This window comes from Roseomonas sp. TF40 (genome assembly GCF_057219975.1).
Map to the genome: position 1 here is coordinate 1 of NZ_JBXVVR010000012.1, position 55646 is coordinate 55646.

Annotated in this window: 50 protein-coding genes and 1 tRNA gene (1 of these 51 running past the window's edge); 28 read left to right on the forward strand and 23 right to left on the reverse strand. The window is 70.9% G+C overall.

Annotation, left to right across the window (positions count from 1 at the left end):
- Positions 1–133 precede the first annotated feature (133 nt).
- Positions 134–529, reverse strand: coding sequence for an STY0301 family protein (locus tag AC2D9U_RS23150; protein WP_484753695.1), 396 nt, complete (start codon positions 527–529; stop codon positions 134–136).
- A 51-nt stretch (positions 530–580) separates the two neighbouring features.
- Between AC2D9U_RS23150 and AC2D9U_RS23155 the strand changes: the two genes are divergently transcribed.
- From AC2D9U_RS23155 to AC2D9U_RS23170, 4 genes are all read left to right on the forward strand, one after another.
- Positions 581–2083, forward strand: a complete 1503-nt coding sequence (locus AC2D9U_RS23155; RefSeq protein ID WP_484753697.1) for an N-acyl-D-amino-acid deacylase family protein — start codon at positions 581–583, stop codon at positions 2081–2083.
- The gene (locus AC2D9U_RS23160) at positions 2076–2525 is read left to right on the forward strand and encodes a hypothetical protein (RefSeq protein WP_484753699.1); all 450 of its coding nucleotides are present in this window, start codon (positions 2076–2078) and stop codon (positions 2523–2525) included. The genes AC2D9U_RS23155 and AC2D9U_RS23160 overlap by 8 nt, the downstream gene beginning before the upstream one ends.
- 30 nt (positions 2526–2555) lie before the next feature.
- Positions 2556–3143 carry a LysE family translocator gene (locus tag AC2D9U_RS23165; protein WP_484753702.1) on the forward strand — a complete coding sequence of 196 codons (588 nt, stop codon included), beginning with the start codon at positions 2556–2558 and terminating at the stop codon, positions 3141–3143.
- A 77-nt stretch (positions 3144–3220) separates the two neighbouring features.
- On the forward strand, positions 3221–4384 hold the full coding sequence (locus tag AC2D9U_RS23170; RefSeq protein ID WP_484753704.1) for an acyl-CoA dehydrogenase family protein: 1164 nt from the start codon (positions 3221–3223) through the stop codon (positions 4382–4384).
- Here AC2D9U_RS23170 and AC2D9U_RS23175 read toward each other — a convergent pair.
- On the reverse strand, positions 4378–4785 hold the full coding sequence (locus AC2D9U_RS23175) for a hypothetical protein (protein ID WP_484753706.1): 408 nt from the start codon (positions 4783–4785) through the stop codon (positions 4378–4380). The two genes, AC2D9U_RS23170 and AC2D9U_RS23175, sit on opposite strands and share 7 nt — an antisense overlap.
- Positions 4786–4856: 71 nt before the next feature.
- Between AC2D9U_RS23175 and AC2D9U_RS23180 the strand changes: the two genes are divergently transcribed.
- On the forward strand, positions 4857–6023 hold the full coding sequence (locus AC2D9U_RS23180; protein WP_484753708.1) for a CaiB/BaiF CoA transferase family protein: 1167 nt from the start codon (positions 4857–4859) through the stop codon (positions 6021–6023).
- 245 nt (positions 6024–6268) lie between these two features.
- Here the strand turns inward: AC2D9U_RS23180 and AC2D9U_RS23185 are convergent, their stop codons facing one another.
- Positions 6269–7144, reverse strand: coding sequence for an N-formylglutamate amidohydrolase (locus tag AC2D9U_RS23185; RefSeq protein WP_484753710.1), 876 nt, complete (start codon positions 7142–7144; stop codon positions 6269–6271).
- Positions 7145–7273: 129 nt separating this feature from the next.
- Here AC2D9U_RS23185 and AC2D9U_RS23190 point away from each other — a divergent pair.
- The 5 genes from AC2D9U_RS23190 to AC2D9U_RS23210 all read left to right on the forward strand — a co-directional run bounded on the left by AC2D9U_RS23190 (position 7274) and on the right by AC2D9U_RS23210 (position 11198).
- Positions 7274–7348: transfer RNA gene (locus AC2D9U_RS23190), tRNA-Val, on the forward strand.
- Positions 7349–7378: 30 nt separating this feature from the next.
- Entirely contained in the window at positions 7379–8308 is a 930-nt protein-coding gene (locus tag AC2D9U_RS23195; protein WP_484753712.1) for an FkbM family methyltransferase, read from the forward strand.
- A gap of 52 nt (positions 8309–8360) precedes the next feature.
- Complete coding sequence (gene dctP, locus AC2D9U_RS23200; protein ID WP_484753714.1) at positions 8361–9371, forward strand: TRAP transporter substrate-binding protein DctP; 1011 nt, start codon at positions 8361–8363, stop codon at positions 9369–9371.
- Positions 9368–9910 carry a TRAP transporter small permease gene (locus AC2D9U_RS23205; RefSeq protein ID WP_484753716.1) on the forward strand — a complete coding sequence of 181 codons (543 nt, stop codon included), beginning with the start codon at positions 9368–9370 and terminating at the stop codon, positions 9908–9910. The genes dctP and AC2D9U_RS23205 overlap by 4 nt, the downstream gene beginning before the upstream one ends.
- 7 nt (positions 9911–9917) lie before the next feature.
- On the forward strand, positions 9918–11198 hold the full coding sequence (locus AC2D9U_RS23210; RefSeq protein ID WP_484753718.1) for a TRAP transporter large permease: 1281 nt from the start codon (positions 9918–9920) through the stop codon (positions 11196–11198).
- A gap of 13 nt (positions 11199–11211) precedes the next feature.
- On the opposite strand, the gene AC2D9U_RS23215 is transcribed toward AC2D9U_RS23210, so the two are convergent.
- From AC2D9U_RS23215 to AC2D9U_RS23235, 5 genes are all read right to left on the reverse strand, one after another.
- Entirely contained in the window at positions 11212–11697 is a 486-nt protein-coding gene (locus AC2D9U_RS23215; protein ID WP_484753720.1) for a M23 family metallopeptidase, read from the reverse strand.
- Between the two features lie 36 nt (positions 11698–11733).
- On the reverse strand, positions 11734–13278 hold the full coding sequence (locus AC2D9U_RS23220) for an EAL domain-containing protein (RefSeq protein ID WP_484753722.1): 1545 nt from the start codon (positions 13276–13278) through the stop codon (positions 11734–11736).
- Positions 13279–13364: 86 nt separating this feature from the next.
- Entirely contained in the window at positions 13365–14516 is a 1152-nt protein-coding gene (locus tag AC2D9U_RS23225) for an OmpA family protein (protein WP_484753724.1), read from the reverse strand.
- A 66-nt stretch (positions 14517–14582) separates the two neighbouring features.
- Positions 14583–15155 (reverse strand): DUF924 family protein, encoded by a 573-nt coding sequence (locus AC2D9U_RS23230; protein WP_484753726.1) that lies wholly within the window; start codon positions 15153–15155, stop codon positions 14583–14585.
- Entirely contained in the window at positions 15152–18049 is a 2898-nt protein-coding gene (locus tag AC2D9U_RS23235; protein WP_484753728.1) for an FAD-binding and (Fe-S)-binding domain-containing protein, read from the reverse strand. The genes AC2D9U_RS23230 and AC2D9U_RS23235 overlap by 4 nt, the downstream gene beginning before the upstream one ends.
- 145 nt (positions 18050–18194) lie before the next feature.
- Between AC2D9U_RS23235 and AC2D9U_RS23240 the strand changes: the two genes are divergently transcribed.
- Positions 18195–19376 carry a pyridoxal-phosphate-dependent aminotransferase family protein gene (locus tag AC2D9U_RS23240; protein WP_484753730.1) on the forward strand — a complete coding sequence of 394 codons (1182 nt, stop codon included), beginning with the start codon at positions 18195–18197 and terminating at the stop codon, positions 19374–19376.
- A gap of 25 nt (positions 19377–19401) precedes the next feature.
- Here AC2D9U_RS23240 and AC2D9U_RS23245 read toward each other — a convergent pair whose 3' ends face one another.
- On the reverse strand, positions 19402–20244 hold the full coding sequence (locus tag AC2D9U_RS23245; protein ID WP_484753732.1) for a class I SAM-dependent methyltransferase: 843 nt from the start codon (positions 20242–20244) through the stop codon (positions 19402–19404).
- A 101-nt stretch (positions 20245–20345) separates the two neighbouring features.
- On the opposite strand from AC2D9U_RS23245, the gene AC2D9U_RS23250 reads away from it, so the two are divergent.
- Positions 20346–20990 carry a VOC family protein gene (locus AC2D9U_RS23250; protein ID WP_484753734.1) on the forward strand — a complete coding sequence of 215 codons (645 nt, stop codon included), beginning with the start codon at positions 20346–20348 and terminating at the stop codon, positions 20988–20990.
- Between the two features lie 160 nt (positions 20991–21150).
- Here AC2D9U_RS23250 and AC2D9U_RS23255 read toward each other — a convergent pair whose 3' ends face one another.
- On the reverse strand, positions 21151–21750 hold the full coding sequence (locus AC2D9U_RS23255) for a class I SAM-dependent methyltransferase (protein WP_484753736.1): 600 nt from the start codon (positions 21748–21750) through the stop codon (positions 21151–21153).
- A gap of 107 nt (positions 21751–21857) precedes the next feature.
- Here AC2D9U_RS23255 and AC2D9U_RS23260 point away from each other — a divergent pair, with 107 nt between their 5' ends.
- A complete protein-coding gene (locus AC2D9U_RS23260; RefSeq protein ID WP_484753738.1) occupies positions 21858–23264 on the forward strand; it encodes a PleD family two-component system response regulator in 1407 nt (468 codons plus the stop codon).
- Positions 23265–23467: 203 nt separating this feature from the next.
- Here AC2D9U_RS23260 and rpmG read toward each other — a convergent pair whose 3' ends face one another.
- From rpmG to AC2D9U_RS23295, 7 genes are all read right to left on the reverse strand, one after another.
- Complete coding sequence (gene rpmG / locus AC2D9U_RS23265; RefSeq protein ID WP_484753740.1) at positions 23468–23641, reverse strand: 50S ribosomal protein L33; 174 nt, start codon at positions 23639–23641, stop codon at positions 23468–23470.
- A 73-nt stretch (positions 23642–23714) separates the two neighbouring features.
- Positions 23715–25124, reverse strand: a complete 1410-nt coding sequence (locus AC2D9U_RS23270; RefSeq protein WP_484753742.1) for a S41 family peptidase — start codon at positions 25122–25124, stop codon at positions 23715–23717.
- Between the two features lie 86 nt (positions 25125–25210).
- The gene (rnr, locus tag AC2D9U_RS23275; protein ID WP_484753744.1) at positions 25211–27457 is read right to left on the reverse strand and encodes a ribonuclease R; all 2247 of its coding nucleotides are present in this window, start codon (positions 27455–27457) and stop codon (positions 25211–25213) included.
- A gap of 1 nt (position 27458) precedes the next feature.
- Positions 27459–30197, reverse strand: a complete 2739-nt coding sequence (gene topA / locus AC2D9U_RS23280; protein ID WP_484753746.1) for a type I DNA topoisomerase — start codon at positions 30195–30197, stop codon at positions 27459–27461.
- Between the two features lie 39 nt (positions 30198–30236).
- Positions 30237–31334 carry a DNA-processing protein DprA gene (dprA, locus tag AC2D9U_RS23285; RefSeq protein ID WP_484753748.1) on the reverse strand — a complete coding sequence of 366 codons (1098 nt, stop codon included), beginning with the start codon at positions 31332–31334 and terminating at the stop codon, positions 30237–30239.
- 1 nt (position 31335) lies between these two features.
- Positions 31336–31920 carry a glycerol-3-phosphate 1-O-acyltransferase PlsY gene (gene plsY, locus AC2D9U_RS23290; protein WP_484753750.1) on the reverse strand — a complete coding sequence of 195 codons (585 nt, stop codon included), beginning with the start codon at positions 31918–31920 and terminating at the stop codon, positions 31336–31338.
- Entirely contained in the window at positions 31917–33194 is a 1278-nt protein-coding gene (locus tag AC2D9U_RS23295; RefSeq protein WP_484753752.1) for a dihydroorotase, read from the reverse strand. The genes plsY and AC2D9U_RS23295 overlap by 4 nt, the downstream gene beginning before the upstream one ends.
- A gap of 106 nt (positions 33195–33300) precedes the next feature.
- Here AC2D9U_RS23295 and AC2D9U_RS23300 point away from each other — a divergent pair, with 106 nt between their 5' ends.
- From AC2D9U_RS23300 to AC2D9U_RS23310, 3 genes are all read left to right on the forward strand, one after another.
- On the forward strand, positions 33301–34272 hold the full coding sequence (locus AC2D9U_RS23300) for a Bug family tripartite tricarboxylate transporter substrate binding protein (RefSeq protein WP_484753754.1): 972 nt from the start codon (positions 33301–33303) through the stop codon (positions 34270–34272).
- A gap of 62 nt (positions 34273–34334) precedes the next feature.
- Positions 34335–35765, forward strand: a complete 1431-nt coding sequence (locus AC2D9U_RS23305; protein WP_484753756.1) for a DUF3300 domain-containing protein — start codon at positions 34335–34337, stop codon at positions 35763–35765.
- An 11-nt stretch (positions 35766–35776) separates the two neighbouring features.
- A complete protein-coding gene (locus AC2D9U_RS23310; protein ID WP_484753758.1) occupies positions 35777–36739 on the forward strand; it encodes a DUF2950 domain-containing protein in 963 nt (320 codons plus the stop codon).
- On the opposite strand, the gene AC2D9U_RS23315 is transcribed toward AC2D9U_RS23310, so the two are convergent.
- Together AC2D9U_RS23315 and ruvX are read right to left on the reverse strand one after the other, a co-directional pair.
- Positions 36736–37674, reverse strand: a complete 939-nt coding sequence (locus AC2D9U_RS23315; protein WP_484753760.1) for an aspartate carbamoyltransferase catalytic subunit — start codon at positions 37672–37674, stop codon at positions 36736–36738. The two genes, AC2D9U_RS23310 and AC2D9U_RS23315, sit on opposite strands and share 4 nt — an antisense overlap.
- Positions 37675–37704: 30 nt before the next feature.
- The gene (ruvX, locus tag AC2D9U_RS23320) at positions 37705–38172 is read right to left on the reverse strand and encodes a Holliday junction resolvase RuvX (protein WP_484753762.1); all 468 of its coding nucleotides are present in this window, start codon (positions 38170–38172) and stop codon (positions 37705–37707) included.
- Between the two features lie 67 nt (positions 38173–38239).
- Here ruvX and gatC point away from each other — a divergent pair, with 67 nt between their 5' ends.
- From gatC to phnX, 6 genes are read left to right on the forward strand one after another with little or no spacing between them, the layout of a single operon-like run.
- On the forward strand, positions 38240–38536 hold the full coding sequence (gene gatC, locus AC2D9U_RS23325) for an Asp-tRNA(Asn)/Glu-tRNA(Gln) amidotransferase subunit GatC (RefSeq protein WP_484753764.1): 297 nt from the start codon (positions 38240–38242) through the stop codon (positions 38534–38536).
- A complete protein-coding gene (gene gatA / locus AC2D9U_RS23330; RefSeq protein ID WP_484753766.1) occupies positions 38536–40017 on the forward strand; it encodes an Asp-tRNA(Asn)/Glu-tRNA(Gln) amidotransferase subunit GatA in 1482 nt (493 codons plus the stop codon). The genes gatC and gatA overlap by 1 nt, the downstream gene beginning before the upstream one ends.
- Positions 40014–41462 carry an Asp-tRNA(Asn)/Glu-tRNA(Gln) amidotransferase subunit GatB gene (gene gatB / locus AC2D9U_RS23335; RefSeq protein ID WP_484753768.1) on the forward strand — a complete coding sequence of 483 codons (1449 nt, stop codon included), beginning with the start codon at positions 40014–40016 and terminating at the stop codon, positions 41460–41462. Before gatA ends, gatB begins: the two co-directional genes overlap by 4 nt.
- 16 nt (positions 41463–41478) lie before the next feature.
- Complete coding sequence (locus AC2D9U_RS23340) at positions 41479–42585, forward strand: AI-2E family transporter (RefSeq protein WP_484753770.1); 1107 nt, start codon at positions 41479–41481, stop codon at positions 42583–42585.
- A gap of 53 nt (positions 42586–42638) precedes the next feature.
- Positions 42639–43745: a TIGR03364 family FAD-dependent oxidoreductase gene (locus tag AC2D9U_RS23345; RefSeq protein ID WP_484753772.1), complete on the forward strand. Its 1107-nt coding sequence runs from the start codon at positions 42639–42641 to the stop codon at positions 43743–43745.
- Positions 43742–44533: a phosphonoacetaldehyde hydrolase gene (phnX, locus tag AC2D9U_RS23350; protein WP_484753774.1), complete on the forward strand. Its 792-nt coding sequence runs from the start codon at positions 43742–43744 to the stop codon at positions 44531–44533. The genes AC2D9U_RS23345 and phnX overlap by 4 nt, the downstream gene beginning before the upstream one ends.
- Here phnX and AC2D9U_RS23355 read toward each other — a convergent pair.
- Entirely contained in the window at positions 44530–45462 is a 933-nt protein-coding gene (locus tag AC2D9U_RS23355; RefSeq protein WP_484753776.1) for an NAD(P)H-dependent flavin oxidoreductase, read from the reverse strand. The two genes, phnX and AC2D9U_RS23355, sit on opposite strands and share 4 nt — an antisense overlap.
- A 98-nt stretch (positions 45463–45560) precedes the next feature.
- Between AC2D9U_RS23355 and AC2D9U_RS23360 the strand changes: the two genes are divergently transcribed.
- The 6 genes from AC2D9U_RS23360 (at position 45561) to AC2D9U_RS23385 (ending at position 53211) form a co-directional block, all read left to right on the forward strand.
- Entirely contained in the window at positions 45561–47621 is a 2061-nt protein-coding gene (locus AC2D9U_RS23360) for a 3-hydroxyacyl-CoA dehydrogenase NAD-binding domain-containing protein (protein WP_484753779.1), read from the forward strand.
- On the forward strand, positions 47618–49222 hold the full coding sequence (locus AC2D9U_RS23365) for an AMP-binding protein (protein ID WP_484753781.1): 1605 nt from the start codon (positions 47618–47620) through the stop codon (positions 49220–49222). Before AC2D9U_RS23360 ends, AC2D9U_RS23365 begins: the two co-directional genes overlap by 4 nt.
- A 1-nt stretch (position 49223) precedes the next feature.
- The gene (locus AC2D9U_RS23370) at positions 49224–50423 is read left to right on the forward strand and encodes an acyl-CoA dehydrogenase family protein (RefSeq protein ID WP_484753783.1); all 1200 of its coding nucleotides are present in this window, start codon (positions 49224–49226) and stop codon (positions 50421–50423) included.
- Between the two features lie 6 nt (positions 50424–50429).
- Positions 50430–51584, forward strand: a complete 1155-nt coding sequence (locus tag AC2D9U_RS23375) for an acyl-CoA dehydrogenase family protein (RefSeq protein ID WP_484753785.1) — start codon at positions 50430–50432, stop codon at positions 51582–51584.
- A gap of 44 nt (positions 51585–51628) precedes the next feature.
- Positions 51629–52585 carry a tripartite tricarboxylate transporter substrate binding protein gene (locus AC2D9U_RS23380; RefSeq protein ID WP_484753787.1) on the forward strand — a complete coding sequence of 319 codons (957 nt, stop codon included), beginning with the start codon at positions 51629–51631 and terminating at the stop codon, positions 52583–52585.
- Positions 52586–52761: 176 nt separating this feature from the next.
- Positions 52762–53211, forward strand: coding sequence for an NUDIX hydrolase (locus AC2D9U_RS23385; protein ID WP_484753789.1), 450 nt, complete (start codon positions 52762–52764; stop codon positions 53209–53211).
- Here AC2D9U_RS23385 and hydA read toward each other — a convergent pair whose 3' ends face one another.
- The 3 genes in view from hydA to AC2D9U_RS23400 are tightly spaced (at most 47 nt apart) and all read right to left on the reverse strand, a layout consistent with a single transcriptional unit that may run on beyond the window.
- Positions 53212–54678, reverse strand: a complete 1467-nt coding sequence (gene hydA, locus AC2D9U_RS23390) for a dihydropyrimidinase (protein WP_484753791.1) — start codon at positions 54676–54678, stop codon at positions 53212–53214.
- 10 nt (positions 54679–54688) lie between these two features.
- Entirely contained in the window at positions 54689–55384 is a 696-nt protein-coding gene (locus AC2D9U_RS23395; RefSeq protein WP_484753973.1) for an amino acid ABC transporter permease, read from the reverse strand.
- Positions 55385–55431: 47 nt separating this feature from the next.
- A protein-coding gene (locus AC2D9U_RS23400; RefSeq protein ID WP_484753793.1) for an ABC transporter substrate-binding protein crosses the window boundary here: on the reverse strand, positions 55432–55646 show its 3' end. 607 nt of this gene lie beyond the right edge of the window; only the last 215 of its 822 coding nucleotides appear in the window; its start codon lies off the right edge, out of view; it ends in the stop codon at positions 55432–55434.

Sequence of the window (55646 nt, forward strand, 5' to 3'; positions counted from 1 at the left end):
CTGCAAGGCGTGGGCAGACCAGCCCGACCGCTTCACACAAAATCCGCACCACCAAATGCCGGGACTAAACACCTAGAAACAGGGAGTTATAGAGCACGAGATCCGTCCAACAGGACGGATAGTGCTCTAGGCCCTACTCGCAGCGCAGGCTCATCGGCTCCGGCCCGACCGTCTGGGTGCAGCGGCGCAGGCCGGGTGGCAAGGCCAGGCGCAGCCACACGCCCTCGCCATAGATGCAGACGAGCAGCCGGTGTTCGTTGCCCGGCAGCACCCAGCCATTGACGATGCGGGGCGGGCGGCCGCGCCGCTCCTCCGGGGCGAGGATGGTGGGCGCGCCCGCCGCCTCGTCGCCCGGCACGCCGTCGATGATCCAGACCTCGCGCAGCGGCGTATTGGCGCCACGCCCCGCGCCGAGCCCGCCGCGCTCGAAGCCGGCGGGGGCGATCTCGGGCAGGCGCTCGGGGCAAGCCACGGCGGCGAGGGCCGGACCCGGCAGGGCAAGCAGCAGGGCGAGGAGCGGCAGGCGCATGCGCCGAGCCTGCCATGGCCGCGCCCCTTCCGCCACGCCGCCCCGCGCGCCATGATGCGCGCCGGAACGCCCGAGACGGAACACGCCATGGCCCTGCGCTGCGACCTCATCATCCGCGACGCCACCTTGTTCGACGGCACCGGCGCGCCCCGCCGCGTCGGCGATCTCGGCGTGAAGGGCGAGCGGATCGCCGCGATCGGCGATCTCGGCGGCGCCACCGCGGATCGCGAGATCATCGCCACCGGCCGCGCGCTCGCGCCCGGCTTCATCGACGCCCATACGCATGACGACCGCGCGGTGCTGATGGGCCCCGCCGGCACCACCTGCAAGACAAGCCAGGGTGTCACCACCGTGGTCTGCGGCTGCTGCGGCGTCTCGCTCGCCCCCGCGCGATTCAAGACCGCCCCACCCCCGCCGCTCGACCTGATCGGTGCGGAGGGCTGGTGGCGCTTCGGCGATTTCGGCGACTACGCGCACGCCATCAATTCCAAGGGCTCGGAGGTCAATGTCTACGCGCTGGTCGGCAACCAGACGCTGCGCGTGGAGGCCATGGAAGGCGACGTGATGCGCCCGGCCAATGACCGCGAGATCCACCACATGCACGCCCGCGTGAAGCAGGCGATGGCGGAGGGCGCGTCGGGCTTCTCCACCGGGCTCTACTACGACCCGAACAAGCATGCGACGACCGAGGAGGTCATCGCCATCGCCGAGGCGCTGAAGCCCTATGACGGGCTCTACTCGACGCATATGCGCGACGAGGCGGACCGCGTGCTGGCCTCGATCGAGGAGACGATGCGCATCGGCAAGAAGGCCGGCGTGGCGGTGCAGATCAGCCATCACAAATGCTCGCTGCCGGAGAATTACGGCCGCAGCGTGCAGACCCTGCCGCTGATCGAGGCCTATGCCCGCAGCCAGGAAGTGGCCTACGACGTCTATCCCTATCCGGCCGGCTCCACCGTGCTGATGCCCGACCGCCTGCGCGACGACGTGCCGGTGATGATCACCTGGTCCGTCCCGCATCCCGAGATGGCGGGCAAGTATCTCTCCGACATCGCGCGCGGCTGGAACACGGATATCCGCGCGGCGGCGCAGCAGCTGACCCCGGCCGGGCAGATCAGCTTCCAGATGGATGAGGACGACGTGCAGCGCATCATGGCGCATCCGCTCTCCATGATCGGCTCGGACGGCATCCCGCATGACGCGCACCCGCATCCGCGGCTGTGGGGCACCTTCCCGCGCGTGCTCGGCCATTACGCGCGCGGGCTGAACCTGTTCAGCATGGAAACCGCGATCCACAAGATGACCGGCCGCTGCGCGGAGGCCTATGGCATCGTCGATCGCGGCGTGCTGCGGGAGGGCGCCTATGCGGACCTCGTGCTCTTCGACCCCGCGAGCGTGATCGACGCCGCCACCTTCGAGACCCCCACGCTGCCCTCCATCGGCATCAAGGAGGTCTGGACGAACGGCGTGCCCACCTTCCGCCACGGCCATGGCGCGCAGGGCGGGGCTACGGGCGAGCGGCCCGGCCGGCTCATCACCCGGCATCGTGCCTGAGGCACTGCCCCTTGCCGGCCTCGCCCGCCTGCGGGCGCGGCTGCGCCTGCCGGAGGACGGGCCGCAGCGCACGGCGCTGCGGGCCATCGTCGCCGCCGGGCTGCTGATCCTGCTGCTGACGGTCATCGCGCATGGCTGCACCACGCCCGTCGCGCCCTTCCAGATGGAACGCTATGTGAAGCTCGGCCCGCGCCAGGGGCCGATCACGCTGCAGCGCGAACTGCTCGCCGTGCATGGCGCGCCCGCGCCGCTCGGCGGGCTTGTCAGCCAGTTGGGCCGGATGGGCTTCACCTGCCCGGGCACCCTGCCGGAAGAGGTGATGCTCTGCCGCTTCCGCGCGCGGCGGCAGGATGGGCAGGTGGCAACCTTCCTCGTCGAGATCCGCCACGACGGCGCGGTGGTGCGCGACATCGCGGCGCGGATGGAACTTGGGGCGCGTTGACAAGGTCAGTATTGCTGACATTATTGGTGCATGGAAAACCTGCTGCCGCTGCTGGGCTTCGCCATCGCCACCTCGGTCACGCCGGGGCCGAATGTGCTGATGGTCGCGGCTTCGGCCGCGGGGCATGGCTGGCGGGCGACGCTGCCGCACATGCTGGGTATCACGGTGGGTTTCGGGGCGATGCTGGTGCTGGTGGGCCTCGGTCTCGCCGGGCCACTGCTGGCCAGCCCGCTGCTGCATGGCATCCTGCGCTGGGTGGCGCTGGGCTGGCTGCTGGTGCTCGCCTGGAAGATCGCCACGGCCCCGCTGCCGGGTGAGGGCACGCCGCGCCCGCTGCTGGGCTTCCGCGGCGCGGCGCTGTTCCAATGGGTGAACCCCAAGGCCTGGATGATCGCCGCGGCCGTGATCCCGGCCTTCACCACGCCGGGGGAGGCGATGCTGCCGCAGGTGCTGGTGATCGCGGCCGTCTTCGTCGCCATCTCCATGCCCTGCCTGTTCGTCTGGGCGGGCATCGGCACGGCGGCGGCGCATCTGCTGCGCGCGCCGGGTCGGCTGCGTGCCTTCAACATCGTCATGGCCGTGCTGCTGGTGCTTTCGCTGCTGCCGACGCTGCGCTGACGCGCTTCTGCGGCGGGGCTGCGACCCTGGACAGGGCGGCGGGCGCACCCTAATCCGGCGCAGCCAGGAGACGCCCGATGGACATGCACCACAACGCCGCCGATCCGCACGCCGAAATCCGCGAGGAGGTGCGCAAGCTCTGCGCGCGCTTCCCCGGCGAATACTGGCGCGAGCTCGATGCCCGCCGCGGCTACCCGACAGAATTCGTCACCGCCCTGACCGAGAGCGGCTATCTCGGCGCGCTGATCCCCGAGGAATTCGGCGGTGCGGGCCTGCCGCTCTCCGGTGCCGCGGCGATCCTGGAGGAGATCCAGGCGAGCGGATGCAACGGCGCCGCCTGCCACGCGCAGATGTACATCATGGGCACCATCCTGCGGCATGGCTCGCCGGCGCAGAAGGCCGCCTACCTTCCCGCCATCGCCGAGGGCAAGCTGCGCCTGCAGGCCTTCGGCGTGACCGAGCCGACCTCGGGCACCGACACCACGGCGCTGCGCACCACGGCGCGGCGCGAGGGCGACAAGTACATCGTCAACGGCCAGAAGATCTGGACCTCGCGCGCCGAGCATTCGGACCTGATGCTGCTGCTCGCGCGCACCACGCCGCGCGACCAGGTGGCGAAGAAGACCGAGGGGCTCTCCACCTTCATCGTCGACATGCGCACCGCGAAGGGCCTGACCATCCGCCCGATCCGCACGATGATGAACCACAATTCCTGCGAGGTCTTCTTCGACAACATGGAAGTGCCGGCGGAGAACCTCGTCGGCGTCGAGGGCAAGGGCTTCCGCTACATCCTCGATGGCATGAATGCCGAGCGCCTGCTGATCGCGGCCGAGTGCATCGGCGACGCCAAGTGGTTCATCGCCAAGGCCAGCGCCTATGCGAAGGAGCGCGTGCTCTTCGGCCGCCCCATCGGCCAGAACCAGGGCGTACAATTCCCCATCGCGCGCGCCTATGCCCAGATGCGCGCCGCCGAGGCGATCGTGCAGAAGGGCCTGGCGAAGTTCGAGGCCGGGCAGAACTGCGGCGAGGAAGCGAATATGGGCAAGATGCTCGCCGCCGAGGCGAGCTGGGCCGCCGGCGAGGCGTGCGTGAACACGCATGGCGGCTTCGGCTTCGCCGAGGAATACGACATCGAGCGCAAGTTCCGCGAGACGCGGCTGTACCAGGTCGCGCCCATCAGCACGAACATGATCCTGAGCTATCTCGGCGAGCATGTGCTCGGCATGCCGCGGAGCTATTGAGCCGGCCCATGCCCCTCCAGGGCAAGCCGGTGGCGGATGAAGTCCGGCCCGCAGGAGAGCTTGCGGGCCAGCGGCGAGCCAGGGGCGATGACGCGCCAGAAGGGCGCGGGATCCTCGCCCGCCGCGGCCCGCGCCAGCGCGCGCTCGGCGACGATCCGCAGGAAAATCGCGGTGGAGGTCGGGCAGGTCGCCGCCGCGTCATGCTCGCGCGCCAGCGCCTCGCGCAGTTCGGTGACGCTCTGCGTCCGGCCGGGCGGGATGGCGTGCAGCCGCGCCTCGAGCAAGGGCGGGGAGGCGATGAACAGCCGCCCGCCCGCCGGAACGCCGGCGAAGGGCTTGGCCAGCAGGGCGACATGCGCCGGCTTGGCGCCCCGGAACTTCTCCTCCCAACTCTTCGGCATCGCAGACCCTTCTCAGCCCCTGACGCCGGGCGAGGTGGGCCAGGCGGTCGCCCCAGGCAAGAGGCCCAGGCATGACCGATCTTGCGCATTCCAGCCCCTCGGCGACCCCCTCGGCCAGCTTCCCGCTGGCGGGGCTTCTCGTCATCGCGATGGAGCAGGCGGTGGCCGCGCCGACCTGCTCCGTGCGCCTCGCCGATGCGGGGGCGCGCGTCATCAAGATCGAGCGCGCGGAGGGCGATTTCGCGCGCGGCTATGACAGCGCGGCGGCGGGGCAGAGCAGCTATTTCGTCTGGCTGAACCGCGGCAAGGAGAGCCTGACGCTCGACATCAAGGCGCCCGAGGACAAGGCGCTGCTGGAACGCCTGCTCGGCAAGGCCGATGTGTTCATCCAGAACCTCGCCCCCGGCGCGATGGGCCGCGCGGGCTTCGGCTCCGCCGATCTGCGCGCGCGCTACCCGCGCCTGATCACGGTGGACATCTCCGGCTATGGCGAGGAAGGCGATTACGCCGCGATGAAGGCCTATGACCTTCTCGTGCAGGCCGAGAGCGGGCTGGCCGCCATCACGGGCCATCCGGCGGGGCCGGGGCGCGTCGGAGTCTCGGTCGCCGACATCGCCTGCGGCATGAACGCCCATGCGGCGGTGCTGGAGGCGCTGATCGCGCGTTCCATCACGGGCCAAGGCACCGGCATCGCCGTGTCGCTCTTCGACGGCATGGCGGATTGGATGAACGTGCCGCTGCTCTATTTCGAGGGCACGGGGAAGGCACCGTCGCGCGTCGGCCTCGCGCATCCCTCGATCTGCCCCTATGGCGCCTTCGCCTGTGCCGATGGCGCGCTGGTGCTGATCTCGATCCAGAATGAGCGCGAATGGGCGGCCTTCTGCGCCGGCTTCCTCGGCGAGCCGGGCCTGCCCGCGCGCGAGGGCTGGCGCAGCAACAATGAGCGCGTGGCCAATCGCGCGGCGGTGGATGCGCATATCGGCCTGGCTTTCGCCCGGCACAGCCGCGACGGGGCGGCGGCGCTGCTCTCCAAGGCGGGCATCGCCTATGGCTTCGTGAACGAGGTGGCGGACCTCGCGCGCCACCCCGCGCTGCGGCGCCTGACGGTGGAAACGCCCAACGGCCCGGTCGCGGTCGCCGCCCCGCCCGCCCGGCTTTCCGGCCCTGCCCGTTCCTATGGCAGTGTGCCCGCGCTGGGCGAGCATTCTGCCGCAATCCGCGCCGAATTCGCGGGTTGAACCGATCAGCTATGCGATGAGCGCATATCTATGTTGCGCTGCAAAAAAACGCTTGCGACGGCCGGCCCGGCACCCTAATTTGTGCATCGCAGCAAGGCGGCCTCGCCGCCATGTCTGTTTTCTTGGACGTTTCCTCCCTTAACTTGGCGGTGCCGCAAGGCACCGCCACTTTTTTTGCGCGCAGCCAAGGGGTTAGAGCGTGATGACCGGAGGTGCGCAGGCACCGGAGGTCTGAATCACGCGATCTAACGAAGAAAGCTCCAGTCCGTCCGGGCCAGGGTCGCCATCAGCCGGTTCAGATCCCGGGTGAGCGTCGCCATGCCCGGCCCGCGTTCCACCTTGGCCTCATTCATGTAGAGCCCGCGCGCGATCTCGATCTGCAGCGCGTGCACCCCCTCCCGCGGCCTGCCGTAATGGCGCGTGACGTAGCCGCCGGCATAGGGGTCGTTGCGCCGCACGCGGTAGCCCATGCCGCCCAGCGCCTCTTCCACCAGCCTTGTCGCGCGCGGCGCGCAGGCCGTGCCATGCGCGTCCCCCAGCACGAAATCCGCCGGCTGGCCGCCATGGCCCGGATGCGCCGGCATGGAGTGGCAATCCAGCAGCAGGCAGGCGCCCGCCACCGCGCGCGTCTGCGCGATCAGCTCGGCCAGGGCGGCATGGTAGGGCTGCCAATACTGTCGGATCCGCGCCTCGGCCTCGGCAAAGGGGAGCTTGCGGCGATAGACCGGCTCGCCACTCGCCACCACCCGCGCGATGGTGCCGAGGCCCGCCCCCACGCGCGGGCTCGCCGTATTGACCCAGGAGGGCAGGGGCCCGTCGAACATGCCGGGGTCGAGTTCCCAGGGCTCGCGGTTGGCGTCGCAGAAGACGCGCGGGAAGGTGGCCCGCAGCAGCGGCGCGCCATGGTCCGGGGCGGCGGCGAAAAGCTCATCCACGAAACTGTCCTCGCTGCGCCGCAGCGCCAGCGGGTCGAGCCGGGCCGCCGCCAGGAAGTCCGCGCTGTAATGCGCGCCGCTATGGCCCGAGGCGAAAACCAGGGGAATCCGCGGCGCGCGCGCGGGCAGCACCTCATAGGGGGGCGGCGCGGGCAGGTCGGCATTGCCAGGCAAGGGGAGGTCCATCGGCCGGCGATCAAGCCACAGGGCCGCGCGGCTTGCCACCCCGAACCGCCCCAGCCGACGATCGGCCGCGCGCCCCCCCCCTCTTGCGCGGCACCGGCGAAACGCCTAGTCACGGCGTCCATCGCGGGCGGGCGCATAGCTCAGCGGTAGAGCACTACCTTGACACGGTAGGGGTCACAGGTTCGATCCCTGTTGCGCCCACCATCCCCCCCGGCGCTGGCCGAGGTTCCCGCCATGACCACCCCCCACAGCCTGCGTGACTCTGCCCTGTTCGGGCCGGCCCTGGCGCGGCTTGCCGCGTCCATTGCCGCCATCGTGCCGGAAGCCCGGGCGGGTGGGCTCGATGCCCGGCTGACGGCGCTGGAGGCGGCGCTGGTGCAACTCGAATCCCTGCCCGCGCGCGTGGTGCCGCTCGGTGATCGCGTGCTCGCGCTGACCGCCGCCGGGGCGCGCATCTTCCTCGATGCCCACGACATCGGCATCACGCCGCATATCGCCCTGACCGGCAGCTGGGAGCCGGGGGTGGAGCGCGCGCTGCGCCGGCTGTTGCGCCCGGGCCAGCGCGTGGTCGAGATCGGCGCCAATATGGGCTATCACAGCCTCGTCATCGCCGAGGCCATCGGGCCCACCGGCCGGCTGCATGCCTTCGAGGCGCATCCGCGCATCGCTGGCCTGCTGGCCGCAACGCTGGCCATCAACGGGCTCACCGGGATGGTCACGCTGCATCCCGCAGCGGCGCTGGATCGCGCCGGAACGGCAAGCTTCGCCGAGCATCCGACCCTTTGCGGTTCCTTCCACCTCGCCGGTGCCGAGACCGGGGCCGACTTCACCGCGCGGCTCGTCGTCCCGGCCGTGACGCTCGATGAGGAACTGGCCGACCTGTCCGCCATCGAATTGCTGCGGATCGATGCCGAGGGGTCCGAGCCGCTGGCGCTGCGCGGCGCCGCGGCGCTGCTGGCGCGCTCGCCCGAGCTGGTCCTGATGGCCGAATGGTCGCCGGTGCAGATGGCCGCCCGGGCCGATGTGGCCGGCTTCGCCGATTGGCTGCTCGGCCAGGGCCTGGCGCCAGGGCGCATCCTGCCCGATGGCGGGCTCGCGCCGCTCAGTCGCGACGCGCTGCTCGCGCTCGATCATGCTGACCTCGTGTTCCTGCGCCAGCGTTGACGCGCGGCCCCGCCTGCCGCAACTCTGCGCCAAATCCCGGGAGAGATAAGCCATGCAACGCCGCACCCTGCTGACCGCCGCCGCCGCCGGTACCGCCGCGCTCGCCCTGCCGGGCGTCGCACGCGCCCAGGCGCCCGTGACGATGCGCCTGTCGCATCAGTTTCCGCCCAGCCACCACAATGCCCGCGTGATCGAGGCCTTCGCCGCCGATGTGTCTGCGCGGACCAGCGGCCAGCTCGTGGTGCAGGTCTTCCCGGCCGAGCAGCTCGCCCGCGCCGGCGAGAACTTCCCCTCCGTCGCGCGTGGCGCCTTCGAGGCGGCGGCGGCGGTGAATTTCCAGTGGGGCAACACCCTGCCGGAGATGAATGCGCCGACCATCCCCTACCTGTTCACCGACATCGCGCGCATCCGCCGCTTCCCCGGCAGCGAGGCGGCGAGGAACCTGGAAGGGCTGCTCGAGCGCCGGGCCGTGCGCAACCTGATGTGGCTCTACACCACGCGGCAGAGCATCTTCACCTCCAACCGCCGCCCGATCGTGGCGCTGGAGGATTTCCGCGGCCTCAAGATCCGCGGCCTCAATGCGCTGACCGACAATGCGCTGAGCGCGGTGGGGGCGGCGCCTTCCGCCATGCCGGGGCCGGAGGTGCCGCAGGCGCTGCAATCGGGCGTGCTCGATGCCGGGCTGACCGACGTCTCCGCCGCCGTCTCGCGCCGCTTCTACGAGATCCAGCGCTTCGGCACCGTGGCGCCCTATTTCTCGGTGATCAGCCATGTCTATGTGAACCCGCGCTGGTATGCTGGGCTCGCCGCGCCGCTGCGCACCGCGCTCGACGCCGCCGCGCGCAAGGCGGAGGCCGACCAGATGGACATCACCGAGGCGACCGCCGCCGCCGCGGTGGGCGAGCTGCGCGCCAAGGGCATGACCATCCATGAGCAGACGCCGGCGGAATCCGCCACCTGGCGCGCGGCGATGCAGCAGCCGGTGATCGACGCCTTCCTGCGCATCGCGCCCGAGGGTGGCAACCGCATCCTGGAACTGCTGCGCGGCATCCCGGCGGCGTGAGGCTGCTCACGCGCCTCATCGGGTTGATCTCGCGCCTCGCGGTGGCGCTGGGCTCGCTCGCCACCGTCACCTGCCTGGTGCTGGTCGGCTATGGAGTGGCGATGCGCTACCTGCTCGGCCAGCCGCAGCCCTGGGTGGACAAGGTGGCGGGCTGGCTGGTGCTGGCGCTGGTGATGCTCGCCGCCGCCGAGGCGCAGCGGCGCTTCGAGCATATCGGCGTCGATGTCGCGATCAGCCGGCTGGGCCCGCGCCTGGCGCGGCTCGCGCATCTGCTGGGCGTGCTCTCGGTGGTGGCGGTGGCGGCGGTGCTGCTGCAGGCGGGGCTGGAGGCCGTGGCCTTCAGCCGCATGATCGGCGTGATGACGGAACTCGGCGGCGTGCCCGAATGGTGGGTGCAGGCGCTGCTGCCGATCGGCGCGTCGCTGCTGCTGCTGGTCGGGCTCGGCCAGGCGCTGGTGCTGCTGACCGGCGGCACGCCGGACTACCTGCCGAGCGGCGAGGAAGACCTGCCGCGCGATACGCTCGCGCGCGGAGAGTAGGCGCGACATGACCTTCGCCATCCTGCTGATCGTGCTGATCGGCCTGCTCTATCTCGGCCTGCCGATGTTCGCGGCGCTGTTCCTGCTGCCGCTCGGCGTCCTCTATTGGACCGAGGGCGCGGTGCCGGCGCTGGGCGAGATGGTGATCGGCAAGCTCGATGGCTATCTGCTGGTCGCCATCCCGCTCTTCATGCTGATGGCGCATGTCATGGTGCGCGGCCGCGTGGTGGATGACCTCTACAACGCCGCCTTCGCCCTGCTGCGCGGGGTGCGCGGCGGCGTGGGCATCGCCACCGTCGCGGCCTGCACGGTCTTTGCCGCGATCAGTGGCTCTTCCGTCGCCACGGCGCTCACCATCGGCAAGATCGCCATCCCGCAGATGCTGCGCTACGGCATGTCCCGCAAGGGCGCCTTCGGCGTGGTGGCGGGGGGCGGCACGCTGGGCATCCTGATCCCGCCCTCGGCGCCCATGGTGCTCTACGCCTATGTCACCGAGACCTCGGTGGCGGCGCTCTTCCTCGCCGGGCTGATCCCCGGGCTGATGATGGCGGCGATGTTCGCGGCCTATTGCTACATCACCGAGGGCCGCGCCGTGGTGCCGAAGGACGAGCCCCCGCCCGAGGCCGCGCATCTGGCCGTCGCGCGCGCGGGCTGGTCGCTCAGCCTGCCGATCTTCGTCCTTGGCGGCATCTACATGGGCGTCTTCACCGCCACCGAGGCCGCCGGCACGGGCACGCTCTATGCGCTGCTCATCGCCGGGCTGATCTACCGCACGCTGTCCTGGCGCGACCTCGTGCAGGGGGTGGAGGAAGCCACGCGCACCTCCGCCATGCTGCTGATGATCATCGCAGGCGCGGCCATCTACGGCTTCATGCTGACCAAGCTGCGAATCCCGCAGGAATTGACACAGCTCGTCGCGGATCTCGGCCTCAGCCGCACCGGCTTCCTGATCGCGATGATGGTGCTGCTGTTCGTCCTGGGCCTGGTGCTGGAGAGCTTCTCCATCATCCTGCTGACCATGCCGGCCATCCTGCCCCTGCTGGGCACGCTTGGCATCGACAAGGTCTGGTACGGCATCCTGCTGACGCTGAGCCTGGAAATGGCGCTGATCTCGCCCCCCGTGGCGCTGAACCTCGTGGTCATCAAGGCGATCACCGGCGCGCCCCTGGCCGAGGTGAACCGCAGCATCATCCCCTACATGCTGATGCTCGCCTTCGGCACGGGGCTGCTGATCGCCTTCCCCGGGATCGCGCTCTGGCTGCCGCGCCAGGCCGGATACGGCCTCTGACAAAAATCTCTGGCTACGGCAGCTGACGGCAGGGCGGCAGGTTGAAGAGCGGCGCGGCATCCACGCGCTCGCCGCCCACCACCAACTCGAAATGCAGATGCGTGCCATAGGTGATGCCGGTCCGCCCGATGCGCCCGATCGGCTCACCCTGCGCCACGCGGCGGCGGCCATTGGCAAGGGCGGGGGCGACGGTGCCCAGATGCGCATAGCGCGTGGCGCGCCCATCGGCATGGCGCAGCTCGACCTCCAGCCCGGCCGCGCCGCGCCTTCGGATCGCCACCACATCGCCGGCCGCGGCGGCGCGCACCCAGGCCCCGGCCGGGGCGGGCAGGTCGATGCCCGTGTGGAAGCCGGAGGCGCGCGGCCCCGCCCCGCTGCGCGGCCCGAAGGGCGAGGAGATGCAGGCGGCCTCCACCGGTAGCACGAAGCCCGATTGCGCGTTCGTCGGGGCGGGCAGGGCCAGCAGGGCCAGCAGGGTCAGGAGGAGGGCATGGCGCACCCCCGAGCCATGTCGGTGCGGCGGCGATGCGTCAAGCTAGAGCGGCCCCGGCCGCCCAAAATACCAGCCCTGGCCGTAATGCACGCCGAGTGCCTGCATGGCCTGCGCCGCTTCCTCATTCTCCACCCGCTCGGCCACCACCTTGGCCCCCACGGCCAGGGAGAGATCGACCATGGCGGCGACGAAGCTGCGATCCCGTTCAGAGGTCATGGCGGCGAGCACGAAGCTGCCATCGACCTTCACATAATCCGTCGGGAAGGCCTTGAGGTACCGGAAGGCCGCCGCACCGGCGCCGAAATCATCGATGCAGACCGGCACGCCGCGGCCACGCAGCTGGCGCAGCGTCTCCGCCGCCGCCTCTTCCTCCTCGATCTCCGCGCTCTCGGTCAGTTCGACCATGATGCGCGCCGCGGCGCGCCGGTCATGATCAAGGGCGGCGAGCAGGCGCGGGCGGAAGCTCAGGCTCTGCGCCGAGAGGCCCGAGATGTTGAAGGCGATGTGTCGTCCCGACGGGACCGCCGCGGTAGAGGCCAGCGCCAGTGCTGCCACGGCGAGGTCAAGTTCCTCGGTCAGGCCGATGGTTTCCACCAGCGCCACGAAATCCTGTGGACCCTCGCCCTGGGTCAGGACGCCGGGATCGGGGCGCAGCAGGGCTTCATAGTGATGCGTCTCGCGCGTCACGAGATCCACGATGGGCTGGAACTCAAGCCGAAAGCTGCGCTCGGCGATGGCGCGGCGGAAGGCGGCGGCGCGGGCGGTGACCTGCGCAACCACGCCGCCCAGCCCCTGGTCGAAGCCCGCATCGCGCAGCCCGGCCGCGCCCAGCCGTGCATAGGCGGAAAGACCGTGCCGCAGCGCGCGGGCCGCCTGGGCGGGGGTGAGTCCCGCGCCATCGAGGGGCACCGCCGTGGCGGCGATGCTGACCCCAGGCGCCTCCTGCGCCAGCGCGGCTTCGAGCCGGGCGGCGAGGCCGGCAAGGTCAGGCGCGTCAGCATCGGGATCGCGCAGCAGGCCGAAGCGCCCGGGCGCGAGGCAGGCAGCCAGGGTGCCGCCGCCACCCTCGGTACTCAGCAGCCCACCGATCCGGGCGGTGGCGGACGCGTTCAGCCCTGGAATCTCGATCAGGGAAAGGCTGGCCGCCTCGCCCTGGCGAAGGCGCTGCTCGGCCTCCCGCAGCAGGGTCTCGGCGGTTGCGGGGCGCGGGTCGGGGGGCGCGGGCAGGGGGGCGAAGGCGAGGCAGAGCCGCGTGGCTTCGCCCGCCGCGAGCAGACGAAGGCCCGAGACGGAGAAGGCCGTACGTGCGGGATCGGCGAGGCGGAAGGCGGTGGGGGCGAGGCGACCTTGCGCCGGCATCAGCGCGAGGGTGGTTGCGAAGGCGGCGCGATCCTCGGGCGCGAGCAGTTCGGTGGGCTGGCGCCCGATCAGGCTCTCCGGGCTGCGGCCCAGCCGGGCGCGAAAGGCGCCGGCGGCAAAGCTGATCGCGCCGCGCTCATCCAGCTCCACCAGCAGGTCGGCGGCGGCGAAGGCAAAGGCGACGAAACGTTCGCGGTCGCCGAGGGGACGGCTCGAGGGGGCTGACATCGCCGCATCATGGCGCGTCGCGGTTGCACAAAGATGTATGGGGAAGGGGGAGCGAAGCGGCGCCCGGCAGGACGCCACGGCGGCTGCTACCGGAGCACGATCTCGACGCGGCGGTTCTGCGGCTCGCGCACCTGGTCGGCGGTGGGGACCAGGGGCTCGCTCTCACCGGCGCCACGGGTGACGATCTCGTCGCGGCGGATGCCCAGGCGACGAAGCTCGGCGGCGACGATCTCGGCCCGGCGGACCGACAGGCGCTGGTTCACCGCCACGCTGCCGCGCCGGTCGGTATGGCCGGTGACCTCGATGCGCGTGGTGCCGCCGCCGCGCGCGGCCTGCGCGGCCTCGGCCACGATGGCGCGGGCGCGCGCACTCAGCGCGTAGCTGTTGTTGTCGAAGAAGACGATGAAGCTGCGCGTCGGCGCGGGGGCGGCGGCGACGGGGGGCGACATCATCGGCGGCACCACCATCGGCGGCACCGGCGCGGGCTGCGCGCCGAGCGCATAGCGCAGGCCGACCAGCACGGAGTGGTGCTGGTTCGAGATGTCCATCCGCCCGCTCTGCGCCGTGTTCGGCCCCGTGGCCACGATCCGCCCGCTGATGTCGGGATCCAGCGTGGCGAAGTAACGGTATTCCAGCGTGGCCGCGAGCCCGGGCACCGCGGCGATGGGGAAGGCCGCGCCGGCAATGAACTGGTAGGCGAAATTGCCGTCCGTGCCGTCGCCCTCCAGCCGCTGGCCGTTGCCGACCACGCGCATGTCCTTCAGCTCGGTCCAGGCATAGCCGAGGCCGAAGCCGACATAGGGCTGCACATAGGGGCTGCCGACATTGAGCTCGAGCAGCGCATTGCCCATCAGCCCGAGGTTCCACAACTGGCCCTGCCGGCCGGTGATCGGGTTGAGGCCGGGGAAGCCCGAGGCGCCATCCACCTGGTTGCCGCGCAGGCTGGTCTCCAGCTCCACGCGGACCCCGTTGCCGAAGCCGTAGCCGAGCGCGAGCAGGCCCATGGCCTGGTTGTTCAGGCTGAGCGTGCCCCCGCCCAAGGTGCCACTGCCGGCAGCGCCGCCGCGCAGGTTGCCGCGCGGCTCGACGGAGGAATCATTGACGAAATTCGCCCCGATACCGGCCGAGAGATACATCCCGGTCGGGATCTGCGCTGCGCCGGAGCCGGCCATCCCGGTGACAAGCGCCGCCGCCATCAGGGCGGTGGTTCCGGCGTTCCGGGCGGGCGCGAGTCGCATGGGCCAACTCCTGGTCAAGAAAGGCGCTGCAACATGCCCGAGGGCAGGCGGCGCGGAAAGAGCCAATCAGAAGCCCCCGCCCGCCGCGAGCCAGGCTTCCTCGGCCGGCGTGCTGGCCCGGCCCAGCGCGGCATTGCGGTGCGGGAAGCGGCCGAAGCGCGCGATCACCACGCGGTGGCGCCAGGCGTAGTCGATGGTGCCGCCCGGCGCGGCCATGGCGGGGATGTCGCGCAGCCCCTCGAAGAGCGCGACGGAGAGGTCCTGGTCGGCCATCGCCTCGCTGTGTTCGAAGGGGAGGTAGAGGAAGATCCGCGCCGCCGGTGCCAGGGCGCGGTCGAAGCCGTCGCGCAGCACGGCCTGCCGGGCGATGGCGCGCGCATGGGCATCGCTGGCGAAGGCCTCGGCCGCGCCGCGGAAGAGGTTGCGCGGGAACTGGTCGAGCAGGATCAGCAGCGCCAGCGCGCCCTCGGCCGTCGCGGCCCAGGCATCGAGCCTGCCCTCCCGGGCCGGGGCGACCAGCGCGCCGAAGCGCGCGGCGATCTCGGCGTCGAAGGCGGCGTCCTTGGTGAACCAGGCCTTGCGGAAGGTCTCCGGCCCCACGGCGAACCAGAAGGCCAGGATGTCGTCGGCATCGCTCATGCGAGGGCCCTTTCGAGGATTCGGACCGTATGGGTCGCCTCGCGCCGCGCGAGGTCGCCGATCTGGTGGCGGCAGGAGGTGCCGTCCGCGACCACGAAATGCGCGGGGGCCACGCGCCGCAGATGCGGCAGCAGGGAGAGTTCCGCCATCGCCACCGAGGCCGGCAGCTTCTGCGCCTCATAGCCGAAGGCGCCGGCCATGCCGCAGCAGGAGGAATTGATCGGCACCACCTTCAGCCCCGGTATCCCGGCGAGCAGCGCGACCGAGGGCGTGAAGGCGTTGAAGGCTTTCTGGTGGCAATGCCCGTGGATATGCGCCTCGCCCGGCATCTCCTTGAAGGCGAGCTTCGCCTTGCTGGCGACCAGCCATTCGGTGACGAGCATGGCGCGCGCGGCCAGCTTCTCGGCCGCCGCGCCCGGCTGCAGCGCCAGGAACTCGTCCTTCAGCGTGAAGAGGCAGGAGGGCTCGAGCCCGAGCACCGGGCTGTCCCAGCGCGACAGGGCTTCGATGGTGCGCGCGGCCTCGGCACGCGCCTGCGCGACCATGCCGGCGGCGAGATAGGTGCGCCCATCGTCGAGCGGGCGCGTGCCGCGCGGCGGGCGCGCCACGGCGGGATCGGCGCCGGCGGCGCGCAGCACGCGGATGGCGGCGCGCAGATTCGCCGGCTCGAAATAGCGGTTGAAGAGGTCGGGCAGCAGGATGACCTCGCCGGGCCGGCCATCGGGCTCGCGCAGCTCCCAGTCATGGAAGGCGTCGCGCCGGAAGCGCGGCAGTGGGCGGGCGGCGGCGAAGCCCAGCAGGCGCTCCACCAGCTTCGGCAGGCCGGGGATGTATTCCCGCGCATTGGTCAGGGGCGCCAGCATCGCGGCGAAGGGCGCCCAGCGCGGCATGGTGGCGATCAGGCGCTCGGACAGCGCGAAGCCGCGCGCCTGCCCGCGCGCATGCGCGGCCTCGATCTTCATGCGCGCCATGTCGACGCCGGTGGGGCATTCGCGCTTGCAGGCCTTGCAGCCGACGCAGAGCTCCATCGCCGCCGCCACATCGTCCGAGGCCAGCCCCTCGGGCCCCAATTGCCCGGTGAGCGCGAGCCGCAGCGTATTGGCGCGCCCGCGCGTCAGGTGCCGTTCGTCGCGCGTGGCGCGGTAGGAGGGGCACATGGCGCCGGCATCGAATTTCCGGCAGGTGCCGTTGTTGTTGCACATCTCGACCGCGCCCAGCAGCCCGCCTTGCGGGCCGGGCCAGGCGGACCAGTCGAGGGCCGGGGTGATGGCCGGATCGGCCGCGTAGCCTTCGTGGTAGCGCAGCAGCGCGCGGTCATCCATGCGCGGCGGATGGACGATGCGGTTCGGGTTGAGCAGGCCGAAGGGCAGGGCGGCGCTCGGCGGGTCGAATGCGGCCTTCACCTGCTCGAAGGCGCGCACGATGCGCGCGCCGAACATGGGTTCGTGGAACTCCGAGCGGACGATGCCATCGCCATGCTCGCCCGAATGGCTGCCCTTGTACTCGCGCACCAGGGCGAAGCATTCCTCCGCGATGGCGCGCATCTTCGTCACGTCCTCGCCCGACTTCATGTTCAGCACGGGCCGCACATGCAGGCAGCCGACCGAGGCATGGGCGTACCAGGTGCCCTTGGTGCCGTATCTGTCGAAGACGTCGTTCAGGCGCTCGGTGTAGTCGGCGAGATCCTCGAGCGCCACGGCGGCGTCCTCGATGAAGCTCACCGGCTTCCCGTCACCCTTCATGCTCATCATGATGTTGAGCCCGGCCTCTCGCACCTCGGCCACCTGGGCCTGGAAGCCAGGGTCGGTCACGCGCACCACCTGCCCGGGCAGGCCGAGATCGCCCATCATCTCCTCGAGGCGTTCCAGGCCCTGCAGCAGCGTGGCGTCGTCCTGCCCGTGGAACTCCACGATCAGCAGGCTGTCCGGCTCGCCGATCAGGATGCGATCGATGGTGGCGCGATAGATCGGGATGGAGCGGCCGAGATCGATCATGGTGCGATCGACCAGCTCCACCGCTTCCGGATTCAGCGTGACCAGATGCTGCGAGGCCTCCATCGCACGCCGGAAGCTCGGGAACTGGCAGATGCCCAGCACCTTGCGCGGCTTGATCGGCCACAGCTTCAGGTCGAGCGCGGCGGAGAAGGCGAGCGTGCCCTCGCTGCCCACCAGCAGCCGCGCGAGGTTCCCACGGCCATTCGCCCGCGCATCGGGTGTCAGCGCATCGAGGTTGTAGCCGCCCACGCGGCGCAGCTGCGCGGGGAAGCGCGCGGCGATCTCGGCGGCCTCGGCCGCGCCCAGCGCATGCAGGCGCTCGACGAGGTCGGTGTTGGGCGTGCCCTCGCCGAACCAGTGGCGCGAGCCATCGGCCAGCAGCGCATCGATGGCGCGCACATTGTCGGCCATCAGCCCGTAGCGGATGGATTTGGACCCGCAGGAATTGTTCGCCGCCATGCCGCCGATGGTGCAGCGCTGCCAGGTCGAAGGATCCACCGGATAGAACTTGCCTGAGGGCTTCAGCGCTTCGTTGAGCGCGCCCAGGGTGATGCCGGGCTCGACCCGCGCCGTGTCGCCCTCGATGCTCAGCACGCGGCGCAGATGCTTGGTGCAGTCGATGACCAGCGCGTGGTTCACCGTCTGCCCGCATTGGCTGGTGCCGCCGCCGCGCGGCAGCACGGCCACCCCTTCCTCGCGGCAGATCGCCATGGCGGCGGCGACGTCATCCACGCTCTTCGGCACGATCACGCCGACGGGCTGCATCTGGTAGATCGAGGCATCGGTGGCATAGCGGCCGCGATCGCCCGCGGAGAACAGCACCTCACCCTCGACATGGCGGCGCAGGCGCTGCCCGAGCAGGCTGTCGGTAAGCTTGTGCTGGCCGGCGATGGCGTTCATGCGGTGGCGGTCCCTCTCATCGTCCCGGCTTTAGCCCAGCCGGGCCGGAAAATCCGATCTATAATGCTCATCAATCCAACAAGCCTTACTCATTGGCAGATGGCATTGTCCAAGGGTAGGTAGGCCCCATCGAGAGGGAACCCCCATGGCCTATTTCCAGTCCAAGCCGAATGCGCGCCGCCACTTCCTGCATATCCCGGGCCCGTCCAACGTGCCGGATCGCGTGCTGCGCGCCATGGACAACCCGACCATGGACCATCGCGGCCCCGATTTCGGCCTCATGGGCAAGCAGCTTCTGGCCAAGGTGCGGAAGGTGTTCAAGACCGAGAGCCATGTGGTGATCTACCCGGCCTCGGGCACCGGCGCCTGGGAGGCCGCCCTGGTCAACACGCTCTCGCCCGGCGACCGCGTGCTGATGTGCGAGACCGGCTGGTTCGCGCATCTGTGGAACGAGATGGCCGAGCGGCTCGGCATCGTCGCGGATTTCATCAAGACCGATTGGCGCCGCGGCGCCGATGTCGAGGCCATCGCCGAGCGCCTGCGCGCCGACAAGGGCCATGCCATCAAGGCCGTTTGCGTCGTGCACAATGAGACGAGCACGGGTGCGACCTCGCGCATCGATGAGGTGCGCGCGGCGATGGATGCGGCGGGCCACCCCGCGCTGCTGCTGGTGGACACGATCAGCTCGCTCGGCTCGATGGATTACCGGCATGACGAGTGGGGCGTGGATGTCACCGTCTCGGGCAGCCAGAAGGGGCTGATGCTCCCGCCCGGCCTGTCCTTCAACGCGATCAGCGCCAAGGCGATCAAGGCTTCCGAGACGGCGAAGCTCACGCGCAGCTTCTGGGACTGGAAGCCGATGCTCGCCGCCAACGCCACCGGCTACTTCCCCTACACGCCGGCGACCAACATGCTCTATGCGCTCGACACCGCGCTCGACATGCTGCTGGAGGAGGGGCTCGAGAACGTCTTCGCGCGCCACGACAAGGTGGCCGAGGCGACGCGCCGCGCCGTGCGGCATTGGGGCTTCGAGACGCAGTGCCAGGACCCGCGGCATTTCTCCTCGGTGCTCACCGCGGTGCGCCTGCCGGAGGGCCACAGCGCCAATGCGCTGCGCGCCACCATCCTCGAGAAGTTCAACATGAGCCTCGGCAATGGCCTCGGCCAGCTGAACGACCGCGTCTTCCGCATCGGCCATCTGGGCGACATCAGCGAATTGCAGCTGGTCGGCGCGCTGGGCGGCGTGGAGATGGGGCTGCGCGCGGCGGGCATCCCGCACAAGGCGGGCGGCGTGCAGGTGGCGCTGGACTACCTCGGCGGGAATTGAGGAAAGTGGGGCGCGCGCGGCGCCCCTACTTTCTTTGCACCACCAGCACCGCCTGGAAGAAGCGCGTCGGGTCATCGACGTATTCGCGGACGGTGAACCATTCCGACCAGTGCCGCTCGACATAGCCGAGCGGCACGGCGGCATCGCCATAGAATTCGGACGCGAAATCACCCGACACGCCGGTCGGCAGGAAGGCGATCTCGCCATTGTCGAAGCGCCGCTTCAACTCCGGCACCTGCGGCGCGAAGGGCAGCAACTGCTTCGCCCAGCCATCCTGCGTGTCGGGCGGGATGGACGCCACATGGTCCAGGAAGCGCCGCGGCTCGAGCGTGAGCGCGAAGACCCCGCCCGGGCGCAGCACTCGCGCGATCTCCGCCAGCCAGTGCAGATGCGGCTTCTCGGGCAGATGCGTGAAGACAGAATAGGCGATGACCACATCCATCGTCGCATCGGCATAGGGCAGGCGGCCATTCTGGTAGAGCCGGTCCACCGTGCCCGGCACGCCGAGCGCACGGCAGAGTTCCACCGCCTCCTCGCCCACATCGGCGCCGAACAGGCCGCGCGCGCCGACATCGCGCCAGAAATAGCGCATGAAGCGGCCCCAGCCGCAGCCGAAATCCAGCAGCTTGTGCCCGCGCGTCAGGGCGATGCCCAGCGCATGGGCGCGCGCCTTCACCAGCGCGTGGAAGCGCGAGGCCTCCTTCAGCGTGTCGGCATAGTCGGTGCCGACATAGCGGCGCTGCACATCCCCTTGTGGGAAGCCAGGGAAGCGCACGCCATCGATCTCGCGCGTCTCGATGCTGCGCATCAGCAGCTTGAGCCAGGCCTCGTCGTCGAGCGCCATCATCGCCGGGGTCAGGTCGTTCATCGCAAAGCTTCCCATGCGCCTCTGCGACAGCCGTGTGCCACGGCAGGGAGGCTTGCCGCCACCCCCGGCGGGGGCGATGCTCGCACATCAGGAGGACTGAGATGGCGGAGATCGACCATATCGTGATCGGCGCCCGCACCCTGGCGGAGGGGGCGGCCTTCATCGAGTCGCATCTGGGCGTCGCGCCGCAGCCGGGCGGGCAGCACCAGGGCATCGGCACGCACAACATGCTGCTCGGCCTCGGCCCCGATTGCTATCTCGAGGTCATCGCCGCCGATCCCGCCCAGCCCACCCCCGCCCATCCCCGGCCCTTCGACCTGGATGATCCCGGGCTCGCGATGATGCTGGAAGCCGGGCCGCGGCTGATCGCCTGGGTGGCCCGCACCCTGGCACTGGAGGCGGTGGTCGCGCGCCTCGGCAGCAGCCATGCGGGGGAGATCAGGCCCTGGTCGCGCGGCGCGCTGTCCTGGCGCATGGCGATGCCGCCGCAGCGCCAGGATATGCAGAACCTGATCCCGTCCCTGATCCAGTGGGATGACGGCAAGGGCGCGGCGCCGCGCCTGCCGGATTCCGGCTGCCGCCTGCTGGCGCTGGAAGCCGAACACCCCGACCCCGGCGTGCTGCGCGCAGCGCTGGCGCAGCGCGGGCTGGAGGAGGCGGTGCGGGTGAAGCCGAGCCCCCATGCCCGGCTTATCGCGCGGCTGCGCGGCCCCGAGGGGCGGGAGAGTGTGCTGGCAAGTGCCTGATCTTGAAACCCGATCGCGCCCACGCGAGAATTTCTTTGCAAATGGGTGGGCGGCCACGCGCGAAGCGTGCAGCCCACATGCTAGACTCGCGACGTCACAGATCGGGACGGGTCCGGGTGGTGCGACACGGATGGACAGGGACTTGCGGTTGAAGGCGATGTCAGCGGGCGGGGGTGTAGCGCCAGACACTGGCCGGCGGGAAGTTGCGCGGCGTCCAGGCCTCGCGCTTTGCCTGCAGTCCCAGCGTCCGGTGCGGCAAGGGCGAGGTGATGCAGTAGCTGTAGAGCAGGAAGCCACGTCCGGGTGCCACGGCCTCGACAGCCTCGACGAAGCGGCGCTGCTGTTCCAGCGGCAGCATGACCAGCGGGATGCCGCAGATCGCGGTGCCGACCTTGCCGTGCAGCCGCTCGGGCAGGTCGCGCGCCAGTTCGAAGGCGTCACCCTGGATGACGTTCACGCCTGGCAGGACGCGGCGCAGATGCTCGGCCATGTCGGGAACGATCTCCACCACCACCAGTCGTTCGGGCGGCACGCCGGCGGCGAGCAGGGCGCGGGAGATCACACCGGTCCCGGCGCCCAGTTCCACGACGACCTCGTCCTCCGCATGGCTGACCAGGGCCGCGATCCGGCGGCAAAGGCTGGGCGAGGAGGGGATGATGGAGCCCATCTGCAGCGGGTTGGCGAGCCACCGGCGAAAGAAAAGTCCGGCGTTGGCGACCTGTCTTTGCGGACCGATCGAATCGGCGGCGAAATCCGACATAATTTGTTCCTTGACAAATTGATGACAATGTGCATGTCACCTTCGAATCTGGTTGTAGCCGAAGCCGTGCGCTTTCGCCAAATCCCCCGCCACGCGGGGGGTGGCGCATGACCGCCCGCGTCCTCGTCGTCGACGACATCTCGGCCAATCTCCGCCTGCTCGAGGCGAAGCTCCTGCACGAGTATTACGAGGTCTCCCTCGCCGCCTCCGGCCCCGAGGCGCTCGCTACCGTGCAGCGCTGGATGCCTGATGTCGTGCTGCTCGACGTCATGATGCCGGGCATGGACGGCTATGAGGTCTGCCGCCGTCTCAAGGCCCAGCCCAACACCGCCCATATCCCTGTCGTGATGATCACCGCGCTCACCGACGCCGCCGAGCGCGTGCGCGGGCTTGAGGCCGGGGCGGATGACTTCCTCTCCAAGCCGGTGGACGACGCGACGCTCTTCGCCCGGCTGCGCGCCCTGCTGCGCATGAAGCAGGTGCTGGATGCCTGGCGCCTGCGCGCCGAGACCGCGCGCGACCTGGGCTTCGAGCCCCCGCCCAGCCCCTCGCCCAGCGTGGCGGGCGCGCGCGCCCTGGTGATCAACGAGAATGGCGGCGAGGCGACCGAGCTTGCCGCCATCCTGGCCGCCGATGGCGTCGATGTCTCGGTCTCCGACTCCTCGACCGAGGCCTGGGACCTGCTGGCCGACGGGCTGTTCGACGTGGTGCTGCTCAGCCTCTCGCTCGATGGTGGGGATGCGCTGCGCCTCGCCTCGCGGCTGCGCGCGCAATCGGTGACGCGCGACGTGCCGGTGCTGCTGGTGGCGGATCCGGGCCAGAAGGGCCTGGTGCTGCGCGGCTTCGACCTCGGCGCCAACGACCATGTGCTGCGCCCGGTCGATCCCAACGAACTGCGTGCGCGCGTGCGCAACCAGATCCGCCGCAAGCGCTACCAGGAAAGGCTGCGCGCCGATCTCGACCGCTCGCTCGAAATGGCGGTGACGGACCCGCTGACCGGGTTGCGGAACCGCCGTTACGCGAAGCGCCACCTGGAGGGCGTGCTGCGCAATGCCGGCGCGGCCGTGCTGCTGCTGGATGTCGATCGCTTCAAGGCGGTGAACGACACGCATGGCCATGCCGCCGGCGACATCGTGCTGCGGGAAGTGGCGGATCGGGTGCGCGGCCACCTGCGCGCCGCCGATGTGGTGGCGCGCTATGGCGGGGAGGAGTTCCTGGTGGTGATGACTGCCGCCACCGCCGAGGACGGCGCCCTGGTGGCTGAGCGTCTGCGGGCCGCCATTGCGGCGCTGCCGGTGCAGGCCGACGGCAAGACCTTGCACATCACCGCCAGCGTCGGCGTGGCGGCGGGCGGTATCGGCGCGCAGAGCGACGATGTGGTGGCGGCCGCGGACACGGCGCTCTATCGCGCGAAGAACAATGGTCGCAACCGCGTCGAGGTCGCACGGCGTGAGGATTGGGCACCCAACGCCGAGCGTGGCAAGCCCGCCAAGCCACGCACCGATCGGCAATAGCTCGTGCTGCGTTCAAGTGAACGCGGTCAGCCTCCGGCGCTTTCTCAAATACCTAGGTGATCTTGATGTGGAAGAATGCCGATCGGCGGCGCCTGATCGCTGACGGGGCGGGCGCCGGGACGACAACGAAAAGCCGGCCAGGACGCGCGCGTCCGGCCGGCTCCAGGCCTGCATGACGCGGCGGATGACCCCGCCGCGATGCCTTACTTGATCTTCGACTCGCGGAAAATCACGTGCTTGCGCGCCACCGGGTCGTACTTCTTCAGCTCGAGCTTGCCCGTGGCGTTCCGGGTGTTCTTCTTGGTGACGTAGAAATAGCCGGTCGAGGGCTCGGCCGTGCTCACCAGCTTGATCAGGATCGTATTGGCCTTGGCCATCTTCAGGGTTCCAGCGCGCGAAATGGGGCGCGGGCGCACCATGAGGCGCGCCCGGCAAGGGGCCGCACAATAGTCACGGCGGCGTCGCGGTCAAGCCGCCAAGCGCTGTTCGATAGCTTGTCGGGTTGTCGATCAGCGCCCGCGCGGCGGTCAGGTCCGCACTGCGGCCCTCGGCGGGCGGGCAGGCGCCGCGGAGCGCGGTGACCTCGCTGGCCAGGACCGGCGCGCGGGCCGCGCGTTGGCGGGCCAGCGCCGCCCCCATCGGCGCCTCGCCACGGCTGAGCTGGGCCAGGGCGCGGGACAGCGCCTCCGGCCCCAGGCTGGTGCACAGCGCCGGCAGCACGCCCAGCCCCTGGATCGGCCAGCCGGCGGGCGAGAGCACGCGCGACCAGCTGACCAGCAGCTCGGCCTCGTTCGGCAGGGGCGCCACGAGCTGGATCAGCCCCTTGCCGGTGGTCGCACTGCCCACCACCACGGCGCGGCCGCGCTCCATCAGCCCGGCCGCCACGATCTCGGCCGCCGAGGCGGTGCGGCCATCGACCAGCACCACCACCGGCCGGCCACGCGCCAGATCCTGCCCGCCGGCCTCGTAGCTGCGATTCGCGTCCGGGTGCCGGCCCTCGGTGCGCGCCACCTCGCCCGCGGCGAGGAAGGCGTCGGCGACGGCGATGGCATTGCCCAGCAGCCCGCCGCGATTGCCGCGCAGGTCCAGCACCACGCCGCGCGGTGCGCGCCCGGCGAAGCCATCCACCAGCACCTGCGCAAGGCGCCGGTCCGTCACGGTGGAGAAGCCCGAGACGCGCACCCAGAGGATGTTGTCCCGCGTGTCGGCCTGCACCGTCTCGGGCACCACCAGCTCGCGCCGCAGCGTCACCTCCCGGCTGCGGCCGCCGCGCAGCAGGGTGAGCGTGACCTCCGATTCCTCGGGCCCTTCCAGCAGCGTCGCGGCGCGGCCGGGATCAGCGCCGTCCACCGGCTGGTTGTCCACCTCCACCAGCCGGTCGCCCGTGCGGATGCCCGCCGCCGCCGCCGGGCCGCCGCGGGTGATGGAGACCATGACGAGGTGCGGCCCGCGCGCCGCCACGCGCAGGCCGAGACTCGACTGGCCGACGCGGCGTTCGCGCGACTCGCGCGCCTCGGCGGCGGTGACGTAGCGGCTATAGGGGTCGAGGTGGTTGAACAGTTCGTCGAAGCCATTGGCGATCAGCCGCTCCGCCCCGGCGCGCTGCACGGCCGTCGAGACACCCCAGGCGGCCTCGTAGAGGCGGGTGAGCGTGGCGGCGATGGCGGCCCCGCCATCTTCCTGCGGCGCCCGCCCCGCGAGGGGGGGCGGGGCGCGGGCGATGATGCGCTCATCGAGCAGCAATTGCAGTTCCTGGCCCTGGCGGCGCGCGGTGAATCGCGGATCCAGCACCGTGACGCCGCGCAGCGACCACAGCGCGAGGTCGGCCGGGGGCGCGGCCTCCAGGTGCCGTTCCAGCACCACGGCGTGGCTGCGCGCCAGGACAGGTTCGATCTGGGCGCGGGGGAAGGCGGTCTCGCTCGCGGCCGGCGCGGCGAGCAGCAGGCTCAGCGCCGCCGCGAGGAAGCCCTGGTGCGCGGCCCGCGCGATCCGCCGCCACGGGGCGCGCCCTGCATCATCTGGAACACCATGCCGCCCGTGCGCGGCGTTGCCTCGGCAAGCCGCACCTCGACCGCCTGGCCGAGGCTGAAGGTCAAACCCGTCTTCTGACCGGTCATCGCGTGACCGGCCTCGTCCAACTGCCATCTGTCGTCCGGTAGTGCGGCGAAGGGGACGATGCCGCTCGCCCCGTTCTCCTCTACTGTCACGAAGAGGCCGAAGCGTGTCACCCCCGAAATCCGCGCATCGAACATGTTGCCGACGCGTGTGGCCATGAAAGCAGCCAGATAGCGGTCCACCGCATCGCGCTCGGCGGCCGCGGCGCGGCGCTCGGTGGCGGTGATGTGCTCGGCCGTGTCGGGGAAGCGCGCCGTCTCGGCATCGCTCAGCGCCCCGGGGCCGAGCTTCAGCCCCGCGATCAGCGCGCGATGCACCAGCAGGTCGGCATAGCGCCGGATCGGGCTGGTGAAATGCGCGTAGCGGGCCAGCGACAGACCGAAATGGCCGAGATTGTCCGGCGCATAGGCGGCCTGGGACTGGCTGCGCAGCACGGTTTCGTTGACCAGCCGCTCCTCGGGCTTGTCCTTCACCGCCGCCAGAATCCCGGAAAAGTCGCGCGGGTGCAGCCGGTCGCGCTGCGGCAGCTTCAGGCCGATCCCCTCCAGGAATTGCCGCAGCGATTCGAGCTTCGCGTCCGAGGGGCGGTCATGCACGCGATACATGCAGGGCTGGTGCAGGCGTTCCAGCTCGGTCGCGGCGCAGACATTGGCGGCGACCATGAATTCCTCGATCAGCCGGTGCGAATCGAGTCGCGCGCGCGGCACCACGCCCAGCACCTTGCCCTCGGGCGAGAGCAGCACGCGCCGTTCCGGCAGGTCGAGCTCCAGCGTGCCGCGCCGGGCGCGGTCCTTCAGGAAGGCGTGGAAGGCGCCGTAGAGATGGCCGATCAGCTCTTCCGGCACGCCCTCGGGCAGCGGGCCACCCTCGCGCGCCGCCTGCACCTGCTCATAGGTGCACCGCGCGGCGGAGCGCATGATGCCGCGCCCGAAGCGGTGGCCCTGCAGGCCGCCCCCGGCATCGATCCGCATCTCGACGAAGAGGCAGCCGCGATCCTCCTTCGGCCGCAGGCTGCACCAGCCATTCGACAGCGCCTCGGGCAGCATGGGCACGACGCGATCGGGGAAGTAGACGCTGTTGCCGCGCGCCCAGGCCTCGCGGTCGAGCGCGCTGTCGGGCTTCACGTAATGCGCGACATCGGCGATGGCGACGAGGCAGCGCCAGCCGGTACCGTCAGGCTCCGCCCAGACCGCGTCGTCGAAGTCGCGCGCATCCTCGCCATCGATGGTGATGAGGGGGATGGCGCGCAGATCCTCGCGCCCGCGCTTCGTCACGCCCTTGGCGCGCTCGGCCTCGGCCAGCGCCTCGGCGGGGAAGACATCGGGGATGCCATGGGCGTGGATGCAGACCAGGGAGACGCTCTTCGGCTCGCCCATCCGGCCCAGCACCTCAGCGATGCGCGCCGGGCGGGCGCCGAAATGCCGGGTGCTGGGCAGGGGCTCGGCCAGCACGATGTCGCCAGGCCGCGCGCCGTTGAGGTGTTCGCCCGGCACCTGCCACTCGCCGCGCTGGCGGCGGTCGGTGGGGATGATGTGGCCTTCCTCATAGACGCCGAGGATGCGCGTGGCGGTGGCGGCGGCGATGCGCTTGAAGGTGCGCCCCTCATACTTGTTGGCGCCGATGAATTTGAGGCGCGCGAGCACGCGCTCCTTCGGCGCGAGTGCGGGCTGGCCCTTCGGCTCGCGCGCCATGTAGACCACCGGCGGCGGGCCCTTGGCCGGGTCCCACTGAATCGGGCGCGCGATGGGGTCGCCATCGGCGTCGGTGCCGATCACCTCCACCACCGTCATGTCGGGCAGGCGGTCGGGTGCGGCGATTCCCTTGCGGCCCACGGGGGCGGCCTGGCCGCTCTCCTTCAGGCTCCGCAGCAACTCACGCAGCGCCGGGCGCTGCTCGGTGGTCAGGCCGAAATGCCGGGCGATGTCGGATTTGCCGACCCGCCCCGGCGCGGCCTGCAGGAAGGCCCGCAGCTCCGCGCGCGAGGGCAGGGCCGGCGGCGCCGCAGCGGGCGCCTTGCGACGCGGAAGCCTGGCCTTCGACGCGGGCTTGCCCTTGGGCGGGGGGCCGCGCCGGACCATCTCAGCCCGCCTTCTTGGCGGCGGGCTTCTTTGCCGGGGCCTTCTTCGCGGCCGGCTTCTTGGTTGCCGGCTTCTTGGCGGCAGCCTTCTTGACCGGGGCTTTCTTCGCCACCGGCGCGGCCTCGGTGGCGGGTTTGGCGGCGGCCTTCTTCGCCGGCGCCTTCTTCCCCTTGGCGCCGCCGCGGGGCGGCAATTCCTTGCCCTTCTCGGCGAGCAGCTTCACCGCCTCTTCCAGCGTGGCCTCTTCCATCTCCAGGCCGCGCGGCAGGTTGGCGATCATCTTGCCGTGCATCGCATAGGGGCCGAAGCGGCCCTTGCGGATCTCGACCGGTGCGCCGTCCTTCGGATGCACCCCGAGCAGCCGCACCTTGGCGCGCGCCTTGGCCAGCAGCTCCATGGCGCGGTTCATGCCGAGCGCCAGCACCTCATCGCCCGGCTCGAGCGACTGGTAGATGCTGCCGAGCCGCACATAAGGGCCGAAGCGCCCGATCCCGGCGGTGATCTCCTCGCCCGTCTCCGGGTCGCGCCCGATCACGCGGGGCAGGGAGAGCAGTGCGAGCGCATCCTCCAGCGTCAGCGTATCCGCGTTCATGTCGCGCGTGAGGCTGGCGCGCCGCGGCTTGGTCGGCTTGCCCTTCTCATCCGTGCCGGCCTCGCCCTGCTGGACATAGACGCCATAGGGGCCGCGCCGCACCGTGACGGGCTGGCCGGTGACCGGATCCACGCCCAGCTCGCGCGGGCCGTCGGAGAGGCTGGAACCGGCCTCGCCCTCCGCGCCGGGCGCGATCAGCGGGCGGGTGTAGCGGCATTCGGGATAGTTCGAGCAGCCGATGAAGGCCCCCGTGCGCCCCAGCCGCAGGCCGAGCCGGCCATTGGCGCAGGAGGGGCAGGTGCGCGCATCGCCCTGGCCCTCGCGCTCGGGGAAGAAATGCGGCCCCAGATCGGCATCGAGCCGATCGATCACGTCGCTGATCTTGAGGTCTTTCGTTGCCGCGATAGCTCGTGAAAATTCCTCCCAGAAGGCGCGCATCACGGCGCGCCAATCGGCCTGGCCGCCCGAGATGTCGTCGAGCTTCTCCTCCATGCCCGCGGTGAAGCCGGTGTCCACATAGCGTTCGAAGAAGGCCATGAGGAAGGCGGTGACGAGCCGCCCGCGGTCCTCCGGCACGAAGCGTCGCTTGTCGAGCTTCACATAGTCGCGGTCCTGCAGCACCTGCAGGATCGAGGCATAGGTGGAGGGCCGGCCGATGCCGAGCTCCTCCAGCCGCTTCACCAGCGTGGCCTCCGAATAGCGCGGCGGGGGCTGGGTGAAATGCTGGTTCGCGATGGCGGGGCCGCTGCGCTTCAGCGCATCGCGCTCGCGCATCGGGGGCAGGGTGCGGCTGTCCTCATCCTCGGCGGCGCCGGGGGCAAGGATGCCGGCGCGCGCATCGGCGGCGCGATCATCCTCATCCTCGCGGTAGAGGCGCAGGAAGCCGTCGAAGGCGATGACCGAGCCATTGGCGCGCAGCTTCGTCTTGCCGCTCGGCTCGACGATCTCGACCGCCGTCTGGTCGATCTCGGCCGATTGCATCTGGCTGGCCACCGCGCGCTTCCAGACGAGTTCGTAGAGCTTGCGCTGCCGGTCATCGAGGAAGCGGGCGACCTGCTCGGGCGTGCGGGTCACGTCGGTGGGGCGGATGGCCTCATGCGCTTCCTGCGCGTTCTTGGCCTTGGAGGAATATTCGCGCGGCGCGCCGGGCAGATAGTCCGGCCCGAAGCTCGCCTTCACATGGTCGCGGATGGCGAAGATCGCCTCGCGCGCCATCTGCACGCCATCGGTACGCATATAGGTGATGAGGCCGACGGTCTCGCCGCCGATCTCCACCCCTTCATAGAGCTGCTGTGCCACGCGCATCGCCGCCTGCGCGCCCATGCCGAGCTTGCGCGAGGCCTCCATCTGCAGCGTGGAGGTGGTGAAGGGCGGCGGCGGGTTTCTGCGGGATCGCTTCTTCTCGACGCTGGCGACCGAGAACTGCCCGGCTTCGACGGCAGCCTTGGCGCGCATGGCGCTGGCTTCGTCCGGCAGGTCGAACTGGTCGAGCTTCCTGCCGTCCAGATGCGTCAGCCGCGCCCCGAACAGCGCGCCGGCCGGGGTCGCGAAGCGGGCCTCCACGGTCCAGTATTCGCGTGCGCGGAAGGCCTCGATCTCGGATTCCCGCTCGCAGATCAGGCGGAGCGCGACCGACTGCACCCGGCCCGCGCTGCGGCTGCCCGGCAGCTTGCGCCAGAGCACGGGCGAGAGGTTGAAGCCCACCAGGTAGTCGAGCGCGCGGCGCGCCAGATAGGCGTCGATCAGCGGCACGTCGAGCGCGCGCGGATGCGCCACCGCATGCTGCACGGCGCGCTTGGTGATCTCGTTGAAGGTGATGCGGTTGACCTGCACGCCCTTCAGCGCGCCGCGCCGGGCCAGCATGTCCTGCACATGCCAGGAGATCGCCTCGCCCTCCCGGTCCGGGTCGGTGGCGAGGAAGAGGCGCTTGGCGCCCTTCAGCGCCTTGGCGATGGCGCCGACCTGGCGGTCGCCGCGCTCATCGGCCTCCCAATCCATGGCGAAGTCTTCCTCCGGCCGGACGGACCCGTCCTTGGGCGGCAGGTCGCGCACATGGCCGAAGGAGGCGAGGACGGTGAAGTCCCCCCCCAGATACTTGTTGATGGTCTTGGCCTTGGCCGGGCTCTCGACCACGACGACATCGGGCATGTTTTCGCCAATTTGCTGCGGGAGGGCGCCGAAGGCAGCTCAGCCCGCCGACCGTGCCACCCGGTTGCCGGGCAGGCTCTCCACCAGACCGGACATCTCCAGGTCCAGCAGGATTGCCTGCACGGTTGGCGTCGAGAGGTGGCAGCGCCGGGCGAGGTCGTCAACCGCTACCGGGGCGGTGCCAATCATTTCAAGCACTTTGCCCTGGTCGCCCGGAGGCGATTCAACCTCGGATTGTGCATCTTCCGGCGGATCTGCCTGCCAGGAGAGGCGGAACAGGGGGGCCTCGCGCGGCGCGGCGGGCAGATGGGCCAGGATATCCTCGGCCGTCTCGGTGATGTGCGCGCCCTGCCGGATCAGGTCGTTCGCGCCCGCCGCGCGCGGGTCCCGCGGGCTGCCGGGCACGGCGAAGACCTCCCGCGAGGCCTCGAGCGCGAGGCGCGCGGTGATGAGGCTGCCCGAGCGCAGCGCGGCCTCCACCACCACCAGGCCCAGCACCAGCCCGGCGACGATGCGGTTGCGGCGCGGGAAGTGGCGCGCCTGGGGCGCGGTGCCGAGCGGGGCCTCCGCGATCACGGCGCCGCCCTCCGCCACGATGCGGTCCATGAGCCCGGCATTCTCCGGCGGGTAGGGGGTGTCGAGCCCGCCGGCGAAGACCGCGATGGTGCGCCCATGCGCGTTCAGCGCGCCCTGATGCGCCGCCGTGTCGATGCCGCGCGCGAAGCCCGAGGTCACCACCACCCCCGCCATGGTCAGACCCGCCGCGAGATCCTCCGCGATGCGCAGCCCGGTGGCGGAGGCCGCGCGCGCGCCGACCACGCCGACCTGCCGGCGCTTCAGCACCTCGGCCGCGCCGAGCACCGCCAGCACCGGCGGCGGATCCGTGAGCTGGGCAAGCAGCGGCGGGTAGTCGGGATCCTCGAGGAACAGGAAGCGCCCGCCCAGGGCGGCCAGGGCGGCCATCTCACGCTCGGCCTCCGCGAGCGGGGCAGGCACCAGCACGCGCCCGCTGCGCGAGGCGATGCCGGGCAGGGCCGCGAGGGCCGCTTCGGCGCTGCCATGGCGCTGGATCAGGCGCTGGTAGCCGCTGGGGCCGACGCCCTCTGTCCGGGCCAGGCGAAGCCGGGCCAGCGACATGTCAGGCCTTGCGCCCGATCTTCGGCTCGGTGCCGGCCAGCAGCCGCTCGATGTTCGGCCGGTGGCGCCAGATGATGAGGCCCGCCAGGACGAAGGCCGCGAGCGCCAGGTCCCAGGAGCCGAAGATCAGCGCGAGGATCGGCGCCACCACGCAGCCCGCCAGGGCGCTGGCCGAGGAGATGCGGGTGAGGAAGGCGGTGGCGAGCCAGACCGCCAGCACCGCCACGCCCAGCCACCAGGCGGCGGCGAACATAACCCCCGCCCCCGTCGCCACGCCCTTGCCGCCCTTGAAGCCGAGCCAGACGGGGAAGGCATGCCCCGCCATGGCCGCCACGCCGGCGACGAGGCCGGCCTGCTCGCCCCACAGGCCCTGGGCGATCAGCAGCGCCACCGCGCCCTTCGCCGCATCCAGCGCGAGCGTGGCCGCGGCCAGCGCCTTGTTGCCGGTGCGCAGCACATTGGTCGCGCCGATATTGCCCGAGCCGATGGCGCGGATATCGCCCAGCCCCGCCGCGCGCGTCAGCAGCAGCCCATAGGGCACCGAGCCGAGGAGGTAGCCGAGCAGCGCGGCGAGGATCAGGCTCATGCGCCGAACACCCGTCGGCCGGCCTTCCAGGTGCCGATCACCCGTCCCTCCAGCGCGCGGCCATCGAAGGGCGTGTTCTGCGCCTTGCCCGGCAGCCTGCCCGAGTTCACCTGCCAGCCACGCTCAAGGTCGAACAGCACGAGGTCCGCGGGGGCACCCTTGGCGAGGGTGCCGACCGGAAGCCCCAGCAGCGCGGCCGGGCGCGCGGTCAGCAGCGCCAGCGCCTGCATCAGCGACAGATCACCCGCATGGACGCGCGCCAGCGTCACGGCCAGCAGCGTGGCGAGCCCCGCGCCGCCGGCCTCCGCCTGGGTGAAGGGCAGGCGCTTGTCGTCGGCATCATGCGGCTGGTGGTCCGAGGCGATGGCATCGATCGTGCCATCGGCCAGCCCCGCCACCACCGCCAGCCGGTCGGCCTCCGCGCGCAGGGGCGGGGAGAGCTTGGCATAGGTGCGATACTCGCCGATCGCCGTCTCGTTCAGGTCGAAATAGGGCGGCGCGGTATCGCAGGTCACGCGAAGCCCCTCCGCCTTGGCGGCGCGGATGAGGTCGAGCGCCGCGCCGGTGCTGACATGGGCGAAATGCACATGCCCGCCGGTCAGGCGGGCCAGCGCGATGTCGCGCGCCACCATCATCGATTCCGCCGCCGCCGGGATGCCCGGCAGGCCCATGCGTGTCGCGCGCTCGCCCTCGGTCGCCGCGCCATTCGCGGCGAGGGAGGGATCTTCCGGATGCTGTACGATGAAGCTGCCGAAGGCGCGGGCGTAGGAAAGGGCCAGGCGCATCAGCTTCGCGCTTGCGATGGCGCGCCTGCCATCGGTGAAGGCGATGGCGCCTGCCTCCTGCAACAGGCCGAACTCGGCAAGGTCCTTGCCCGCGCAGCTGGCGGTGGCGGCGCCATAGGGCAGGATGGAGAGGCTGCCGGTGATCTCGCCGCGCCGGATCAGGAACTGCACCAGGGCGGCGTCGTCGATCGGCGGGTCGGTGTCGGGCAGGGCGCAGAGCGTGGTGATGCCCCCCGCTGCGGCGGCCTGCGCGGCGGAGGCCACGGTCTCGCGGTGCTCGAAACCCGGTTCGCCGAGCGAGGCGCGCATATCCACCAGCCCGGGCGCCAGAATTGCCCCGGCGGCATCCACCACCGTGGCACCATCCGGCCGGCCGAGATTGGCGCCATGGTCGAGGATCACGCCGTCGCGCAGCAGCAGCGCCCCCGGCGCATCAAGGCCGGAACCAGGGTCGATCAGGCGGGCGTTGAGGATCAGGGTCGCGCTCATCGTCCCTCTTATAGCCCGCGCCGCGAGTCCCGCCACCGCTGGCGAAGGCATGGCGCGGCGCTGCGAGGGGCGTAAGCTCGCATCCTCGCTGCGTGAGGTCCGCCCGATGTTCCGCCGTTCCCTGCTCACCCTGCCCGCTGCCCTGTTGCCCATGCCGGCGATGGCCCAAGCGCCCTGGCCCACCAGGCCCGTGCGCATCGTCGTGCCCTTCGCGGCCGGGGGCAGCACCGATGTCTCCACGCGCATGCTGGCGCCGCGAATCCAGCAGATCCTGGGTCAGCCCGTGGTGATCGAGAATCGCGGCGGCGCGGGCGGCACCATCGGCTCGGACAGCGTCGCCAAGGCCGCACCCGATGGCAGCACCTTCCTGATGGGCACGATCTCGACCCATGTGCTCGCGGTCGGGCTCTACGGCCCGCGCCTGCCCTATGACCCGGAGCGTGACTTCATCGCCGTCGCGCCCACGGTGCTGGTGCCGATCTGCATCACCATCCACCCCTCCCTGGGCGTGACCGACCTCGCCGGGTTGGTGGCGCTGCTCAAGGCCAATCCCGGCCGCTACGCCTATGGCACGGGTGGGGCGGGCGGTTCGGCGCATATCGGCGCGGTCGCCTTCCTCAACGCCATCGGGGCGGAGGCGACGCATGTGCCCTATCGCGGCAGCGCGCCCATGCTGGCGGACATGCTGGCCGGGCAGGTGGCGATCTGCTTCGACACGCCGGCGCTGATCGCACCCCATCATGCAAGCGGCCGGTTGCGCTGCCTCGCTGTCGCCACCGCCGCGCGCTCGCCCCTCATGCCCGATGTGCCGACCGCGGCCGAGGCCGGGCTGCCGGGCTACAAGGCCTATTCCTGGTTCGGGCTCTTCGCCCCCGCCGGCACGCCGCCCGCCATCGTCGCCCGGATGAACGAGGCGGTGCGCGGCGCGCTGCTGGAACCCGCGACCCGCGCGCGGCTGATGGAACAGGATCTGCCGCCGATCCTGGAAGGCAGCCCGGCCGAATTCGCCGCCTTCCTGCGGCGCGAACTCGCCGAATGGGTGCCGGTGGTGCGCGCCAGCGGCGCGACCGCCGATTGAAGGACCATTGCCTCCCGCCCGGGAGGGTCTATCGTCCCGGCAAGACACAAGGGGAGGGCGTGATGCCCCGGACGCCACGCGCTGCCCTGGAGCAGCCCGCCCGATGGCGGCGCCTTGCGCTGCTGCTGCTGGCGGGGAGTGTCGGTGTCGCGGGCCTTGGCGTGCCGCATGGCTCCTTGGCGCAGGGCGTGCCCCAGGCCACGCCGCAACCGGTGCAGGTGGCCAATGACGACGCGCCGCTGAGCCAGCCGCAGCTCGAACAGCTGCTCGCGCCCATCGCGCTCTTCCCCGACGACCTGCTGATGCAGATGCTGATGGCGGCGACCTACCCGCTCGAGGTGGTGCAGGCCGAGCGCTGGCTGCGCCAGGGCCAGAACGCGCAATTGCAGGGCGATGCCCTTGCCACCGCGCTGCAGGCCCAGCCCTGGGACCCTTCGGTGAAGTCGCTCACCCCTTTTCCCGATCTGCTCAAGATGATGAGCGAGCAGCTCGACTGGACGCAGCAACTTGGCGATGCGGTGCTGGCGCAACAGACGGATGTGCTCAACACCATCCAGGTGCTGCGCGGGCGCGCCCATGCGGCGGGCCAGTTGCAGACGGGGCCGCAGCACACCATCGCCATCGCCCCGTCCGAGGCCGCGCCCCAGGCCGCCAGCGTGGTCGTGGTGCAGGCGCCGCCCCAGGTGATCACCATCGCGCCGACCAACCCGACCGTCGTCTATGTGCCGGTCTATGACCCGAACGTCGTCTTCGGCCCCTGGCCGCACACGACCTACCCGCCCGCCACTTTCCCGCCGCCGCCCGGCCAGGCCATCGCGACGGCGCTGCTGACCGGCATGGCCTTCGCCGCCGGGGCGGCGATCGTGGGGTCGCTCTGGGGCTGGGGCTCGCCCAATTGGGGCCGCGGCAGCGTCAATGTGAACGTCAACCGCTACAACAACATCAACGTCAACCGCGCGCAGATCAACAACAACGTCTGGCGGCACGACAGCACGCATCGCGGCGGCGTCGCCTATCGCAACACCGAGGTGAACAACCGCTATCGCGGCGCCAATGCACCCGGCAACCGCGCCGACAGCCGCGAGCAGTTCCGCGGCCGCGTCGAGCAGGCTGAGCGTGGCGGCGGCATCGCGGCGGGGCCGCGTGAGCCGGTGCGTCCCGGCACGCCGGCCCAACGCCCGGCCGAACGCCCGGTCCAGCGCCCCGAGCCCGGCGCACAGCGGCCGGGCGGCGCGGATCGCCCCAACCTCGCCAACCGGCCGACGACGCGCCCGGCCACGCCGGCCCCCGCGCCGGCACGCACGCCCCCCGCGCTGCGCGACCAGGGGCAGGGCCGCGACGTCCGCGCCGCCGCCGAGCGCGGCGCCGCCAGCCGCGAGGCCCAGCCGCGCCCCGCCCAAGCTCGCCCGACTCCGGGGCGCGAGGCCCCCGCGCGACAGCAGGGTGGCGGCGGGCGAGGCGGCGGCGAGGGTCTTCGCGGCGGGCGGGGTTAGGGAAGATGTCCATGCGCAGCCTGCTCGCCCTGGCCGGTCTCGGCCTGCTGCTCGCCAGCCCCGCCGCCCTCGCCCAGGCCACGCCGGAGCCCGCCCCGCCAGCAGCCGAGGCGCCGCGCCCGCCAACGCCGCCGCAGAATTTCCGCTCGGCGGAGGAGGGCTTCGCGGCCCTCGCCGCCGCCATCGCCGCGCATGATGAGCGCGCGCTGCTGCGGATCCTGGGCGAATCCGCGCAGCGGCTGATCCGCTCGGGCGATCCGGTGGCCGATCGCGCGGCGCGGGAGCGCTTCGCGGCCTCCTACGCCGCGCGCAACAGTATCACCTTGCCAACGCCGGACCGGGCCGAGTTGCAGACCGGCGCGGATGACTGGCCCTTCCCGATCCCGATGGTCCGGCGCGGGGCGCAATGGCGCTTCGATGCGCGGCTCGGCGGGCAGGCGATCCTGGACCGCCGCATCGGGCGTAACGAACTCGACACCATCGAGACGCTGCGCGCCATCGCCGATGCGCAGGTGGAGTATGCCCGCACGGTGGGCCGCCAGGGCGCCTTCCGTGCCTATGCCCGCCGCTTCTTCTCCACCGCCGGGCAGCGCGACGGGCTGTACTGGCCGAGTGCGGCGGGCGAGGCGCCGAGCCCGCTCGGCCCGCTGGTCGCGGCGGCGAGCCTGGGCGGCTATGCGCGCAGCGCGGATGGCACGCCCACGCCGGTGCATGGCTACCTGTTCCGCATCCTGGAGGCGCAGGGGCCCGCCGCACCGGGCGGGGCGCGCTCCTTCCTCGTGAACGGGCGGATGATCGGCGGCTTCGCGGTGCTGGCGATCCCGGCGCAGCACGGCAATTCGGGCATCATGAGCTTCATGATCAGCCATGACGGCGTGGTCTGGCAGCGCGACCTCGGCCCGCAGACGGCGCGGATCGCGCGCGGCATCACCGCCTTCGACCCCGGCGAGGGGTGGGTGGCGCTGCCGGATTAGCGGTTGCGCGGCAGCTTGCGCGAGAGCACGTCGAGCACCGCCATGCGGACCGCGACGCCCATCTCCACCTGCTCGCCGATCACGCTCCGCGCCGGGTCGTCGGCGATGGCGCTGTCGATCTCCACGCCGCGATTCATCGGGCCCGGATGCATGACGATGGCATCGGGCTTGGCATAGGCCAGCTTCTCGGCATCCAGCCCGTAGAAGCGGAAAAACTCCCGCGCGGAGGGCACAAGCCCGCCGGTCATGCGTTCCTTCTGCAGGCGCAGCATCATCACGACATCGGCGTCGGCCAGGCCGCGCTTCATGTCGTGGAAGACCTCCACGCCGAGCCGTGCGGCCTCGGCCGGGATCAGCGTCGGCGGGCCGACGATGCGCACGCGCGAGTTCATGGCCAGCAGCAGGTGCATGTTGCTGCGTGCGACGCGCGAATGCAGCACATCGCCGCAGATCGCCACCGTCAGCCCCTCCAGCCGGCCCTTGTGGCGGCGGATGGTCAGCGCATCCAGCAGCGCCTGGGTCGGGTGCTCATGCGTGCCGTCGCCGGCATTGATCACGGCCGCATCCACCTTCTGGCTCAGCAGCGCCGGCGCGCCGGACTGGCCGTGGCGGATCACCAGCAGATCCGTATGCATGGCGTTCAGCGTGCTGGCGGTGTCCAGCAGCGTCTCGCCCTTGTTCACCGAGCTGGTGGACACGCTCATGTTCACGATGTCCGCACCCAGCCGCTTGCCGGCGAGTTCGAAGCTGGTGCGGGTGCGGGTGCTGTCCTCGAAGAAGAGGTTGATCAGCGTGCGGCCCTTCAGCAGGTCGCGCTGGGTTTTCCCCTGGCGGTTCAGCAGGGCGTAGTTCTCGGCGAGGTCGAGCAGGTCCGCGATATAGGGCGGCTCGAGCCCCTCGATGGCCAGCAGATGACGGTGCGGGAAGGGGAACATGCGCGGACTCGGCTGAACTGTCGCGGGAACTTAGCCGGGCGCGCGGCTGGCATCCAGGGCGGCCTGGAGCATGTAGGCCGCGGCCGCGGCATCCACGGCCTTGGCCCGCTTCGCGCGCGTCACATCGGCCTCGATCATCGCCCGGTTGACGGCCGCCGAGGACAGCCGCTCATCCCAGAAGGCGATGGGCAGGCCCGTGGCCTCCGACAGGGCGCGGCCGAAATCCTTGGCGGCCTGGGCAGCGGGGCCGAAGCTGCCATCCATGGAAAGCGGCAGGCCCATCACCAGCCCGCCCGCGCCTTCCCTTGCCGCGATGGCGCCGATCTCGGCCGCGAGCCGCGCCAGCTTGCCCCGCGGCAGGGCGCCGTAGGGGGAGGCCAGCATCAGCGAGACATCGCTCAGCGCCACCCCCACCAGCTTCGACCCCGGATCGAGGCCGATGAGCCGGGCATGGCGGGGCAGGGCGTCGCGCAGATCGCGCATGTTGAAGACTGTCATGCCCGCCGTTATGGTCCGCCCCCGCCCTTCCGGCAAATCCAGTCTTTTCAAGGATTTTCGTTCGTCCATGTCCCTCGACACCGCGACCATAAGGCGCATCGCCGCCCTCGCGCGCCTCCGGCTGGAGGATCATGAGGTCAGCCAGGCGCAGGCCGAGATCAACGGCATCCTGGGCTGGATCGAGCAATTGCAGGCCGTGGACACCGACGGCGTGGAGCCGATGGCCGGGGGCAGCGCCACCGCGCTCGCCGCCGCGCCGCTCCGCGCCGACGCCGTGACCGATGGCGGCCAGGCCGATGCGGTGCTGGCCAATGCGCCGGACCGGCAGGGCCAGTATTTCGGCGTGCCGAAGGTGGTCGAGTGATGCGCGCGACGGATCTCACCCTCAAGGGCGCGCTGGAGGCGCTCGACGCGAAGCGGATCAGCAGCGTGGAACTCACGCAGGCGCACCTCGATGGCATCGCCCGGCTGAACCCGCGGCTCAACGCCTACATCACCGTGACCGCCGAGCGCGCGCTGGCGCAGGCCGCGGCCGCCGATGCGCGGCGCGCGAAGGGCGAGGCGCGGCCGCTCGAAGGCATTCCGCTCGCCATCAAGGATCTGTTCTGCACGGCGGGCACCGAGACCACGGCGGGCAGCCGCATCCTCAAGGGCTTCGTGCCGCCCTATGAGAGCACGGTGAGCCAGAAGCTGCTGGATGACGGCGCCGTCTTCCTTGGCAAGGCCAATCTCGACGAATTCGCCATGGGTTCGTCGAACACCACCAGCGCGAGCGGGCCGGTGGAAAATCCCTGGTCGCGCGCCAATGATCCCGAGACGCGGCTTGTCCCCGGCGGGTCCTCCGGCGGCTCGGCGGCGGCGGTGGCGGCGCGCCTGGCGCTGGGCGCGACGGCGACCGATACGGGGGGCTCCATCCGCCAGCCGGCCGCCTTCTGCGGCATCGCCGGCATCAAGCCGACCTATGGGCGCTGCTCGCGCTTCGGCATCGTCGCCTTCGCCTCCTCGCTCGACCAGGCGGGGCCGGTGGCGCGCACGGTGGAGGATACGGCGATCCTGCTGCGCTCCATGTCCGGCTACGACCCGAAGGACAGCACCAGCGCGAACCTGCCCGTGCCCGATTTCGCCGCCGCCTGCGCGCGCGGCGTGAAGGGCCTGCGCATCGGCGTGCCGCGCGAATACCGGCTCGACGGCATGGCGCCCGAGATCGAGGCGCTGTGGCAGCAGGGCCTCGCCTGGCTGCGCGAGGCCGGCGCCGAGACGGTGGAGATCAGCCTGCCGCACACGAAATACGCGCTGCCCACCTACTACATCGTCGCCCCGGCCGAGGCCTCTTCCAACCTCGCGCGCTATGATGGCGTGCGCTTCGGCACGCGCGTGACGGAGCCGAATTCCGACCTGCGCGACCTCTATGAGCGCACCCGCGCCGCCGGCTTCGGCGCCGAGGTGCGCCGGCGCATCATGATCGGCACCTATGTGCTGAGTGCCGGCTATTACGACGCCTACTACCTCAAGGCGCAGAAGGTGCGCGCGCTGATCCGCCGCGATTTCGAGCAGGCCTTCCAGATGGTGGATGCGATCGTCACCCCCGCCACGCCCTCGGCCGCCTTCGGCCTGGAGGAGAAGCAGGACGACCCGGTGACGATGTATCTGAACGACGTCTTCACCGTCACCGCGAACCTCGCCGGGCTTCCGGGTCTCGCCGTGCCGGCGGGGCTCGACGCGCAGGGCCTGCCGCTCGGGCTGCAGGTGATCGGCCGCGCCTTCGACGAGGAATCGGTCTTCGCCGTCGGCGCCGCCATCGAGCGTTCGGCCAACTTCACCGCGCTGCCGGGGATGCGCGCATGAGCTACACCATCGAAGGCCGCACCGGCCCCTGGGAGATCGTCGTGGGCCTCGAGGTCCATGCCCAGGTCATCAGCGAATCGAAACTGTTCAGCGGTGCCGCCACCGCCTTCGGCGCCGAGCCGAACAGCCAGGTGAGCTTCATCGATGCCGGCTTCCCCGGCATGCTGCCCGTGATCAACCGCGAATGCGTGGCCCAGGCCGTGCGCACGGGTCTCGGGCTCAACGCCAAGGTCAATCTCTGGTCGCGCTTCGACCGCAAGAACTATTTCTACGCCGACCTGCCGCAGGGCTATCAGATCAGCCAGTTCGCCCACCCGATCATCGGCGAGGGCGCGGTCGAGATCACGCTCTCCGACGGCAGCACCAAGACCATCGGCATCACGCGCCTGCATCTGGAGCAGGATGCCGGCAAGTCGCTGCACGACCAGCACCCGTCCAAGAGCTTCATCGACCTCAACCGCTCGGGCGTGGCGCTGATGGAGATCGTGAGCGAGCCCGACATGCGCTCCCCCGAGGAAGCCGGCGCCTATCTCACCAAGCTGCGCCAGATCCTGCGCTATCTCGGCACCTGCGACGGCAACATGGACGAGGGCTCGATGCGCGCCGACGTCAATGTCTCCGTCCGCAAGGCGGGCGAGGGCTATCGCACACGCTGCGAGGTGAAGAACGTGAATTCCATCCGCTTCGTCATGCAGGCGGTGGAGGCCGAGGCGCGGCGCCAGATCGAGGTCTGGGAAGAGGGCGGCACGGTCGAGCAGGAAACCCGCCTGTTCGAACCGGCGCGGGGCATCACGCGCTCCATGCGCAGCAAGGAAGACGCGCATGACTACCGCTACTTCCCCGAGCCCGACCTTCCGCCGCTGGTCCTGGACGCGGATTGGGTGGAATCGCTCAAGGCGGCGCTGCCCGAACTGCCCGATGCGCGGCGCGCGCGCTATGTCGCGATGGGCCTCAGCCCCTATGACGCGCATGTGCTGACGCTGGAGAAGGAAACGGCTGCCTTCTTCGAGGAAGTCGCGCGCGGCCGTGATGCGAAGATGGCGGCGAACTGGGTGACGGGCGACTATTTCGCCGCGCTCAACCGGCTCAAGCGCTCGGTCAGCGACAGCCCGGTGAGTGCCGCCCATCTCGGCGCGCTGCTCGACCTCATCAGCGACCGCACACTCTCCGGCAAGCTCGCCAAGGAGGTCTTCGAGGCGATGCTCGAAGCCGATGAACCGCCGGCCTCCATCGTCGAGAAGCGTGGCCTGCGCCAGGTGACCGATACGGGCGCGATCGAGGCCGCGGTCGATGCCGTGCTCGCCGCGAATGCCGACAAGATCGCGCAGTATCACGCCGGCAAGGTGACGCTGTTCGGCTTCTTCGTGGGCCAGGTGATGAAGGCCATGCAGGGCAAGGGCAACCCGGCCCTGGTGAATGAGGTCGTCAAGCGCAAGCTTGGCTGAACAAGGAGGACGGGCGATGGATGAACAGCAGCCACCGCCCGCCGCCGCGCCGGGGCCGGGCAGCATCGGCGCCACGGTGGAGCGCGGCCTGGCCCTCGTGCTCGTGGCCGCGGTGGTGCTCGGCGTGCTCGCCACGCTGCAGCCCTTCGCGACCGCGATCCTGTTCGGCTCGATCCTCGCCATCGCGCTCTGGCCGCTGCGCGTGATGCTGGTGGCGCGCGGCTTCCGCCCCGGCCGCGCGGCCACGCTGCTGCTGCTGCTGGTGCTCGCCGCCATCATCCTGCCGCTGCTGGCCGTCGCGCCCGGTCTGGTTGCCGCCATCGAGGGGGGAGCGACCACGGCGCGCGCCATGATCGCCGCCGCCCCCGCCACGCCGCCGGCCTGGATCGGCGATCTGCCGATGGTGGGCGGGTGGATCGTCGGGAAATGGACGCATCTGGCCGCCAACCAAAGCGAGATCGGCCCCCTCGTCGCGCCCTATGTCGGGCGGATCCAGAGCGTGCTGATCAGCGTTGCCACGGGCCTGCTCGACAGCACGCTGCAGATGTTGCTGGCGCTGGTCGTCGCCACCATGGTCTGGAGCAGCGGCGAGGTGATCGGCAAGGCGCTGACGCATGGCGCGGTGCGCCTGGGCGGGCCGACCGGCGCGGCGGCGCTGGAAGCCGCCGCCGGCGCGGTGCGCTCGGTCGCCTATGGCGTGGTCGGCACCTCCGTCCTGCAGGGTGTGCTGGCGGGCATCGGCTTCGCCATCGCGGGCGTGCCGGCGGCGGCGCTGCTGGGCTTCCTCACGCTCGTCTTCTCCATCAGCCAGGTGCTGGGCCCGCTCGTGGTCGTCACCTGGGCCGGCGCGGCGTGGTGGCTCTATGATGGCGGCAGCACGGGCTGGGCGATCTTCATGGCGCTCTGGGGCGCCATCGCCGTCTCCAGCGGCGACAACGTGCTGCGCCCGCTGCTGATCAAGCGCGGCGTGGAGATGCCGCTCTCCCTCATCATCCTGGGCGTCTTCGGCGGCTTCGTGGCCTTCGGCTTCCTGGGCCTCTTCATCGGCCCGACCATGCTGGCGGTGGGCCTCGTGATGCTGCGCGCCTGGCAGGCGAACGGCCAACGCGCGACGGTTTCATGACGGTTTCGTGAACGGGTTGCACGCCCGCCGGGGCTGACGCAGTTTCGCGCGCGATGCAGCCCTCTTCTTTCGACCTCATCATCGTCGGCGCCGGCATCGTCGGCCTTGCCCATGCCCTCGCCGCCGCGCGCGCGGGGCTCAAGGTGGCGGTGCTGGAACGCGATGCGCGGGCGAATGGCGCCTCCATCCGCAATTTCGGCTTCGTCACGGTCACCGGCCAGGGCGCGCCGCACACCTGGCGTCGTGCGCGGCGCGCGCGGGAGGTCTGGGCGGAGATCGCGCCCCAGGCCGGCATCGCCGTGGTGCATCGCGACCTGCTGATGGCAGCCCGCCGGCCCGAGGCCGCGCAGGTGCTCGAGGAATTCGCCGCCGGCCCGATGGGCGAGGGCTGCCGCGTGCTGCGCGGGGCGGCGATCCCCGCGCCGCTGCAGAACGTGCAGGCCGCGCTGCACTCGCCGCATGAACTGCGCGTGGAAAGCCGCGACGCGATTCCGCGCCTCGCCGCCTGGCTCGTCGCGCGGCATGGCGTGGCGCTGCTGCCGCGCGTCGCGGTGCGTGGCGTGGCGGAGGGTGTGGTGGAGACGACCCAGGGCGCGCTCTACGCCCCGCGCATCGTCGTCTGCCCGGGCACGGATATCGCCACGCTCTTCCCGGAAATCTTCGCGCGGCGCGAGACAACGCTGTGCAAGCTGCACATGCTGCGCCTCGCCGATCCCGGCTGGCGGCTGCCGGGCGCGGTGATGAGCGATCTCGGCCTGCACCGCTATCGCGGCTATGCCGATTGCCCCTCCCTGCCGGCGCTGCGCGCGCGGCTGGCGGCCGAGCAGCCGCAGCATCTGGCCGATGGCGTGCACCTCATCGTCGTGCAATCCGCGGATGGCACGCTCGTGGTCGGCGACAGCCACCACTACGATCCCACGCCCGATCCCTTCCAGCCCGAGGCGGTGGATGCGCTGATCCTGGCGGAATTCGCCGCCGTGCTGGGCGCGCCGCCGCCCACGATCGAGCGCTGGGTCGGCGTCTATCCTTCCGGCCCGGAGGACGCCTTCGTCGAGGCCGTCTCGCCCGGCGTGCGGCTGGTTTCCGTCACCTCCGGCACCGGGGCGAGCACCGCCTTCGGCCTCGCGGAAGAGGTGCTGCAGGAGTGGGGCATCGCATGATCAAGGCCGTGATCTTCGACTGGGCGGGCACGGTGCTCGACCATGGTTCGCGCGCGCCGATGGGCGCCTTCGTCGCGGCCTTCGCGCAGTTCGGCGTGCGCATCTCCATCGCCGATGCGCGCGGGCCGATGGGCATGGCCAAGGCGGACCATATCCGCCTGGTCGGCGCGGCGGTGAACGCCGATTGGCGCGTGCGGCATGGGCGTGATTTCGACGAGCGCGACGTGCAATCCATCTTCACGGTCTTCGAACCGCTGAACATCGAAGCGGTGGAGGCGCACAGCGCGCTGATCCCCGGCGCGGCGGAGAGCCTCGCCTGGCTCGCCGCGCGCGGCACGCGCATCGGCTCCACCACCGGCTATACGCGCCCGATCATGCAGCGCCTCGCCCCGCTCGCGGCCGCGCAGGGCTTCGCGCCCGAGATCATGGTCTGTGCGGGCGATCTCGCCGAAGGCCGGCCCGCGCCGCTGCAGATGTGGAAGGCGATGGCGGAGATGGGCGTGTGGCCTGCGAAAAACGTGCTCAAGCTCGACGACACGCCGCCCGGCCTGGGCGAGGCCCGCGCCGCCGGCTGCTGGGCCGTGGGCGTGGCGCTGACCGGCAACATCGTGGGCCTCTCGGCCGAGGAACTCGCGGCGCTGCCGGCTGCCGAGCGCGACGCGCTGCGGGCCCAGGCAACGCGCGAATTGCTTGCTGCCGGCGCGCACCGCGTGATCGATTCGATCGCCGATCTTCCTGCCGCTATCGCCGACATCGAGGCGCGGATCGCTGCCGGGGAAGAACCCTAACCCGCGCAGAGCGCGGCGCGCGCCGCCGCGTATTCGGCGCGCAGCCGTGCGATCACCTCGCCAGCCGGCGGCGCATCGGCGATGCTGCCCACGCCCTGGCCGGCACCCCAGACATCGCGCCAGGGCTTCACCCGCGTCGAGCCGAAATTGATGCCGGGCTTCTCCGCCGCCGGCAGCGCCTCCGGATCCAGGCCCGAGGCGGTGATCGAGGGCTTGAGGTAGTTGCCCGGCACGCCGGTGAAGAAGGGCGTGTAGAGGATATCCGCTGCCGCACTGTCCACGATCATCTGCTTGTAGCGCGCATCGGCATTGGCTTCCTCGGTCGCGATGAAGCGCGTGCCCATATAGGCGAGGTCCGCGCCCATCGCCTGCGCCGCCAGGATCTGCGCGCCATTCGTGATGCTGCCCGAGAGGATGATCGGCCCGGCGAAGATACGCCGCACCTCCGCCACCAGCGCGAAGGGGGAGAGCGTGCCGGCATGGCCGCCCGCGCCGGCGGCGACCAGGATCAGCCCATCGACGCCGGCCTCCAGCGCCTTTTCCGCGTGGCGCAGCGTGGTGACGTCGTGGAATACGAGGCCACCCCAGCCATGCACCGCATCGACCACGGCGTTGGGGGCGCGCAACGAGGTGATGATGATCGGCACGCGATGCTTCGCGCAGACCGCGAGGTCATGCTCCAGCCGGTCATTCGATCCGTGCACGATCTGGTTCACCGCGAAGGGCGCGTCATGCTCGGTCAGCTCATCGCGGATGCGCGTGAGCCAGACATCGAGTTCCTCCTTCGGCCGCGCATTCAGCGCCGGGAAGCTGCCGACGACGCCGGCGCGGCACTGGGCGATGACCAGATCGGGGTTGCTGATGATGAACAGCGGCGCGCCGATGACGGGCAGCTTGAGGCGGTTGTACAGCAGGGCGGGTATTGGCATGGCGGGGTCCTCGGCGCCCATCCTGGCGCGGCCCTCGTGCCTTGACCATGGCCAGGGGCTGGGCGACACCATCCGCAAGAATTGGGGAGGTGCGGCGCATGTCGGGTCCGGTGCGGGTGGAGGTGAGCGAGGGCGTCGCCGTGGCGACCTTGGCGAACCCGCCGGTCAACGCGCTCTCCGCCGCGCTGCGCGCCGGGCTGCTGGCCGCGCTGCGCCAGGCGGAGGCCGACCCCGCGGTGCGCGCGCTGGTCATCCTCGCCGAAGGGCGCAGCTGGATCGCGGGCGCGGACATCACGGAATTCGGCAAGCCGCCGGTCTCGCCCACCCTTGCGGAGCTGATCGCCGCCCTGGATGCCAGCCCCAAGCCCGTGGTCGCGGCGATCCATGCGGCCGCGCTCGGCGGCGGGCTGGAGGTGGCGATGGCCTGCACGGCGCGCCTCCTCGGCCCGCGCGCCAGCCTCGGCCTGCCGGAGGTGAAGCTCGGCCTGCTGCCGGGCTCGGGCGGCACGCAGCGCGCGCCCCGGCTGATGGGCGCGGCGGCGGCGCTGCGCCTGATGGTCATGGGGGAGCCGCTGGATGCGAAGGCCGCGCTGGCGGCGGGGCTGGCCGATGGCATCGTCGAGGGCGACCTCGCGGCCGAGGCGCGGGCGCTCGCGCTGCGCATCGCCCCCGCGCCGGTTTCCGCGCGCGATGATCGCCTGGGCCGTCGCGAGGATTTCGAGGCGGAGGCGCAGAAACACGCGAAGCGCGCGGCCGAGGAACCGCAGGTAGCGGATTGCATCGCCTGCGTGCGCGCGGCCTTCGAGAAGCCTTTTGCCGAGGCGGTGGCCTTCGAGCGCGCGGCCTTCCTGCGCCTGCTCGAGGATCCGCGCAGCAAGGCGCTGCGCCATGTCTTCTTCGCCGAGCGTGAATCGGCCCGCATCCCGAACCTGCCCGCCGGCACGCAGCCCCGCCCCGTCGCGCGCGCGGCCGTGCTCGGCAGTGGCACGATGGGTGCCGGCATCACGATGTGCTTCGCCAATGCCGGCATTCCGGTGCGCGTGATCGAGACGGATGAGGAGGCCCTGGCCCGGGGCCTCGCGCGCATCCGCGGCACCTATGACAGCTCCGTCAAGCGCGGCAGCCTGACGGAGGCGGCGCGCGATGCGCGGATGGCGTTGATCGAGGGCGCCGTGGGGCTCGAGGCCGCGGCCGAGGCCGACCTCGTCATCGAGGCGGTGTTCGAGGAGATGGCGCTGAAGCGCGAGGTCTTCGCAAGGCTCGATCGCGTGACGAAGCCGGGCACGGTGCTCGCCTCCAACACCTCCTATCTCGACATCGACGAGATGGCGCGCGCCACCACGCGCCCCGGCGATGTGCTGGGGATGCATTTCTTCTCGCCCGCCAATGTCATGCGGCTGCTGGAGGTGGTGCGGGGGGCTGCGACCTCGCCCGAGGCGCTGGCCACGGCGGTCGAGATCGGCAAGCGCCTGAAGAAGACGCCCGTGGTCGTCGGCGTCTGCTACGGCTTCGTCGGCAACCGCATGCTGGCGCGCCGCACCGCGCAGGTGGAACGCCTGCTGCTGGAAGGCGCGCTGCCCGACCAGGTGGATGCCGCGCTGGTCGAGTTCGGCTTCAAGATGGGGCCCTGCGCGATGAGCGATCTCGCGGGTCTCGACATCGGCTGGCGCATCCGCCGCGCCACCGGCAAGCGCGCGCCGGTGGCCGATGCGCTGGTCGAGGCCGGGCGGCTCGGCCAGAAGACGCAGAAGGGTTTCTTCCGGTATCCCGATGGGGCGCGGGTCGGTGTCGTGGATCCGGAAGTCACCGCCTTGATCGAGCGCGTGAGCGCGGCCGAGGGTGTGGCGCGGCGCGTGATCGGCGCAGCGGAGATCCTCGATCGCCTCGTGCTGCCGATGGTGAATGAGGGCGCGCGGATCCTGGAAGAGGGCATCGCCGCGCGGCCGGGCGACATCGATGTCGTCTGGCTGCAGGGCTACAACTGGCCGGCCTGGCGTGGCGGGCCGATGCATCACGCGGATGCGCTGGGCCTTGATCATGTCGCCGCGCGCCTCACCGCCTTCGCGCGGCAGACCGGCGATGACAGCCTGATGCCCGCGCCGCTGCTCGCTCGCCTCGCCGCGGAGGGGCGCGGCTTCGCCAGCCTGAAGGGCGGGTGAGCCGGCCCTGGGACGCCGCCTACCCGCCGCAATCGCGCTGGGACGCGGACATCCAGCCCGGCACGCTGCCGGCCTTCCTCGATGACGTGGCCGCCCGCTTCGCCGACAATCCCGCGCTCGAGTATCGCGGCCATGTGCTGCGCTATGCCGAGGTGAAGCAGGCGGCGGATCGCCTCGCCGCGGGGCTGATGGCGCAGGGCGTGGGGCGCGGCGATTGCGTGGCGCTCTACCTGCCCAACACCGCCTGGCATCCGATCTGCTTCTTCGCCGTGCTGCGCACCGGGGCGCGGGTTGTGCATCTCTCGGCGCTCGATGCGAAGCGCGAGCTGGCGCACAAGGCGCAGGATGCGGGCGCGCGGCTGCTGATCACCACGGGGCAGGGGGGCCTCGTCGCCAATGCCGCCTGGCTGCGCGAGACCGGCGCGGTGGCGCGCGTGATGCTCGCGCCCGAGGCGCGCTGGGGCGGGGAGGACGCGGCGCAGGATTTCTCCGCCTTGCCGGAGGCCGATCCCCCCGCCGCATGGCCGGCGATCGCACCCGAGGACATCGCCCTGCTGCAATACACGGGCGGGACCACCGGCACGCCGAAGGGGGCGATGCTGAGCCATGGCAACATGACCGCCGCCATCGCGATCTATGCCGCCTGGCGCGACAGCACCTCGCTGCCCGCGGGCACGGCGCGCGTGCTGGTGGCGCTGCCGCTCTTCCACATCTTCGCGCTCACCGCCGTGCTGCTGCGGCAATTCGCGGAAGGCAGCCTGTGCCACCTGCGGTCGCGCTTCGATGCGGCGCAATGGGTGGCGGATGTGGAGCGGCTGCGCATCACCACCTTCTCCGGCGTGCCGACCATGTGGATCGCCATCGCCGGCCTGCCCGGCATCGAGGGGCGGGACCTCTCCTCGCTGCGGCAATGCAGTTCGGGCGGCGCGCCCATGCCCTTCGAGGTGCAGGGCCGCGTGGAGCGCCTGATCGGCAGCCGCATCGGTGGCGGCTGGGGCATGACCGAGACCTGCCCCGCCGGCACGCGCCTGCCGCCCGATGCGCCGCAGCGCGCCGGCCTGATCGGCCTGCCGCTGCCGCGCGTCGACCTGCGGATCGTCTCGCTCGAGGATCCGACGCGGGAGATGCCCGTGGGCGAGATCGGCGAGATCGCCGTGCGCGGGCCCAACGTCTTCACCGGCTATTGGAACCGCGCGGCCGAGAACGCGGCCGCCTTCGTCGAGGGCTGGTTCCTCACCGGCGACAATGGCTGGATGGATGCGCGCGGCTTCTTCACCCTGGTCGATCGCCGGAAGAACATGATCCTGTCGGGCGGCTTCAACGTCTATCCGGCGCAGATCGAGCAGGCGATCTACGAGCATCCGGCGGTGGCGGAATGCATCGTCATCGGCGTGCCCGACGCCTATCGTGGCCAGGCCGCGAAGGCCTTCGTGGCGCTGAAGGCGGGTGCGGCGCCCTTCACGCTGGAGGCGCTGCGGGATTTCCTGGGCGACCGGCTGGGCCGCCATGAACTGCCCGCGGCGCTCGAGATCCGGGAATCGCTGCCGCGCAGTGCTGCGGGCAAGCTGCTGGCCAGCGCATTACGGCAAGAGGAGGCGTGAGATGGAACTTCGCTACACCGCCGAGGAGATCGCCTTCCGCGACGAACTCCGCGCCTTCTTCCGCACGCAGATCCCGAGCGCCATCCGCCGCAAGGTGAGCGAAGGCCGGGCGCTGGCGCGGGAGGATTACGTCACCAGCCAGCGCATCCTCAACGCCGCCGGCCTCGCCACGCCGAACTGGCCCGTGGCCTGGGGCGGCAAGGATTGGTCGCCGGTGCAGCGCTACATCCATGTCGAGGAATTGCAGGCCGCCGCCGTGCCGCAGCCGCTCGGCTTCAACGTCTCCATGGTCGGGCCGGTGATCGCGACCTTCGGCTCGGAGGAACAGAAGAAGCGCTTCCTGCCGGGCACGGCCAATCTCGACATCTGGTGGGCGCAGGGCTTTTCCGAACCTGGCGCGGGGTCCGACCTCGCCTCGCTCAAGACCACCGCGCGGCGGGAGGGCGAGCACTTCATCGTCAACGGCCAGAAGACCTGGACGACGCTCGGCCAATATGCCGACTGGATCTTCTGCCTGGTCCGCACCGACCCGGCGGCGAAGAAGCAGGCCGGCATCTCCTTTCTGCTCATCGACATGAAGACGCCGGGCATCACGCTGCGCCCGATCATCACCATCGATGGCGGGCATGAGGTGAACGAGGTCTTCTTCGACGAGGTCCGCGTGCCGGCGGAGAACCTCGTCGGCGAGCTCAACAAGGGCTGGGACTACGCGAAGTTCCTGCTAAGCAACGAACGCATCGGCATCGCGCGCATCGGCATGACGAAGGAGCGCCTGGCGCGGGTGAAGCGCCTGGCGCAGGAGACACCGGCCGGCGAGGGCATGGTCTGGGACGATCCCGATTTCCGCCGCCGCCTCGCCTGGTCGGAGATCGAGCTGAAGGCGCTGGAGATCACGCAGATGCGCGTGGTCGCCGCCCAGCGCAGCCGGGCCTCCGACAAGCCGGACCCGTCTTCCTCCATCCTCAAGATCAAGGGCAGCGAGATCCAGCAGCAGGCCACGCAACTGCTGATGGATGTCGCCGGCCCCTACGCCCTGCCGCGCCCGGACCGGGAGGAAGACGGCCTGAACCTGCCCTCGGTCGGCCCCGAATGGGCGGATGCGGCCGCGCCGCTCTTCTTCAATTTCCGCAAGGTCTCGATCTACGGCGGCAGCAACGAGATCCAGCGCAACATCATCGCCAAAGCCTTCCTGGGGCTCTGAAGAGACATGGATTTCGATCTCACCGACGAACAGCGCCTGCTGGCCGATTCCGTCGGGCGCCTCGTCAGCGATGCCTATGGCGATTTCGAGAAGCGGCAGGCCTATCGCGCCACGCCGCAGGGCTATGCGGCGGCGAACTGGGCCGCCTTCGCGGAGATGGGCCTGCTGGCGCTGCCCTTCAGCGAGGCCGAGGGCGGCTTCGGCGGCGGTCCCGTCGAGACCATGATCGTCATGGAGGCCTTCGGGCGCAGGCTGGTGGTGGAGCCTTTCCTGGCCACCGTCGTGCTCGGCGCGGGGCTGGTGCGGCGCGCGGGCGATGCGGCGCAGCGGGCGGCGATCATTCCGGCGGTGGCGGAGGGCAGCCTCACCCTCGCGCTCGCGCATCAGGAACGCCAGGCACGGCACGACCTGCACGATGTCGCCACGACCGCGACGCGGGAGGGCACAGGCTGGGTGCTGCAGGGCGCGAAGGGCGTGGTGCTGGGCGGCGACAGCGCGGGACGGCTGATCGTCTCGGCCCGGAGCGCGGGCGCGCGGCGCGACCGGGCCGGGATCAGCCTGTTCCTGCTCGACCCCGCGACGCCGGGGGTGACGCGCCGCGGCTATGCGACGCAGGACGGGCTGCGCGCCGCCGAGATCGTGCTGGAGGCGGTGCGCCTGCCCGCCGAGGCCCTGCTGGGCGCGGAAGGCGCGGCGCTGCCCCTGATCGAGCTGGTGGTGGATGAAGCCATCGCCGCGCTCTGTGCCGAGGCGCTGGGGGCGATGGAGACGCTGCGCGACCTGACGGTGGACTACCTCAAGCAGCGCCAGCAATTCGGCCAGCCCATCGGCAATTTCCAGGCGCTGCAGCACCGTGCCGCGGACATGCTGGTGGCGACCGAGCAGGCGCGCAGCATGGCGATGTATGCGGCGATGATGGTGCAGGACCCCGACCCGGCTTCGCGCCGCACCGCGCTCTCGGCCGCCAAGGCGCTGGTCGGGCGGCTGGCGGACCAGCTCGGCAAGGATGCCGTGCAGCTGCATGGCGGAATCGCGATGACGGAAGAGTACAAGGCAGGGCATTATTTCAAGCGGCTGGCGATCCTCGCCGGGCTGTTCGGCGATGTGGACCACCATCTGCGCCAGGTGGTCGCCGCCGGGGGCCTGCCGGAGGCCGGCTGACGCAAAAGAAGAAACCGGAGGCAGGATCGATGCGCGGCCAGTTCATGCAACGACGTACGGCGCTCGGCCTCGCCATGGCCGGGCTTGCCGCGCCGGCGCTGGGGCAGGCGCGCTTTCCGGACCGGCCGATCCGCATCTATGTGCCCTTCCCGCCGGGCGGGACCACCGACATCCAGATGCGTGCCCTGGCCGAGGGCGCGGGGCGGCGGCTCGGCCAGCCCATCATCATCGAGAACAAGCCCGGCGCCGGCGGCAGCCTGGGCGCCACTGCCCTGGCGCAGGGCACGCGGCCCGATGGCTACACGCTCTCCGTCATGCCGAACTCGATCTTCCGCATCCCGGTGATGATGGCCCGCCCGCCCTATGACCCGATGGTGGATTTCACCTGGGTGATCCGCATGGTGGGCTACACCTTCGGCATCGTGGTCCGCGCCGATGCGCCCTGGCAGACGCTGCAGGATCTGCTGGCGGATGCGCGCGCCAATCCCGGCCGGATCACCTATGGCACGCCGGGCGTGGCCACGCTCGACGTCACGATGGAAATGATTGCGCAGCGGGCGGGCGGCATCCAGTGGGTGCATGTGCCCTTCCGCGGCGGTGCGGACAACATCCAGGCGCTGCTCGCGGGGCAGATCAATGTCTCGGCCGAAAGCAGCGTCTGGGCGGAGCTGGTGCTCGATGGCCGGCTGCGGCTGCTCGCCACCTGGGGCGAGAGCCGGCCCGCGCGCTTCGCCATGGCGCCGACGCTGCGCGAGGCGGGCATCGATATCGTCAACAGCTCGCCCTATGGCCTGGCCGGGCCGCGCGACATGGATCCGGCGGTGGTGCGCGTGCTGCACGACGCCTTCCGCGATTCGCTGCAGGACCCCCAGCATCTCGCGATCCTCGAGCGGTTCAACATGCCGCTGCTCTACGCCGATGGCGCGGCCTATGCCGCCTATGCCCGGCAGTTCTACGAGGAGGACAGCGCGATGGTCCGGCGCATGGGGCTGCGTTTCTGATCCACAACAGTTTCGTGACTTCTATATGAAATCACGATTTGTCCAGGCAATCGCACGCCCTTGATTCAGAAGGCCTTCACTTCGCCCTGGTGATTCGCCATGTGCGTGTCATGCGTCGTGCGTTCTGGTTCCCGTTCCGGGCCGTCGCCGGTGCCGGGTTGGGGAAGTCGAGGAAAATGCCGGAAGGCCTTGTCGGCGGGACATTGCGCCCGGCCGCGGAACAGCGCCGCCAATGCGCGGCCTTGCCGGTCTTCGGGCAGGGGGCGGGCTTGCGTGTGGTGCTCATCACCTCGCGGGAGACGCGGCGCTGGGTGATCCCGAAGGGCTGGGTCGAAGCCGGGGAGGCGCCGCATCGCAGCGCGGCGCGCGAAGCCTTCGAGGAAGCCGGGCTGGCCGGCGATACAGAAACGATCGCCCTGGGCAGCTATGTCTACAACAAGCGCCTTGCGCGCAACGGGCTGCTGCGCTGCGAGGTGCTGGTCTATCGCTTCCGCGTCGCGCGGCTGCTGCGCGACTGGCCGGAGCGCGCGGAGCGTGAGCGCCGGCTCTTCACCCCGGCCGCCGCCGCCGCGCTGGTCATGGAGCCTGACCTCGCGCGGCTGCTCCGCAGCCTCTCGGCCGCCTGATCAGGCGCCGAAGCCGTCGGGCGTGACGCCGCGCGGCTTCACCAGGTCATAGGGCGCGCGCGGCAGATACCGGCCCGTGCCGGGCTCGGCCTGCACCTTGCCCTCGCGCATCACCACCGCGCCGCGGCGCAGCGTGGCCACCGGCCAGCCCGTGACTTCCAGCCCCTCATAGGGCGTGTAGTCGATGGCGTGCTGCATCAGCGCGTTGGTGATGGTCACCTTCTTCCGCGGGTCCCACAGCACGAGGTCGGCATCGCTGCCGGGCTGGATCGCGCCCTTCTTCGGGTAGAGCCCCATGATGCGCGCAGGATTCGTGCTGGTGAGGCGCACGAAATCCTCGATACCGATGCGGCCCTTCGAGACGCCCTCGCTGAAGATGATCGGCAGCCGCGCCGCGAGGCCGGGGATGCCGTTGGGGATCTTCTCGAAGCTCGCCTCGCGCCCGGCCACGGCCTTGCCCTTGTCGCCGCCATAGCTGAAGCCGCAATGGTCGGAGGAGACGACATCGAGCGTGCCGCGGCGGATCATCTCCCAGATCCGCGCATGCTCCGCCGCGTCGCGCGGGGCGGGGGAGCACATGAATTTCGCGCCCTCGAAGCCGGGCCTGTCCATGTCGGCGGCGCCGAGGGTCACGTATTGCGGGCAGGTCTCGCCCCACACCTTCACGCCGCGCGCCTGGGCGCGGGCGATCTCCTCGGCCGCGTCCTCGCAGCTGACGTGGAAGACCTGGATCGGCTGGTCCACCAGCTCGGCCAGCGCGATGGCGCGGTGCGTGGCCTCGCGCTCCACCACGCGCGGGCGCGACCAGGCGTGGTATTTCGGCCCCGTCATTCCGGCGGCAAGCAGCGCCTGGGTGCGCCAGCCGATCGCGTCGTAATTCTCGCAATGCACGGTCACGAGGCAGCCATGCTCGCGCGCGGCGAGCAGCACCTTGATGTATTCGGCGTCGCCCAGGTGCAGCGGTTCGTAGGTGAGGAAGACCTTGAGGCTGCGCACGCCCTCGGCCACCACCTTCGGCACCTCTTCCTGCATCACCTTGTCGGTGGGGTCGGAGATGATCTGGTGGAAGGCGAAGTCGAGCATGCCCGTCTCGCCACGCCGGCGCGCATCCTGGTAGCGCTCCCAGATGCCGAAGCCCTTCCATTGCGGGATGAAGCAGACGACCGAGGTGGTGCCGCCCGCGAAGGCGGAGGTGGAGGCGGTGACGAAGCTTTCCTCGTTCACCGTGATCTGCGGCTCGCCATCCGACATGGTGTAGCCGCCGCGCGAGGTCTCCTCGATGTGGCAATGGCTGTCCACGCCGCCGGGCAGCACGAAGAGGCCATCGGCCTCGATCGTCTGCGCCGCGTCGGTGAGGCGCTCCGCCAGGCTCGCGATGCGCCCGTCCTTCACGCCGACATCGCAGCGCGTCACGCCGAAGCTGGTGGCCACCTGGCCGCCGCGGATGACGAGATCGAATTCTGCCATCGTCCCTCTCCTATCGCCTGTGCGCCGCATCGGCCGCATAGGCGCGACCGTAGCGCTTCTCCAATTGCCGCTGCACCAAGTCCCACAGCGTCGTCATGACCAGGTACCAGAAGGCCGCGGCGAAGAAGAGCTCCAGCACCAGGAAGCGTTCCTGGATCAGGATCTGCGTGCGCCGCAGCAGCTCCTCCATCGAGATGACCGAGGCGACGGAGGTGGTCTTGAGCAGGCCATTCACGCTGTTGCCCAGCGGCGGGATGATGATGCGGAAGGCCTGCGGCCAGGTGATGGTGCGGAACACCTGCGCGCGCGTGAGCCCGAGCGCGAGCCCGGCCTCGCGCTGCCCCTTGCCGACGGCCGAGATGCCCGAGCGCACGATCTCGCTCAGATAGGCGGCCTCGTTCAGTGCGAGGCCGAGCAGGGCTGCCTGCACCACGGTGAAGCGCAGCCCGAACAGCGGCAGGCCGGTGTAGATGATCAGCAGCTGCACCAGCAGCGGCGTGCCGCGGAAGAACCAGCAATAGCCCTGCGCGAGGCCCGCGAGCAGCCGCTGGCCGGAGAGTCGCGCCAGCGCGATGATCACCCCGAGCACGAGCCCACCCGCCAGCGAGGCGGCGGTGAGCCACAGCGTGGTCACCGCGCCTTCCAGCAGGAAGGGGTTGAAGAGGTATTCGAAGAACCCCTGCCAGGACCAGATATGGATGAGGATGAACTCCTGCTGCCCGCCCGCGCATGCGGGCGGGGGTTAAGCGGGGATTATTGCGGGCCGACGATCTCGAAGGCGCCGGTCCACTTGTTGGCGCCGTAGCGGTCGAACAGCGCGTCGTAGCTGCCATCGGCCTTCATCTCGGTCAGCACCTGCGCAACCGCATTCGCCAGCACGCGCGAGCGGAAGTTGAGGCTGGCGGGCGTCGGGAACAGGCCATGGATCACGCGCGGGAAATCGCCGCGCTGGTCGTATTCGGCGGCCA

Bases quoted from the DNA above. Each gene is read 5' to 3' on its own strand.
- AC2D9U_RS23150 (WP_484753695.1), bottom strand. From the start codon at position 529: ATGCGCCTGCCGCTCCTCGCCCTGCTGCTTGCCCTGCCGGGTCCGGCC.
- AC2D9U_RS23155 (WP_484753697.1), top strand. From the start codon at position 581: ATGATGCGCGCCGGAACGCCCGAGACGGAACACGCCATGGCCCTGCGC.
- AC2D9U_RS23165 (WP_484753702.1), top strand. From the start codon at position 2,556: ATGGAAAACCTGCTGCCGCTGCTGGGCTTCGCCATCGCCACCTCGGTC.
- AC2D9U_RS23170 (WP_484753704.1), top strand. From the start codon at position 3,221: ATGGACATGCACCACAACGCCGCCGATCCGCACGCCGAAATCCGCGAG.
- AC2D9U_RS23175 (WP_484753706.1), bottom strand. From the start codon at position 4,785: ATGCCGAAGAGTTGGGAGGAGAAGTTCCGGGGCGCCAAGCCGGCGCAT.
- AC2D9U_RS23180 (WP_484753708.1), top strand. From the start codon at position 4,857: ATGACCGATCTTGCGCATTCCAGCCCCTCGGCGACCCCCTCGGCCAGC.
- AC2D9U_RS23185 (WP_484753710.1), bottom strand. From the start codon at position 7,144: ATGGACCTCCCCTTGCCTGGCAATGCCGACCTGCCCGCGCCGCCCCCC.
- AC2D9U_RS23195 (WP_484753712.1), top strand. From the start codon at position 7,379: ATGACCACCCCCCACAGCCTGCGTGACTCTGCCCTGTTCGGGCCGGCC.
- dctP (WP_484753714.1), top strand. From the start codon at position 8,361: ATGCAACGCCGCACCCTGCTGACCGCCGCCGCCGCCGGTACCGCCGCG.
- AC2D9U_RS23210 (WP_484753718.1), top strand. From the start codon at position 9,918: ATGACCTTCGCCATCCTGCTGATCGTGCTGATCGGCCTGCTCTATCTC.
- AC2D9U_RS23220 (WP_484753722.1), bottom strand. From the start codon at position 13,278: ATGTCAGCCCCCTCGAGCCGTCCCCTCGGCGACCGCGAACGTTTCGTC.
- AC2D9U_RS23225 (WP_484753724.1), bottom strand. From the start codon at position 14,516: ATGCGACTCGCGCCCGCCCGGAACGCCGGAACCACCGCCCTGATGGCG.
- AC2D9U_RS23230 (WP_484753726.1), bottom strand. From the start codon at position 15,155: ATGAGCGATGCCGACGACATCCTGGCCTTCTGGTTCGCCGTGGGGCCG.
- AC2D9U_RS23235 (WP_484753728.1), bottom strand. From the start codon at position 18,049: ATGAACGCCATCGCCGGCCAGCACAAGCTTACCGACAGCCTGCTCGGG.
- AC2D9U_RS23240 (WP_484753730.1), top strand. From the start codon at position 18,195: ATGGCCTATTTCCAGTCCAAGCCGAATGCGCGCCGCCACTTCCTGCAT.
- AC2D9U_RS23245 (WP_484753732.1), bottom strand. From the start codon at position 20,244: ATGAACGACCTGACCCCGGCGATGATGGCGCTCGACGACGAGGCCTGG.
- AC2D9U_RS23250 (WP_484753734.1), top strand. From the start codon at position 20,346: ATGGCGGAGATCGACCATATCGTGATCGGCGCCCGCACCCTGGCGGAG.
- AC2D9U_RS23255 (WP_484753736.1), bottom strand. From the start codon at position 21,750: ATGTCGGATTTCGCCGCCGATTCGATCGGTCCGCAAAGACAGGTCGCC.
- AC2D9U_RS23260 (WP_484753738.1), top strand. From the start codon at position 21,858: ATGACCGCCCGCGTCCTCGTCGTCGACGACATCTCGGCCAATCTCCGC.
- rpmG (WP_484753740.1), bottom strand. From the start codon at position 23,641: ATGGCCAAGGCCAATACGATCCTGATCAAGCTGGTGAGCACGGCCGAG.
- rnr (WP_484753744.1), bottom strand. From the start codon at position 27,457: ATGGTCCGGCGCGGCCCCCCGCCCAAGGGCAAGCCCGCGTCGAAGGCC.
- topA (WP_484753746.1), bottom strand. From the start codon at position 30,197: ATGCCCGATGTCGTCGTGGTCGAGAGCCCGGCCAAGGCCAAGACCATC.
- dprA (WP_484753748.1), bottom strand. From the start codon at position 31,334: ATGTCGCTGGCCCGGCTTCGCCTGGCCCGGACAGAGGGCGTCGGCCCC.
- plsY (WP_484753750.1), bottom strand. From the start codon at position 31,920: ATGAGCCTGATCCTCGCCGCGCTGCTCGGCTACCTCCTCGGCTCGGTG.
- AC2D9U_RS23295 (WP_484753752.1), bottom strand. From the start codon at position 33,194: ATGAGCGCGACCCTGATCCTCAACGCCCGCCTGATCGACCCTGGTTCC.
- AC2D9U_RS23300 (WP_484753754.1), top strand. From the start codon at position 33,301: ATGTTCCGCCGTTCCCTGCTCACCCTGCCCGCTGCCCTGTTGCCCATG.
- AC2D9U_RS23305 (WP_484753756.1), top strand. From the start codon at position 34,335: ATGCCCCGGACGCCACGCGCTGCCCTGGAGCAGCCCGCCCGATGGCGG.
- AC2D9U_RS23310 (WP_484753758.1), top strand. From the start codon at position 35,777: ATGCGCAGCCTGCTCGCCCTGGCCGGTCTCGGCCTGCTGCTCGCCAGC.
- AC2D9U_RS23315 (WP_484753760.1), bottom strand. From the start codon at position 37,674: ATGTTCCCCTTCCCGCACCGTCATCTGCTGGCCATCGAGGGGCTCGAG.
- ruvX (WP_484753762.1), bottom strand. From the start codon at position 38,172: ATGACAGTCTTCAACATGCGCGATCTGCGCGACGCCCTGCCCCGCCAT.
- gatC (WP_484753764.1), top strand. From the start codon at position 38,240: ATGTCCCTCGACACCGCGACCATAAGGCGCATCGCCGCCCTCGCGCGC.
- gatA (WP_484753766.1), top strand. From the start codon at position 38,536: ATGCGCGCGACGGATCTCACCCTCAAGGGCGCGCTGGAGGCGCTCGAC.
- gatB (WP_484753768.1), top strand. From the start codon at position 40,014: ATGAGCTACACCATCGAAGGCCGCACCGGCCCCTGGGAGATCGTCGTG.
- AC2D9U_RS23340 (WP_484753770.1), top strand. From the start codon at position 41,479: ATGGATGAACAGCAGCCACCGCCCGCCGCCGCGCCGGGGCCGGGCAGC.
- AC2D9U_RS23345 (WP_484753772.1), top strand. From the start codon at position 42,639: ATGCAGCCCTCTTCTTTCGACCTCATCATCGTCGGCGCCGGCATCGTC.
- phnX (WP_484753774.1), top strand. From the start codon at position 43,742: ATGATCAAGGCCGTGATCTTCGACTGGGCGGGCACGGTGCTCGACCAT.
- AC2D9U_RS23355 (WP_484753776.1), bottom strand. From the start codon at position 45,462: ATGCCAATACCCGCCCTGCTGTACAACCGCCTCAAGCTGCCCGTCATC.
- AC2D9U_RS23360 (WP_484753779.1), top strand. From the start codon at position 45,561: ATGTCGGGTCCGGTGCGGGTGGAGGTGAGCGAGGGCGTCGCCGTGGCG.
- AC2D9U_RS23370 (WP_484753783.1), top strand. From the start codon at position 49,224: ATGGAACTTCGCTACACCGCCGAGGAGATCGCCTTCCGCGACGAACTC.
- AC2D9U_RS23375 (WP_484753785.1), top strand. From the start codon at position 50,430: ATGGATTTCGATCTCACCGACGAACAGCGCCTGCTGGCCGATTCCGTC.
- AC2D9U_RS23380 (WP_484753787.1), top strand. From the start codon at position 51,629: ATGCAACGACGTACGGCGCTCGGCCTCGCCATGGCCGGGCTTGCCGCG.
- AC2D9U_RS23385 (WP_484753789.1), top strand. From the start codon at position 52,762: ATGCCGGAAGGCCTTGTCGGCGGGACATTGCGCCCGGCCGCGGAACAG.
- hydA (WP_484753791.1), bottom strand. From the start codon at position 54,678: ATGGCAGAATTCGATCTCGTCATCCGCGGCGGCCAGGTGGCCACCAGC.